Raw genomic sequence first — 55543 nt, 5'->3', positions numbered from 1 at the left:
GCTGAACAAATGCATAAACCGGCTTTCACGTTTGCCCGGCTCCCGCGCCAGCCGCACCACAAAGGGGCCATCCTCACGCGCACTCAGTTGCGCCAGCACCTGCTCCACTTCGGTAACATCATTAAATTCATGCATGCGGTTGGTTCGGGTACGCAATTCCCCAGGGGTTTGCGCGCCACGCAGCAGTAAAGTGGCGATCACCGCCAATTCAGCGGCGTTCAGCTTGAGCTGACCAAACTCTGAATTGCAAAAACGCTGTTCATATTTGACCACCCGATTGCCGAAACCGCTCAGGGTGCGCAAAAAGTGTTTCTTTAACAGCAGATCGAGAACCTGCTGAACTTCGTTTTCAGCTAGCTCCATCACCGGTTCACGGTTGGTTTTCTGATTGCAGGCCAGGGTGATGGCATTGAGAGAAAGAGGATACTGGTCCGGGGTGGTCACCTGCTTTTCCAGCATGCAGCCAATCACCCTGGCTTCTTTAGCGCTTAATTCATATTTCATTATTTTGCCTCAGCGTGGCGGTAGCCATTCTTTATTGGTTAAAGCTGTCAGTACGTGATCCTGCCACTGCCCGTCGATCAGCAGATAATCCTTGGCATAACCCTCACGTTCGAATCCCAGACGGGTCAGCAGTGCGCCGCTGCGCTGATTGTGCGGCATATAGTTGGCCATGATGCGGTGCATACGCTGCTGGCGCAGCATATAGCGGATGGAGGACTGCAACGCTTCAAACATCAGCCCCTGGCCCTGCCATTTCTCGGCCAGAGAATACCCGAGGAAACAGGCATGGAATGAGCCGCGCAGCACGTTGCTGAAGTTGGCCACGCCGCGCACTTCATTTTCTTCCGGATCGAGCAGGATAAAATAGTAGGCGCTGCCCTGCTTTTGCATTTCAGTGATCATCCCCAGCCGCGCTTGCCAGCCGGAAGGATAACAGTGGCTTTCATCCCGAACCGGTTCCCAGGGTTTAAGGAAGCTTCGGTTTTCGGCATAGTATTCCGCCAGCCGGTAGGCATCACGTTCATGAACTAAACGGACAACCAGTCGGTCGGTGGTGAGGCGTACTTTTGGTGATGCAGAGCGGTAGCCAAACATCATTTCCCCCGCGGTCAGAACGGTTCGATAAGAAGTATTTATTGGGCGCACGTTTGGACAATAATCCGGCGACGAACCTATTCTGAGCCATTATTTCTCAACCATCGGCGCAGAACCGCACTTACCCTCATTTAATATAACCGCAGCCTGGCCCAGAGGTAAAATCCCGGCAGCTCAGTAAATAAGCGATTAGTCATTTTACGACTATTTTCGTGCCGTTTTGCCGCGCAGGTAACGTATTGACGATAAAAAAATATTATCTATCCCGCCCCTATCGGCAATACGGGATTGGGTACACACTAGAGCGGTTGCACTCCTCTCCCTCTTAATTGCTCGTGGTGAAGCATGTCTCTGGTATCGCAAGCGCGGAGCTTGGGTAAATATTTTCTATTACTCGATAATCTGTTGGTGGTTTTAGGCTTTTTTGTGGTCTTCCCGCTTATTTCGATTCGCTTTGTCGATCAGCTTGGCTGGGCGGCGGTGGTGGTCGGCGCAGCGCTGGGATTACGCCAGTTGATCCAGCAAGGCCTTGGGATCTTCGGGGGCGCGATAGCCGACCGATTCGGCGCCAAACCGATGATTGTCACCGGCATGCTGATGCGCGCGGCAGGCTTCGCCACCATGGCGATGGCCGACCAACCCTGGATACTGTGGTTCTCGTGTGCCCTGTCCGCCCTCGGCGGTACGCTGTTTGATCCGCCGCGTACCGCATTGGTGATTAAGCTTACCCGCCCGCATGAACGCGGCCGTTTTTACTCGCTGCTGATGATGCAAGACAGCGCCGGTGCGGTCATCGGCGCCCTGATCGGCAGTTGGTTACTGCAGTATGATTTTCACTTTGTCTGCTGGGTCGGTGCGGGCATTTTTGTGCTAGCGGCGGGCTGGAATGCCTGGTTGCTGCCGGCATACCGAATTTCTACCGTTCGCGCCCCCATGAAGGAAGGCATGATGCGTGTCCTGCGCGATCGCCGCTTCCTGACCTATGTACTGACCCTGACCGGTTACTACATGCTGTCGGTACAGGTGATGTTGATGCTGCCGATCGTCGTCAATGAAATCGCTGGTTCACCGACGGCGGTGAAATGGATGTATGCCATTGAGGCCGCACTGTCGCTGTCACTGCTCTACCCGATCGCGCGCTGGAGCGAAAAACGTTTCCGTCTGGAGCAGCGGCTGATGGCCGGGCTGTTGCTGATGACCCTCAGCCTGATCCCGGTCGGGCTGGCTTCCAGTCTTCAGGGCGTATTTACCCTGATTTGCTGTTTCTATCTCGGCTCCATCATCGCCGAACCAGCGCGTGAAACCCTCAGCGCTTCGCTAGCAGATCCGCGCGCACGCGGCAGTTATATGGGATTCAGCCGGCTTGGTCTGGCGCTGGGCGGCGCTGTGGGTTATACCGGTGGCGGCTGGATGTACGACACCGGCCATGCGGTTGGCATGCCGGAACTGCCCTGGATACTGCTTGGCATCGTGGGACTGATAACCCTATTCGCCCTTTATTGGCAGTTCAATCCACGCAGCATCGCATCGGAAGCGCTGCCCGGCGGCTGAGATTTTTCTCTAAGTTGCCAGAAAATCAGCCGAATTACCCACAGCTGCTATCCTGATAGTAAAAACATAAACGGGAGAAGTTGGCGATGAGTGAAGAAGACAAATTACCGCAGCTGTTGGAACACATGGTACTGAACCTGCGCATGATCTACGCGCGGTCAACATTGGTAGAAAAAGCGCTGGCCCACGTCATCGCTGACAATGCCACTTTAAAGAGCGACATCATCAAACAGCTGCAGATAGTCAACGCCAGCAACGAGCGTGATAAAATCGATTTGGAAGAAGCACGCATGCATTTGATAGAAGTGATTAATTCCGTTCCGACAAAAAAATAATCTCTGCCTTGGCCCGCGCAGTCTGTACGGGCCAAACAACAATTACGCACCTTCCAGCAAGAACTTTTCGCGACAGCCTCAGTATGCTGTGATAACTATTGCTGTTAAAACCTGACAACCGGAGCAAGCATGAAACTGTTTATCTACGATCATTGCCCATTCTGCGTTAAAGCCCGCATGATTTTCGGCCTGAAAAACCTGCCCGTCCGCCTGGTCACCCTGCTCAACGACGATGAAGCGACGCCTGTCGGCATGATTGGCAAAAAAATGGCGCCGATTTTACAAAAGGATGACGGCAGCTATCTTCCTGAAAGCATGGATATCGTGCATTACGTTGATAACCTCGACGGCAAGCCGCTGCTGACCGGTAAAACCAACCCGGCGATCGCCGACTGGCTGCAACGGGTCAGTGGTTATAGCATCAATCTACTGCTGCCGCGCTTTGCCAATGCCGACTTCGAAGAGTTCGCCACTGACAGTGCACGCCAGTACTTTAGCGACAAAAAGCAGGCCTCGATCGGGGATTTTTCCGAGCACCTTGCTGACAGTGCCGATCTGATTGCCCAACTGGAGGACGACTTGCAAACACTTTCCGGCCTGGTGGTCTCCGCAGACGCGGTGAATGGCACGCTGTCGGAAGATGATATCCACCTGTTCCCCCTGCTGCGTTCGCTGTCGATCGTCGCCGGACTTACGCTGCCGGAAAACGTAGAAGCTTATCGCAACCGTATGGCGCAACGCAGTGACGTCCCACTGCTGTTCGATATGGAACAGTAACCCCCGCGATAAGGATATAGCGCGCAAATGTTGAAAATGGTGCTGGTCACTGCCCGCGATCGGGCACGGCTGAAAGAAATCTCCACCGTGCTGATCCGTTATGGATTGCAGGATGTGATTCGTCTGCTGGGTCTGAGCAATCTGTTAAGCGGTGCTGAAGGCAGCAGTGAAAGGCAAGACGGTCAAACATTGCCGCAGCGCCTGCGTGCGGCGCTGGAAGCCTTGGGGCCGACCTTTGTTAAGTTCGGCCAGATCCTGGCTACCCGTTCAGATCTGTTGGACGCAAGCTGGACCGACGAACTTGACCGTCTGCACAGTCAGGCAAGCACCCTTTCGTGGGAGCAACTGGCACCACAGATCCGGGCAGACTTGAAGGGTGACCCGCACAGCCTGTTCGCCGAATTTGACGAAACCCCGCTGGCCGCTGCCTCGATGGCACAAATTTACCGCGCCCGCCTGCACAGCGGCGAAGCGGTGGTGATTAAGGTGTTACGTCCCGGCCTGGCAAAAACCATTCAAGCCGACTTGCGCCTGCTGACCTATCTGGCGGAAACCGTGGAGCAACAGAGCCCGGCGCTGGCCCGTTATCGTCCGCGGCAGATGGTCAGAGCCCTGGCAACCGCGCTGACGCATGAACTGGACCTGACTCACGAGGGTAACAACTGCGAACGGGTCGCCCAACAGTTTGCCCAGCAGCCCAACGTGGTCATTCCGAAGATTTACTGGCAATGGTCGTCTCAGCGCCTGCTGGTGCAGGAATTTCTACCGGGTATCGCACCGGAAAATCCGCAGCAACTGGCGGCGGCAGGATTAGATGGCCCATTACTCGCTCAGCGCGGCGCACAGGCCTTTATGAAAATGGTGCTGGAGCACCGTCTTTATCATGCCGATCCGCATCCGGGTAACGTAATGGCGTTAGCGTATAATCGCGTCGGCTTTATCGATTTCGGTATGGTCGGGCAGCTTTCCGAACGGCGACGTAATCAATTGCTGCTGTTGCTGCAGGCCATCGCCGAACGAGAATCCGCCGGCATCGTCAACACTTTGATCGCCTGGTCGGACAGCGATCCTTTGGATCTGCTGGATCTGGAGTTGGCGGCGCAAAACTTTCTCGATAAACAGGCCTCTGCCACTCTCACGCTGGGCAAGGCGCTGACCGATTTGTTGGTGATGGTGCGTGAGCATCAGTTGGCATTGCCGCCAGACCTGGTGTTGCTGTTCAAGGCATTAATCACGGCCGACGGCGTGTTGCACCGTTTGGATCCCCATTTCGATATCATCGCCACCCTGAAACCTATGCTGCAACAGGTGATGCTGCAGCGTTATACCCCGGAGGCGTTGCAGCGGCGCATGCTGGCATTGGGCGGCGAGGCATTGGACGCCAGTGAAGAGTTGCCGCAAACCTTGCGGCTGCTGATGCGCCGTCTCAAAGGCGGGAAAATCAGCGCCGATATCAACGTCAAGAATATTGATCAATTGAGCAAGGCACTGGAGCGAGCCGCCATCACGCTGGCCATTGCTATTGTCACCGCCGCCTTCGCGTTGGGCCTGGCGCCCTATCTGATGCACTCTTCCCTGCGGTTGTGGGGTATTCCACTGTTTCCGGCGCTGGGCGCGTTGGCCTGCCTGGGTGGTGTCTTGCTGCTGGTACTGCGTCTGCGGCGCTGAACAGTTTCAGCGTTATCCGATAGGTAGCCAGGCATTTCACGCGCACTATCACCCTGCTCGCTGACATCAACGGTTTCCTTCGCAGACAGCGAGCGTTTATAATGACAAATCAATAATCTGCAGCATTTTCGTTGGCAGTAGCTATGAGGCACACATGAAAAAGATCCTGATGGGCGCAGCCGCCCTGCTGTTCGCCGGCGCATTGGTCGGCTGCAATCAGCTGACCCAGTACACGCTCAGCGAGCAGGAAGTGAATGATTACCTGCAAAAGCACAACGATTACCAGAAGCAGATCGGCGTGCCAGGGCTGTTGGACGCCAATATCGTGCTGACTCAGCTAAAGAGCCAAATTGGGCGTAGCGAACCGGGCAAGGTTACCCTTTCCGGCGATGCGAAAGTGAATATCACTTCCATTCTGGGCCCGCAGACCGCGGACCTGAAGCTGACGCTGAAGGCGCAGCCGGTGTATGACCGCGAGCAAGGCGCGGTGTTCCTCAAAGACATGGAGTTAACCGACTACAGCGTGCAGCCGGAGAAAATGCAGACGGTGATGAAGGCCCTGACCCCTTATCTGAATCAATCGCTGAAATCCTATTTCAATCAAAAGCCGGCCTATGTGCTGAACCCGGATAACAGTAAAACAGAAGCCATGGCCAAGAAACTGGCTAAAGGGTTGGAAGTGAAGCCGGGTGAACTGGTTATTCCATTTACCGACTGACGCTGACACTAAAAAAACAAAAAGCCCGCTGTTAACGCGGGCTTGATATTTTTCAGACGTTAATGCGCCGGAAAACGGTGAGATTATTGCGGTTCGCTGTAGGTGATTTTACCGGCGTTGCAGTCGAGGGTGACATTGTAGGTTTTATCCAGCTTGGTGCCCCGCACCGTTAACGGCACCTGCCATACCGCGTCCTTGCCGGTAATCGCCTCCGGACTGATCCAGGCTATCGGGGTAGCGGTACCCAGCAGCTTTTTATCCGACTCCCAGCGCGTAATGCGGTTCTGCAGGTAATCGCGTTTCACCTGAGCGGCGACGTCTGCCGGTTGCAGACCCGCGCATTGTGCCACCTTCGCGCTGCGTTGTTCCTGCGCCTGCACCGTGGTGGTAAAACCTACCGTGGCCAACAGTGCTACGGCCAAACTCAGTCCCGTTGCTTTCATATTCCCTCCAGTTGTGATTTACGCTACCCGCGGGCGCCAGCCCTTGGCTCACAACTGGTCTGGCAAAAGATCAGCGTTTGGCGAAGGTGATGACGAACAGCTCATCGAGCCCCGGATAGATTTCCTTGATCACCTGCTTCAGTTCGCTGAGCGACATGTTTTCTTGCTGGGCGTGCTGCTCGGTTAACGCATCCAAACGCACCGGCGTAACCGACAGCACTTCAATCATGCAGAAGAAAACACCGTCTTCATTGCGGCTAACGCGTAAAACCTCACCGGGTTGAAAGTGAGACTCACTGGCGTCCCGAATGGTAATGGTCTTGCGCCCGGCCAAAATGTCTTGCTCAAAGCGAGTGAAGAAAGTTATTTCACGGCTCATTCTAGATCCTTTTTCATCACATTACCGCAACATAAGTCATTATGCTGCCTGCTTTTCTGACGCAGATCCCTCTTTTGGGGTAGCAGCAGGTTTTTCCGTTTTCACTTTAGCAGCTTTCTTCGGTGTTTCAGTCGGCGTCGCGCCGCGCAAAATCTGCCCCAGCGCATCTTTGTTTTCCGCCAGGAAGAAGCTCAGGCCTTCTCGCTGTTCGTCATCCAGCTCAAGCGGAGCCTGCTGCAGCCACTCACCCAGGCTGTCGGCCAGATCCAGCATTTTGTCGTAAGCGTCGGCTTCTTTCTTGGTCGCGAAAGTCATCTTTTCCTCACCGTTTCTCACCACCACATATTTAACTTCAACCGCCATGTGTGCATTCCTCAAAGGTTAGAATACTGTATTTATAACCAGTATAAGGTGATTATACGCAGGGATGCAAGCGCACCCCTGACGCGACTTATTTCAACAACCGCACCTTGCAGTTCTTACCCTTGATTTTGCCTTGCTGCAGCTGCTGCAGCGCCTTACGCGCGCTGGCCTTGCGGATCGCCACGTAGGCATGCACCGGGAACATGTCGATTTTACCTACTTCCGCCGCCGTCAACCCGGCCTCGCCAGTCAGTGCGCCGAGAATATCGCCAGGACGGATCTTGGCTTTACGCCCGCCGTCGATGCACAGGGTGACCATTTCGGCTTCCAGCGTGGTGTTTCCCGCACCGCTTAACTCGGACACCGGGGCCCAGTTAACTCTGATCTGCAGATACTCTTCAATCGCATGCGCGCGCGTCATTTCCTGTGGCGTACACAGGCTGATCGCCAGGCCGCTCAAGCCGGCACGGCCGGTACGGCCGATGCGGTGCACGTGCACTTCCGGATCGAACGCCAGCTCGTAGTTGACCACCAACTCCAGCTCTTTAATATCCAGACCGCGCGCAGCAACGTCAGTTGCTACCAGCACCCGGCAGCTGCGGTTGGCAAAACGCACCAGCACCTGATCGCGATCGCGCTGTTCCAGATCGCCATGCAGCGCCAGGACATTAATGCCTCGCGCTTCCAGCGCTTCGTACACGCTCTGGCAATCGCGTTTGGTGTTGCAGAACACTACGCAAGAAGAAGGTTGGTAATGACGAATCGCCGACACTAATACCGCCGGGCGTTGATCGCGGGTCGTTTCGTAGAAACGTTGTTCGATGGTGGTTTGCTCTTCACCGTCGTCCACTTCCACATTCAGTGGCTCGCGCTGCACGCGAGCGCTGATGCGTTCGATCCCGCTCGGATAGGTTGCAGAGAACAGCAGCGTCTGACGTTGCGGCGGCGTGTAGCTGATCACATCGTCGATATCGTCGGCAAAGCCCATGTCCAGCATGCGGTCGGCTTCGTCCAGCACCAGCACCTTCAGTTCATCCAGCACCAGCGTTTTCTTGCGCAGGTGTTCCTGAATACGCCCCGGCGTGCCCACCACGATATGCGGCGCGTGCACCAGCGAATCCAGTTGCGGCCCCATCGGTTGGCCCCCGCACAGGGTCAGAATTTTGATGTTCTGAGTGAAGCGCGCCAGACGACGCAATTCTTTGCTCACCTGGTCCGCCAGCTCACGCGTCGGGCACAGGATCAGTGCCTGAGCGGCCACTTGGGGAACGTTGATTTTGTCCAGCAGGCCAATGCCGAACGCCGCCGTTTTACCGCTGCCGGTTTTTGCTTTGGCACGTACGTCCTGCCCTTTCAGGATGGCGGGCAATGCGGCAGCCTGCACCGGCGTCATTTCGGCATACCCCAGTTCGTTGAGGTTGGCCAACTGTTCGGCTGGCAGCGGCAGGGAAGAAAAAGAAACTGTGCTCACGGCGATAACTCTTATATGGCAAATGGAATGGCGGCGCGCCCACGGCAGCACCGAATCAACCGCAGATGATAACAGAGATAGTCAGGATTACGGATTTCACGCATAAAAAAAGCCATCAGTCGGGGTTTTACCCCAGAAACCGATAACGCGTTTGCCACTGGCTGCACACGCAAACGTTTTCGTATATACTGCTCGCCCACAATCAGACCGCGTTACTCTCCACAGATCCAGGTACGAGACTATGTTAACTATTGGAACCGCCCTGCGCCCCTCCGCCACCCGCGTTATGCTGCTCGGCTCCGGCGAGCTGGGTAAAGAAGTTGCCATCGAATGCCAGCGTTTGGGGCTGGAAGTGATTGCCGTAGATCGTTACGCCAATGCCCCGGCCATGCACGTCGCCCATCGCAGCCACGTTATTAACATGCTGGACGGCAACGCGCTGAAAGCCGTGATTGAACAGGAACGTCCTGATTACATCGTGCCGGAGATCGAAGCTATCGCCACCGGCATGCTGGTTGAACTGGAGCAGCAAGGGCACCGTGTGGTGCCGTGCGCAGAAGCGACGCGCCTGACCATGAACCGCGAAGGCATCCGTCGCCTGGCGGCAGAAACGCTCGGCCTGCCGACCTCCAGCTACCGTTTTGCCGACGGTGAAGAAGCCTTCCGTCAGGCCGTCGACGAAATCGGCTACCCATGCATCATCAAACCTGTCATGAGCTCTTCCGGTAAGGGCCAAAGCCTGATCCGCAGCCCGGAGCAGCTGAAAACCGCCTGGGATTACGCCCAACAGGGTGGCCGTGCCGGCGGGGGACGGGTGATTGTCGAAGGCCTGGTGAAGTTCGATTTTGAAATCACTCTGCTGACCATCAGCGCCGTCGATGGCGTACATTTCTGCGCACCGATCGGACACCGTCAGGAAGACGGGGATTACCGTGAGTCCTGGCAGCCGCAGCAGATGAGCGAACTGGCGCTCAGCCGCGCGCAGGCCATTGCGGAAAACGTGGTGAAGGCACTGGGTGGATTTGGCCTGTTCGGCGTCGAGCTGTTTGTCTGTGGCGACGAAGTGATTTTCAGCGAGGTTTCACCGCGCCCACACGATACCGGCATGGTGACCCTGATTTCACAAGACCTGTCTGAATTTGCACTGCACGTGCGTGCTTTCCTCGGTCTGCCGATTGGCGCAATCCGTCAGTTCGGCCCTTCTGCCTCGGCGGTGATCCTGCCACAGCTTACCAGTAGCGACCTGCGTTTCAGCGGGCTGGATCGTGCACTGACCGGCCACAATCAGCTGCGTTTGTTCGGCAAGCCGGAAATTCAAGGTCAACGTCGGATGGGCGTCGCGTTGGCGACAGCTGAAAATATCGAGTTGGCGGTAGAGTCGGCCAAGCAGGCTGCTGCTGCGGTGGTCATTGAAGGTTAAGGCTTTGGGGCCGGCTTGCCGGCCCCTGCAACATCAATAGTTTTCGTCTTCTTCCGAGTCATCATCACCCTGATCGTCCGGGCGTTCCTGATACTCTTCATCGTCATCTTCGTCATCGAACATAACGCTAACCTGGTCACCCTGATGTTTTTCACGGATTTCCTGCGCAACCCGTGCGATGGCTTCACCACTGCTCATGCCTTGTTCCATCAGCTGATGGATACGATCCGCAGCTTCCTGCTGCTCTAGATGGCTTAACGACGGCATACCTGCAAGCATGTGTTTCTCTCCGGTAAAATGGAGGGCGAGTATACCCCTTAAACCGGCGGATCCCAACGCCTGTTATTCAGCGGCCGGTTGTGAGCAATGATCGCCGTGTCGCCACTGTTTCAGGCGATGCAACCAGAGCATGACGTGCCAGCCCTGCTTAAGGCCGCGCGCGTTGGTGGACATTGCGCGATCGATACCGCGCTGGTAGAACTCATCGGTGATCCGGCACTGGGCAGCCAGTTCAGGTTCACGACGAATGCTGTGACAAATTCCCAGGGCTTCACGGGTGATCTGCCAGTGAAAAGCAGGACGGATACTGATTTTCCGCGCATAGCGCTGGTTCAACGCCACCAGCATCTCCACTATTTTCATATAATGGCGTTGATATTCAACGTTGGCCTGGCCTGTCCGGCGACGGTTGCTGATCGATTTATCGTGCACGCGCTGGCGATACAACGTTTTACTGAGATATTTCACCCGCTGCGCATTAAACATCACCTCGGTGGTCCAGGGAATATCCTGGTGGTGCAAACCCGGTTCAAAATACAACCGATGCTGTTTAATAAAATCAAGGCGATATACCGCCAGCCAGACCACATGAATAAATTTTCTCGATTTGAGCGCGCGTTCCAACCATTTCACTCCGCTAATAACGCCGGTGTCGCCCAAGCGGTTTTGCGGAATAATCGGTTGCAGTTCATCTTGGTCGGTGAAATAACGTTCACCGTTGCACTGCATGACATCCAATTGATTTTCTTCAGCCATTTCAATCAGGGTTGCATACATTTCCGGCGCCAGTAAATCATCCGCGTCGGGAAATGCCACATATTTTCCGCGTGCTACAGCCAACCCGGCATTGCGCGCACAGGATACGCCCGCATTGAGCTGGTCAATCACGGTAATATGAGGATGCCGTTGGGCATAGCGGTGGGCGATATCACCAGAGCCGTCGGTGGATCCGTCGTTGACGATGATCACCTCCAGGCGCCGCTCCTGTTGGGCTAACAGCGAGGCCAAAAACGGCTCAAACAGTTCACCCACGTTATGTAACGGGACGATGACACTCAGCATTAGGGGCATAGGCAGCTCTTCGCAAAAAGTAACGAATGAATATCTCTATTTTTTAAAAATATCAGGGTGCAATTAAATTAGAACGCAGTGCCCGGCGATAAAATGGGTATAAATGCGTCTTGTTACTGTTATAGTTTTATACGAAACGTGCTCTTTTTGGGTATTTATCGTCCGGGAACCGGTATTATCAGGCAATGTCATAAGTTCGCCTGATATTTTTGTGATCTCAATCAAAAGTAATAACGCAATAAAACTAATTACTAGGATTTAATTTATAAAACCCGATTCCAATGGATAAGATATATCCGAGTCATTAATTGATAACGCAGTTTTTAACATATTGGATTATAGTTGAAGTCGCAAAAAATGCTTCATTTGCAAATTTGTTGATTCATTGTTTATGTGAAGTGTGCTTTGTCCACACATGCCAGGACATGCGCCTATCGGCCGAATATGGCAGAATAGCCATCATAAACAGCCGCCCCGTCAGTCAGGTTTATTGAGGCCCATGAGCGCAACCGCACCCAATCTAAAATCTTTGCCCTACACCCCCACCACCCTGCTGGAGCTGTTTGCTCCCCTTGCTCAACACCCCTGGGCCATGTTGCTACACTCCGGCTTTGCCGAACATTCGCATAATCGTTTCGATATTTTGGTCGCGGCCCCCAAGGTCACTCTGACTACCCGAGGGCAAATCACAGAAATCTGCCGCGGGATGGAGGAGCATCAATCACAGGAAGATCCTTTCCAGTTGCTGCAACAGCAGTTGGAACAACAAAACCAACATCCGGCAGCAAATACCGACTTGCCATTCCAGGGCGGCGCTCTGGGGCTATTCGGTTACGATCTGGGCCGCAGAGTGGAAAAACTGCCGCAAATGGCACAGGCGGATATCACCTTGCCGGACATGGCGGTTGGCATTTACGACTGGGCGCTGATTGCCGATCACCATAAGAAGACGCTAACGCTGCTCAGTTATGGCGATACTGAACAACGCTGGCAGTGGTTATGCAGCCAGCAATCTGAACCTCAGCAAGACTTCACCTTGACCAGCCGCTGGCAAGCCAACATGACACGGCAGCAATATGGTGAAAAATTCCAGCGCATCCAGCAGTATTTGCGTAGCGGCGATTGCTACCAAATCAATCTGGCTCAACGCTTTTCCGCAGATTATCAGGGCGATGAATGGCAAGCCTTTCAGCAACTGAGCGCCAGCAATCGAGCCCCCTTCTCTGCCTTTTTACGTCTGCCGGACAACGCCGTACTGAGCGTTTCGCCCGAGCGTTTTTTGTGGCTGGAGAACCAGCAGATCCAAACCCGCCCTATCAAGGGTACGCTGCCGCGGATGGCCGATGCCGAGCAAGATGCGCAGCAGGCGCAACGGTTGGCGAATTCCGCCAAAGATCGCGCGGAGAACCTGATGATTGTCGATCTGCTTCGCAACGATATCGGCCGCGTCGCCGAACCGGGCAGCGTCAAAGTTCCCGAACTGTTCGTGGTGGAGCCTTTCCCGGCGGTACATCATCTGGTCAGCACCATCACCGCCCTCCTGCCCGAACGCACGCCGGCAACTGAGCTGTTGCGCGCCTGCTTCCCGGGCGGATCTATTACCGGCGCACCCAAGGTACGGGCGATGGAAATTATCGAAGAGCTGGAGCCACAGCGGCGTAATGCCTACTGCGGCAGTATCGGCTATATCAGCGCCTGCGGCACCATGGACACCAACATCACCATCCGCACTTTGTTCACCGAAAGCGGCCGCATTTACTGTTCGGCCGGTGGCGGTATCGTAGCCGACAGCCAGGAACAGGCGGAATACCAGGAGACTTTCGATAAAGTCGGCCGCATCCTACCGCAACTGGGGGAGTTTATCGCTTCGTGAGCCAACCGACTTATCCGACTTCGCTGGCGGCGTTTATCAGCCGCTTCCAGCTGCAATTGCCGCAGGCGTCACAGATTTCGCATAACGTTCGCCCTGCGGCGGTGCTGATACCCATTATCTGCCGGCCCGAGCCCACGCTGCTGCTCACCCGCCGTGCCGACTCGCTACGAAAACATCCGGGCCAGGTGGCATTTCCCGGCGGTAAAACCGATGCCGAAGACGGCTCAGCGATTATTACCGCCCTGCGTGAAGCCCAGGAGGAAGTGGCAATCCCGCCCCAGGCGGTGACTATCCTTGGCCAACTGGCCCCGCTCGACAGCAGCACCGGTTTCCAGGTCACTCCGGTTGTCGGGCTGATTTCTCCCGACGTGCAATTTAGCGCCAATGAAGATGAAGTGGCCGACGTTTTCGAAATGCCTTTGCACGAAGCGCTGACCCTCTCACGCTATTACCCGCTGGATATTCAGCGCGCCGGTCATTCGCACCGTATTTATCTCTCCTGGTATCAGAGTCAATTTGTCTGGGGATTGACCGCGGCAATCATTCGCCGCCTGGCGCAACAGGTCAGCATTTAGCCCCAATTCCGTGACGCCGATCACAAGCCAAACGGTTACCTGCACCAGCGGCACGGGTAAAGCGATCGGCATCACTTCATTTGTTTGCTTTTTCAACTACCGTTCTGGCTATCAGAGTTTTAAAAAAACTGTAAACCCTCTCTTCAACCTTACGAAATACCTGTAAAATACCGCCGTCCGGAATAAACCACTATTTCAGCAGGGTTTAAGCCGGCCGCGTTCAGCAGTGGAAGCTGGCGCGATTGCCATTAACCGAGTTTAGGTGGCGGCTGTTCTTCGACTGGCCGAGCGCCTGCGGCAATCATAAACAGGACTGACACCAAGGATTATTTTATTTCATGCGAAAAAGGCAACCGAACCCGTACGGCCCTTTTACAATATCGCTGTTCCCTGCACGGTTTTTAACCGATGCAGCCATAACAATATGCCTCTAAGGAGTTTTAGCGTGATTAGCGTTTTCGACATGTTTAAGATCGGCATCGGCCCGTCCAGCTCTCATACGGTTGGACCGATGAAAGCCGGCAAACAGTTTGTCGACGATCTGGTAAATAAAGGCCTGATGCCTTCTATCACGCGTGTTGCCGTAGACGTTTACGGCTCACTCTCATTGACCGGTAAAGGTCACCATACCGATATCGCTATCATCCTCGGCCTGGCAGGCAACATGCCGGATACCGTTGATATCGATAGCATCCCGGGTTTTATTCGCGATGTAGAACAACGTCAAAGACTGATGCTGGCCAGCGGCCTGCATGAGGTAGATTTCCCGCGTGACGGCGGCATGGTGTTCCGCAGCGATAACCTGCCGCTGCATGAGAACGGCATGCAAATCCACGCCTTCGCCGGGGATAAACAAGTTTACAGCAAGACTTACTATTCTATCGGCGGTGGTTTTATCGTCGATGAAGAGAATTTCGGCAAAACCGACGCGCACGAATTGAGCGTTCCTTACCCGTTCAATTTTGCGCGTGAAATGCTGGAGCATTGCCGTGAAACCGGCCTGTCGCTGTCCGGCATGGTGATGCAGAACGAACTGGCACTGCACAGCAAGCAGGAGATCGAAACCTACTTCGGCAATATTTGGCAGACCATGCGCGCCTGTATCGACCGTGGCCTGAACACCGAAGGCGTGCTGCCTGGTCCGCTGCGCGTACCGCGTCGTGCTTCCGCATTACGTCGCCTGCTGGTCTCTTCCGACAAATTGTCCAGCGATCCGATGAACGTCATTGACTGGGTCAATATGTTCGCGCTGGCGGTCAACGAAGAGAACGCCGCCGGTGGCCGCGTGGTCACCGCCCCGACCAACGGTGCCTGCGGCATCGTACCGGCAGTGCTGGCTTACTATGACCACTTTATCGAATCCGTCAGCCCGGATATTTACATCCGTTACTTTATGGCGGCGGGCGCAGTCGGTGCTCTGTACAAAATGAACGCGTCTATCTCTGGCGCCGAAGTGGGCTGCCAGGGCGAAGTAGGCGTGGCCTGTTCCATGGCAGCGGCCGGTTTGGCCGAACTGCTGGGCGGCAGCCCGGAACAGGTTTGCATCGCGGCGGAAATCGGCATGGAGCACAACCTGGGGTTGACCTGTGACCCGGTTGCCGGTCAGGTTCAGGTGCCTTGCATCGAGCGTAATGCCATTGCTTCGGTGAAGGCGATCAACTCGGCGCGCATGGCGCTGCGCCGTACCAGTGAGCCTCGCGTGTCACTGGATAAGGTGATCGAGACCATGTATGAAACCGGTAAAGACATGAACGCTAAATACCGCGAAACCTCGCGTGGCGGTCTGGCAATAAAAGTGCAGTGCGATTAACCCCAAACCCCGCCTTTATGGCGGGGTTTTTCTTGCCAGAATTTGTTGATAATCAAATCGCTAACGCCAATTAAGTGACAATGTCACAGTAAAATATGTCGGCAACGTCACATCGATCCTGCGGTTAACCCACAATTTCCCCCTCTGTTTCGCCAAATTTAAATAATTTACTGGGTTACCATCACTCTTGTATAACGACAGGCTAGAATTAGCCGAGTATCATTTTGGACTGTTTGGCCTGACGGTGATTCTGGGCTGGCTTACCGAACAAGGATTTAGCGATGTTGATGACCCAACTTACCGTGACCAAATACCGCTATTACCGTTGGCTGCTAGCCGGGGCGGTCGGGTTGGCTATTCTGCTGTTGTCGCTTTACACCCGCTACTATCAGGAAATCGGCACCATCGAACACAATCGACAGGTGCTTGCCAATCGCACCGTCGCCAAGATCAACAACCTGTTGTCACCGGCTGAATTACAGGCCAAACGCTCCATGCCCCTGCTGACCCCCACTTGTGAAACCGTCATGCCAACGCTGCGCTTTCGCGCCGCGCAAAACCAGGCGCTTCGGGCAGTGCTGCTGGTCAAGGATGGTGTTATTTATTGTTCCAGCCTGTTTGGTTCCCGCAAGTATGTTTTCAGCGCTATTTTGCCCGCAATAGCAAACGATGGCGCGAAGCTGGCGCTGCGCCCTTCGCTGTCGGTCGCCAAAGGCGTCCCCACCCTGATCATGTGGACGCCAGAGGCGGATAATGATCGCCGTAACGGCGTCTTGCACGTCTTCAATATTGAACTGCTGGCAAACTTTCTGCTCGAGCCTCAGGAACCCTATGCACAGCGGGTGGTGCTGAACGTCGGAGATTACAGTTTGGAATACGGTCGCCGCGAGATCCTGCGCAGCGATAGCCTGATAACCGATTTGCGCTATACCGCGAAATCTACGCAATACCCGTTCTCTGTCTCGCTGTTCGGTCCTCAGGCCGGCATGCTGGCGCTGGCGGCACTGCCGCGCCATGTTCCGCTGTCGTTACTAATCAGCCTGCTGGCGGCCTACGTGGTGTACCTGCTCACCGCGAATCGCATGAGCCTTTCGTACCATATAGGACATGCCATTTCTCATCGCGAATTCCGCGTTTACTGTCAGCCGATCATCAACGCTGAAACCGGTCGCTGCGTTGGGGTTGAAACCCTGCTGCGCTGGAAAAACAAACGCCAGGGCTGGATCTCCCCCGACGTGTTCATCCCGTTGGCGGAACAGCATGGGTTAATCATTCCCCTGACCCGCTACCTGATAAGCACCGTAGTGGAAAATCTGCAGTTATTCCCGCCGCGTCCGTCGTTTTATATCAGCATCAACGTCGCCGCGGAGCATTTCAACGCGGTGACTATCATCGATGACATTCGCCGTCTGTGGCTGCCTGCAGAACCGATGCCGTCGCTGATGCTGGAGCTGACCGAACGCACCGCGCTGTCAGAAATTCAGTATGAGCAAATCAAAACGCTGAAGGAGATGGGCATTATGCTGGCGATCGATGACTTTGGCACCGGGCACAGCTCGCTCAGCTACCTGAAAAAACTCAGCCCGGACGTGTTGAAGATCGATCGCGGTTTTACCGCCGCCATCGGTACCGATGCCATTAACGCCACGGTCACCGATACCATTATTACGTTGGCACAGCGTCTGAAATTAAAACTGGTGGCTGAAGGGGTAGAAACCGCCGAACAGGTTGAATATTTGCGCTCGCACGACGTGAATGCCCTGCAAGGCTTCTATTTTGCCAAGCCAATGCCAATCCATGTTTTCCCGCTGTGGCTACAGCAGTACGAATCGCGGTTACGGACGGGGAATCAGCGGGAAGAGCAAAAGGCAGGGCTGGAAAAAAAGCCGGAGGCATGATGCCTCCGGCTTCTGTTACTGATGTTCCTCGTCGTGAGGCTCCACTTTGGTGATGCGCACCAGCTCAATGCGGTACTCTGACACCTCAATGACTTCGAAGCGCAGCCGGTTAAGCTCCACCACGTCCCCCACCACCGGCATTTGGCCGTAATGGGCCAGCAGGAACCCAGCCAAGGTGGCGTAATCTGCCGTCGGGCTGACCAGATCTTCGCAGTTTAGCGCCTGCTCCAGCGAGTGCATATCGGCACCGCCTTTTACCAGCCAGCTGTCGGCTTCCACCACGATATCCGGCGTCTCATCCTCATCGGGGAACTCACCGGCAATGGCTTCCAGCACGTCCAAAGGCGTCACCAGCCCCTGCACGACGCCGAACTCATTGGTGACCACCACCAGTCGCCCCTTGGCGCGACGCAGCACTGCCAACAGATTAATCACGTCCATGGTTTCCGGCACCACGATCGGCGGTGTGCGCGCGGCAAACTCGGCGATGTCTTCGCCCCGTTCTACCGCCACCAGCAGATCCTTGGCACGCACCACGCCGATAATTTCATCCAACGAGTCACGACAAACCGGGAACAGGCTGTGTGGAGTATCCAACAGCTGTTCGCGCACCTCTTCACGAGAGCGGTCGCAATCCACCCATGAAATTTCGGTACGCGGCGTCATCACGCTACGCAGTGAACGCGAGGCCAGCGTCAACACGCCGCTGATCATATAGCGCTCTTCTTCCGCGAAGGTTTCATTCACCGGCAACGGTGCCGCTTCATCCGTCTGCTGCGCACGCTGTTGCCCCATCAGACGCATAATCGCCTCGGCGGTGCGTTCACGCATCGGGCGATGGGCCTGGTGCTTGATAAAGTTACGGCGCGCGATTTGGTTAAACAGCTCAATCAGGATCGAGAAGCCAATCGCAGCGTACAGATAGCCTTTCGGAATATGCATGCCAAAGCCTTCGGCGATCAGGCTCAAGCCGATCATCAACAGGAAGCTCAGACACAGCACCACGATAGTCGGATGCGCATTCACGAAGTTAGTCAGCGGTTTAGAGGCCACCAACATCACCACCATAGCGATAACCACGGCGGTCATCATCACCGGCAGGTCGTTCACCATCCCCACGGCGGTAATCACCGCGTCGAGCGAGAACACTGCGTCAAGGATCACAATTTGCACCACCACCGCCCAGAACTTGGCGTAACCGCGGTTGGCGCCATCCTGATGCGTCTGCCCTTCCAGCCGTTCGTGCAATTCCATGGTGGCCTTGAACAACAGGAAAACACCGCCGAACAGCAGGATCAGATCGCGGCCGGAGAAGCTGAAGTCCGCGACGCTAAACAGCGGCGTGGTCAGCGTAACCATCCAGGAAATCACCGACAACAGGCCCAGACGCATAAACAGCGCCAGCGACAATCCGAGGATACGCGCTTTATCACGCTGCTTCGGCGGCAGCTTATCGGCCAAAATGGCGATAAACACCAGGTTGTCGATACCCAGTACAATTTCCAACACGACAAGTGTCAGTAACCCAGCCCAAATTGAGGGGTCCATTAAAAATTCCATATCAGACTCCGAAAAAAAGACAGGATTGCCGAGCTGTGCTCAGGCGTGAGAATGCCGACGCAGGATTAGCGCTGACAACAACAGCAAGATAACGGGATTGTAGTACCGGGGAATGGCCGAGCGGCCGTGTGATGTTTGCAACGCCAGCAGGTGGCGGGTGGAACCTTGAAAAACAGTAACTTCGGTGACAGTCCATAGGGTGGGCTGAGGCCCTTCACTCCTAAATATGAAAGAGGAAATACTCTAGCAGGAAATTTTTAGCCGGCAAAGAAGCTTTTTTACCTTCTGCATTCTCTTGTAACAGCTCTGTTGTTTAATTCCTCAAACGCTGCGTTAGGACTTATCCGAGCGCTCAATAACAGAGCAACGTCACAAAATTTATTTTTTCACTCACTAAAATAAATGGCGCTAACGTGGAACAACGCGCACAGGCATTTGAAACTGCGCGAGAAATGTTAAGAGCGGGTTTCCAGATTTCTACCATAATGTATCTGAACCGCGGAAGTGACTGCCAGGAAGCAAATGAACTAAAGACCGACACAATCCGTGCACGAAGTTCAATGAGGAGGTAGCGAGTGGCAATAGCTATTATCATCGGCACACACGGGACCGCAGCGGAACAATTGCTGAAAACGACGGAGATGCTATTGGGCGAACAGGACAACGTCGCTTTTATAGATTTCGTCCCCGGAGAAAATGCCGAAACGTTAATCGAGAAATACAACGGGAAAATCAGCGGACTCGACACCAGCGGTGGCGTCCTGTTCCTGGTGGATACCTGGGGCGGCAGCCCGTTCAATGCGGCCAGCCGCATCGCCGTCGATAAAGAAAATTATGAGGTCGTCACCGGGGTTAACATTCCCATGCTGGTGGAAACCTTCATGGCACGAGACGACAACCCCAGCTTCGACGAATTGGTCGCCCTGGCGTTGGAAACCGGCCGTGAGGGCGTGAAAGCGCTGAAAAAACCGGCAGAAGAGAGTGTTAAGCCCGCGGCACCGCAGAGTTCTCCCGCCCCCAAACCCGCTGCCCCACAAGCGCCGCTGGGGCCCAATGACCATATGAAAATCGGCCTGGCCCGTATCGATGACCGCCTGATCCACGGCCAGGTAGCGACCCGCTGGACCAAGGAAACCGACGTCAGCCGCATTATCGTGGTCAGCGACGAAGTTGCCGCCGACCACGTCCGCAAAACCTTGCTGACCCAGGTTGCCCCGCCGGGCGTCACCGCACACGTGGTTGACGTAGCGAAAGCCATTCGCGTGTGGAACAACCCGAAATACGCTGGCGATCGCGTCATGTTGCTGTTTACCAATCCGACCGACGTCTGGCGCCTGGTGGAAGCCGGTGTGGATATCAAGTCGGTGAATATCGGTGGCATGGCGTTCCGCCAGGGCAAAACGCAGGTGAACAATGCCGTGTCGGTTGACGAAAAAGATATCGAAGCGTTTAAGAAATTAAACGAGCGCGGTATTGAATTGGAAGTGCGTAAAGTCTCGTCCGACAGCCGGTTAAAAATGATGGACCTGATTAACAAACTCAATTAATGGCGACAGCCAGTAATTATTTTACTCAGAGATCTTTGGTCATAGGAGAAGTGCAATGGAGATTACCACTCTTCAGATTGTACTGATATTTATCGTTGCCTGTATCGCCGGGATGGGTTCCGTTCTCGACGAGTTTCAATTTCACCGTCCGCTGGTCGCCTGTACCCTGATCGGTTTTATCCTCGGTGATATGAAAACCGGTATCATCATCGGCGGTACGCTGGAGATGATCGCCCTGGGCTGGATGAACATCGGTGCGGCGGTTGCGCCAGATGCGGCATTGGCGTCCATTATATCCACCATTTTGGTTATTGCCGGCGGACAAAGCGTCGGTGCCGGTATCGCCCTGGCCATCCCGCTGGCGGCAGCCGGACAAGTTCTGACCATCATCGTGCGTACCCTGACCGTCGCTTTCCAGCACGCTGCGGACAGCGCGGCAGAACGCGGCAGTTTACGCGCCATCACCTGGTTGCATATTTCCGCCCTGCTGTTGCAGGCGATGCGTATCGCTATCCCGGCGGTTATCGTCGCTATCTCGGTCGGCACTTCTGGCGTTCACGCGCTGCTTAACTCGATCCCGGAAGTCGTCACCAGCGGCCTGAACATCGCCGGCGGGATGATCGTGGTGGTCGGTTACGCCATGGTGATCAACATGATGCGTGCCGGTTATCTGATGCCATTCTTCTACCTCGGCTTCGTTACCGCCGCCTTCACCAACTTTAACCTGGTCGCGCTCGGCGTTATCGGCGTGGTGATGGCCGTGCTGTATATCCAGCTCAGCCCGAAATACAACAAGTCACAAGTTGTGCAAGCCGGCCCGGCTAACGCCAACGACCTCGATAACGAACTGGACTAGGAATAGGTGAGAGAAATGGTTGATACAACAGCTCAAAAGAAACTCACGCCAGCCGATATTCGCGGTGTGTTTATGCGTTCGAACCTGTTCCAGGGTTCATGGAACTTCGAACGTATGCAGGCGCTGGGTTTTTGCTTCTCCATGGTGCCGGTGATCCGTCGCCTTTACCCGGAAAATAACGACGATCGCAAACAAGCGATTAAACGCCATCTGGAGTTCTTCAACACCCACCCTTACGTGGCGGCGCCGGTGCTTGGCGTGACCATGGCAATGGAAGAGCAACGCGCTAACGGCGCGCCGATCGACGATGCGGCAATCAACGGCATCAAGGTCGGCTTGATGGGGCCTCTGGCCGGCGTAGGCGACCCGATTTTCTGGGGGACCGTTCGTCCGGTATTCGCCGCGCTTGGTGCCGGTATCGCCATGAGCGGCAGCCTGCTGGGTCCGATTTTATTCTTCGTCCTGTTCAACCTGGTGCGCCTGTTGACCCGCTATTACGGCGTGGCCTACGGCTACCGCAAAGGGGTGGATATCGTTAACGACATGGGCGGCGGCTTCCTGCAAAAACTGACGGAAGGAGCGTCGATTCTCGGCCTGTTTGTCATGGGGGCATTGGTTAACAAGTGGACGCACGTGAATATCCCGCTGGTGGTGTCTAAAATCACCGACCAGACCGGGCATACCACGGTGACCACGGTGCAGACTATCCTCGACCAGTTGATGCCGGGCCTGGTGCCGTTACTGCTGACCTTTGGCTGTATGTGGCTGCTGCGCAGGAAAGTGAATGCGCTGTGGATCATCATCGGCTTCTTCGCCATCGGTATCTTTGGTTACTGGGTTGGCCTGCTGGGCCTGTAAGACGATTATCAGCCGGGGGAAACCCCCGGTTTTTTTATTTGTGGAGTTGAAAGATGTCGCTGACCGATGGCGTATTACTGATTTTCACCGCGCTGATGCTGGTGTATGCGATTTACGACGAATTCGGGATGAACCTGCTGAAGGGCAAAACGCTGCTCAAGGTACAGCTAAAACGACGTAACCGGATTGATTGTCTGATCTTTGTCGGTCTGATTGCCATTCTGATTTATCGTAATGTCACGACACAGGGTGCTGCATTAACCACCTATCTGCTTATTTCTTTAGCACTGATCGCCGTCTACATATCCTATATTCGTTGGCCCAAGATGTTGTTTAAAGCACAGGGTTTCTTTTATGCCAATGCGTTTATCGAATATAACCGCATTAAGGCCATGAATTTATCCGAGGATGGCATTCTGGTCATCGATCTGGAGCGGCGCAGACTGCTGATTCAGGTCACGCAATTAGACGATCTGGAAAAAATATATCACTTTTTTGTTGAAAATCAGTGAGTAAAAATAACCTCAACAGAACCTCTGTTCTCGCCATGCGCTGAATGTGGATAATTAATCACCAGCGCACAAGGCTACCTGATTATTATTTATGCAACATTATTGCACTCGCCTACATTATATTCCGTCTTGCATATTTCATTAATGAAAATAATTATCAATTCCAAATAAATATCCATGGGGAATAAGGGTTGTTGCCAACGGAAATAATATGGTATGGTTGCGCCGTCATTGGGGAGTAGCCGGTTTCTGGACAATTAAACGCCAGAGACGCCCGTATCAACATACTCGTTTTAATCATTAAAACGTGGTGCGGGCAGCCAGGTAAGGTTGGCGAGACCATAGACACGTAACTCCGTCGTATGGTTGGGGGTGGGTTACGTGTATATGGAGCCGCCCGGCCGAGGCTATTTTACATGAACTTGTCAGCTACTCTCATTCTCGCTTTTGGCATGTCTATGGATGCGTTTGCCGCATCGATCGGCAAAGGTGCCAGCCTGCATCAGCCCCGTTTTCGTGAAGCGCTACGCACCGGACTCATCTTCGGCGTGGTTGAAGCCATTACGCCGATTATCGGTTGGGGCATCGGCCTGTTCGCCAGTCAATACATCATGGAGTGGGATCACTGGGTCGCCTTCTCGCTGCTGTTTATTCTCGGTATGCGCATGATTGTCGAAGGCGTCAGAAACCGCCCTGAAGAAGAAGAGAAAGTGAAGCGTCACGGATTCTGGCTGCTGGTGGCCACGGCTATCGCCACCAGTCTGGACGCTATGGCTATCGGCGTCGGCCTGGCGTTCCTGCAGGTAAACATTGTGCACACCGCCATGGCTATCGGCATGGCCACCATGATTATGGCGACGCTGGGCATGATGATTGGCCGCTTTATTGGGCCATTACTCGGTAAACGCGCTGAGATCCTTGGCGGCGTGGTGCTGATCGCCATCGGCGTCAATATTCTGCTGGAGCATTTGGGCTACCTCGCCTGAACCGACAGCACCCAAAGAAAACCTGCCAACGGCAGGTTTTTTTGTTTCTGCCCACCTTAGTCGGTCAGGTCATCGCTGGCCCGCACTCTGTCGGGCGGCATTAAGCATGCCGGCGGCGATAGAGCGCAATAACGAAATCTGTTTCGCAGAGGAAGGTCTCACTGGCGCTCAGGCGCTGCTGGACCTCTGGAGAGGCCCGCCAGGCAAAAGGCGTCATCTGCAGCAGATTGGCCGCCTGCTCGCCCGGCAGCGTCATCGGGTAGGCCAGCGATTCGACCCGCTCACAGTCAAAGCCTGCGAACTGCTCATTCTGTTCAGCATGCAGTTGCACCTGCTGATAAACCTGCTCTTTTAACTGATACAGATGGCGTGGACCAGGCGATACCGTCACCACGACGCCACTGGGTTTCACCACCCGGGCCAGTTCTTCCGCCTTGCAGGGCGCATAAATACGCAGAATGGCGTCTAAAGAAGCGTCGGCGAACGGCAGACGATGGCTCGACGCTACGCAGAATGACACCGCAGGATAACGCTTGGCCGCATAGCGGATTGCCACCTTGGCGACATCCAGCCCATACAGGATCATATTGCGTTGTTGCGTCAATCGGGCAGCTACTTCCGCCGTGTAGTACCCCTCGCCGCAGCCGATATCCAGCAGCGCCTGTGCGTCGGGTGCCAGCGCCTCATCCAACAGCTCGGCTACCCGCTGCTGCAAAGGCCGATAAAAACCGCCATCCAGGAACGCGCGCCGCGCCTGCATCATTTCCGTACTGTCGCCGGGTTGCTTCGAACGCTTGTGCTGTACCGGCAGCAGGTTGACGTAGCCCTCTTTGGCGCAGTCAAACTGATGGTTAGCGTCGCAACGCCATTGCGGTGAGGAAAAATGAAGCGGCTGATGGCACAGAGGGCACTGATAAGACATGGCTTGGGTTCCAGAGAGATACGGCGCGGCTAGTCTAAAGAAGGCTTCTGTGTGATGCAAGGCGCATCCCATGGGGGCTAGCCAAGCAGGAAAAAAACTGACTACACTGACGCTAAGTTTTCTGACGCAGGTAAAGACGTTTATGACCGACTATTCCCCGCTTCTCAACCGCGTTCCCGCTATTCGACACGGTTTCGGCAATAAGAGCGCGTTGCTGCCTGGGCATCTGCAGCCCTATCGCGCCACCTTGCCGGAAAAAAAACAGGTACACGGCACGCGCATTGTCGACGTAACGCAGGCAGCACAGGCGTGCGGTGAAGCCGATGGGTTCTATACCCGCCAGCCGGGCATTCTGCTCAGCGTGTTAACGGCAGACTGCCTGCCGGTGATTTTCAGCCGCCATGACGGCTCGGCCATTGCAGCCGTGCATGCCGGCTGGCGTGGGCTGCTGGATGGCGTTCTGGAGCAGCTGGCGGCGCGTATCGCACAAGATGACTCAACCACCAACTGGGTCGCGTCCATCGGCCCTGCGGCCGGCCCATGCTGTTATGAGGTGAATGAAGAACTGGTCGAACGGTTCAAACAGCAGTTGCCGCTGCCCGCCAGCTTAATCAGTCCCCACTATCGTCACCTGGATCTGGCCGCAATCGCCGAATCCAAACTTCGCGAGCTGGGGTTCGCCGCCGTGGACCGTGCCGGCAGTTGCACTATCTGCACGCCAAATACCGACCGGCTCCAGCCACAGCGCTTTAAATACACCAGCTATCGGCGCAACAGTCACCGTCGCGAACAGGATCCCACCCACCCTGGCATCACCGGACGCAACCAGTACGCGGCCATTATTATCACCGGCGAATAACAGAAACGAAAAAACCCGCACCAAGGCGGGTTTTTTGTACAGCTGACGCTGATTAGATTGCAGTAACGTTTACTGCAGATGGGCCTTTCTGGCCATCTTGGATTTCGAACTCAACGTTCTGGCCTTCAGCCAGGGTTTTGAAGCCGTTACCCTGGATTGCAGAGAAGTGTACGAACACGTCTTTGCTGCCGTCAGCTGGAGTGATGAAACCGAAACCTTTAGATTCGTTGAACCACTTAACTTGACCTTTGATCTTTGCCATCTTGAGTATTTCCTTTGGATTGTTTAAACCGCCCGTAGGCGTTACATAGACAAACTAGAGTCGTTACTGCTTGAGGCACTAAGATAAGGATCGGCAGAGAAGCGGTATTCAACGCTAACGTTTTTACTCAGAACTTCTTTACTGAAAATGCCACACATATACAGAACTGTACCTCGTTTTACCCAGATGCGTTATCACATACTCTGTATTCGATGGCAAGCCATTTTTAATCACTGATGGAGCTGTCGCACATATTTGAAACGGTCGAGAGCAATATAAGCTTAAATAGGCTAAAAGATGTTGAAGCCTTAGCTATTTTCTGCTTAACCCTTACACTGCGCTACACTCCGCATCCTGACTGAATTTTAACAATTCTTTCATCCGATTGCCCCATGAATGTTGCAACATATAACCCCAGCCCGACGCTTAGAACGTTAAAAAATTTGAATCTTTATGGAATTTCTTATACGACATTTGAATATCGGTGAACGGGCGTATTGGAGACCGGCTGATCCGACCATTGGGTTGCCATCCGGACGGCTCAACGCTGGCATAGCCCACTCTTCGGCAATCCCTCCGCATGCAACAGCACAATAATACCAGGGTAAATTATTGCCACGCTCGCCAACTGACCATAATTTATGCAACCCAAGCCCTACCATGAAAATCAAATAGCGTGCCACTTTTGGGTGCATAAGCATGCAAAATCAGAATTTACGCACCGTGGTCGTGCATCCACAGAGAAATACATCCTCCGTTACGCCGTTAAATAACGCCAATAACCTTGAGGTCAGTGCGAACCTATAGCGAAATTAAATCTTAAAAACCGAGCGGGTATTTATGCGATCAAGAGCAATTGCGAGTTGACGTATTTATTTTATCTTTTGTCGCGCCGCTACCCTATTCAAGTCAACCGGTTAGGCCAGGTTGTGGATATTGCCGTCCGGCAAGCTGCCCACATCGCTACAACCTGCGGTGGGACTGGCTTGCGGACGGCTACGGGGGCGACGCCAGCCCCGTTTGCCACGAATTAACGCTTAAGAGTTAGGTTCAAGCAGAATGCGCTCACCAATTTTAATTGGCCGGAACCGGTGTTGCTCTATCCCGGCCGAACTCAACGCCAGTTTTAATTGCTGCGGCGGCTCATCCAATGACTCATCGGCTAATTCAAAAACACCCCAATGGATTGGAATGACCTGCGGCGCATTTAATTGCTGATACAGCGTCACCGACTGTTGCGGATCCATATGTTGTTCCTGCATGAACCAACGTGGTGCATAAGCGCCTATCGGCAACGCCGCCACGTCGAAAGGCCCTAAACGCGCGCCAATGTCCGCCAGCCGCTCCGAATAGCCGCTGTCGCCCGAAAAATAGAATCGAAGTGCCGGATGATGAATCACCCAACCGCACCATAAAGAGCGATTGCGGTCCCACAGGGTGCGCATGCTCCAGTGGCGCGCCGGCGTACTGTGAAACGTCAGGTCACCCAACTGCAGGCTATCCCACCAGTCCAGCTCCTCGACCCGTTGCAGGCGATAGCGACGGAACCAACTTTTCAGCCCCAACGGGACGATAAAGGTCGCGTGCGGAAAACGACGCGCCAACTGCCTGATGGTGCGCCGATCGAGATGGTCATAATGGTTATGCGAGATCAATACCACGTCCACCGTCGGTAACTGCTGCACCGTCAGTGGCGTTGGGGTCTTGCGCTTTGGGCCATAAAAACTCAACGGCGATGCGCGCTGCGACAACACCGGGTCAATCAGAATGTAACGCCCTTCAAGACGCAGCAGCATTGAGGCATGCCCCAACCACCAGATACCGTTGTCGCTGCCGCTGAGGTCTGCCTGCTGCCACCAGCGTTGGGTAAACTGTTGGTACCCCATTTGCGGCGGCTTGGGCAGGCCCTGCTGCTTGCGCTCATTCTGCCAGCGCTTCAAATCCCCTTCCCGGCGCAGAGTAGGCTCCGGGTTACGAAACCCTTGCGGCGTATGGTGCGCTTTGCCGGCATCATAGTAACGATTGGTTATCTTCAAGTTGCTCTCCCGACCACTGCGGACACCCTGCACGGGCAGTTTCGATAACATAACAAAATAGACGATTGGTGCGCTTTGTGAACTGTGCTCACCTCAGGGGGGACCTTTTTGCCTAATGTGGTGTCACAATCCCTGTGAGAATGCCAGGGCCGCCTAGAGCCTGTTAAGCATCTCTTAAGATCCTTGTGTTTTACTTATAGGACATTCAGAAAAGGAGAAGTTATGAGCCGTTCTACATCACGCAAATCACGTGTTCGCATGGGCCGTATCCGTAGCGCGATGCTGGCACAGATGCAGTATTGGAAAATGTATGTCGCGATGAAACTGCGCCGCGTACGCGTGCCGGCACCCCTGGTGCTGTTGTTTGGCGCGATGGTGAGTTTTTTCATGCTGGCCGTATTGATGCTTAGCGTGGTCGCTATCGATGTCATCACCACGGTATTCCTGCTGTGCAGGAAGCTGTTGGGGTTGGGCCGCTCCGCACCGGGCAATGCCTTTATGCCACGCGGCTAAATGAAAATGGGAGGCGCAAAACGCGCCTCCGTTAAACCTTAACGCCGAACGTTAGCGCCCTTGCGGCGCGTCAGCCTGAACCCCACCCACAACAGCAAGATCCACACCGGCATCAGCAACACCGAGATACGGATCCCCTCGCTGAAATACATGATGACCAGGATTAGACTGAGGAACACCAGGCACAAATAGTTGCCAAACGGGTACCACAGCGCCTTGAAGCTCGGGATCACGCCCTGACGGTTTTTCGCCGCGCGGAAGCGTAAATGCGCCAGGCAAATCATCACCCAGTTGATCACCAGCGTGGACACCACCAGCGCCATCAGCAATTCAAACGCCTTGCCGGGCATCACATAGTTGATCAGTACACCGACAGAGGTCACCAGCGCCGACAGCGCAATCGACAGCACCGGCACGCCGCGCTTGTTCACCCGCGTCAACGCCTTGGGCGCATTGCCCTGCGTAGCCAGGCCGAACAGCATGCGACTGTTGGCATAGACGCCGCTGTTGTACACCGACAGCGCTGCCGTCAGGACCACCACGTTAAGCAGGGTCGCCACCAGGCTGCTGTCCAACGCATGGAAAATCATCACGAACGGGCTACCGCCTTCCACCACTTTGTCCCACGGATAAAGCGACAGCAGGACCGTTAGCGAACCGATATAAAAAATCAGGATGCGGTACACCACCTGATTGGTGGCCTTCGGGATGCTGCGGCGCGGATCGGCGGCTTCGGCCGCAGTGATGCCGACCATCTCCAGGCCGCCGAACGAGAACATGATCACCGCCATCGCCATCACCAGCCCGCTGATGCCGTGCGGCATAAAGCCCCCCTGCTCCCACAGGTTGTTGAGGCTGGCTTGCGGACCGCCGTTGCCGCTGGCCAGCAGCCAGGCACCAAACAGGATCATACCGACGATCGCCACCACCTTGATGATGGCAAACCAAAACTCGGTCTCGCCATACAGTCGGACATTGACCAGGTTGATCAAATTGATCAGGACAAAAAATACCGCGGCGGAAACCCAGGTTGGGATGTCCGGCCACCAGTACTGAATATAAATACCGACGGCGGTCAGTTCGGCCATGCCGACCAAAATGAACATCGCCCAGTAGTTCCAGCCGGAAAGAAAACCGGCGAAATCGCCCCAATATTTATAAGCGAAGTGGCTGAACGACCCGGCAACCGGCTCCTCGACCACCATTTCCCCCAGTTGGCGCATGATCAGGAAGGCAATGAACCCGCCGATGGCATAGCCCAGCAATACCGATGGGCCGGCCATTTTAATGGTCTGCGCAATGCCGAGAAACAGGCCGGTGCCAATAGCGCCGCCCAGGGCGATAAGTTGTATGTGTCTGTTTTTTAAACCGCGTTTTAGCGGGGTATCCTGCTGCTGACCGCCCATCTTATCCTCATATGGCGTGGGAACCTGGCGCTGTTGCACAAGATTTCGCCATTCAATAAATGTATCTGCGGGCGGCTTTTTAACACTTAACCCCGTGAGCATCAAGGAGTAGCACCCCGGCGACGTCGGCCAAGGCGCTATTTTATGCTGGGATTAACGGCAGTAAGGGCAGGTTTTTAGCTGGACAGACCGCAAAGTTTGGTCAGGTTGCGGGCACCAATCATCAGCGTGGCGACGTAGGACTGGCGGCGTGTTACCACCTCTACCGCCACGCGATCGTTTTGATATTTTATCAGGTAGGTTGACGGCCAGCCCTGTCGGCGCTGACCAAAGCTTTCGGCATGACGATCGATTGCCGCATGGGCAATCACCAGATGAGACAAGTTTTTATCACCTTTAATAATGCGCTTCATAAACAGGCTCCGCCAGAGACAGTTCTGTTGTCATAAAAAGGGAAAAATCATCAGTAATTCTGGTGTTTCAACGGACCATTTCGTTGGTTTGCTGGCTCAGCAGGAAGCAGATCATTGCCGCACGCAGCGGGCTGCTGCTGTCCGCCTGCCATTCGCCGCGTTGGGTGATCATACGCGCCTGCCACTGCGGGTTGTCGCCCTGGCTGTCGGCATTCAGGCTGATTTTATTGGCGCAGATAATCGGCCAGGCATCGGAGGGATTCTTGCAATAGTCTTTACCTTTCACACCGCCGTAGGGATACCATTTGTCCGGATTTTCTCCGGTGATCAGCGCAATGCTGCGGTTCACCTCGGCGTCGCTTTCTTCATACCATTTAATCATCGGCTTTATCCATCTTTCGTAGAGTTGGCGCTACATTACGATGCCAATACGACAGATTTATGACAACGCGAGGGCTTTCCACATTATCTCCACTAATGTTTTTTCAGCTTTATCTTTTCCTGGGCGCTGATTACACTTTTTCCCTGTTTTGTTGCGCAGGAATACCGGCATGTTAACTGGCCTCAACCATCTGACGCTTGCAGTCAGCGACGTCAACCGCAGCTTCAATTTTTATAGCAACCGGTTGGGTTTTGTCCCACATGCTCGCTGGCAAACTGGCGCCTACCTGTCTCTGGGGGAGCTGTGGCTGTGTTTGTCATGGGACGACACGCGAGCCGTAAATTCAGCGAAGGATTACACCCATTACGCGTTCAGCGTGGCGCCGGCAGATTTCGCCAAGGTTGCTTCGCGGCTGCGCCAGGCTGGGGTTGATGAGTGGAAAACTAACCGTAGCGAGGGGGCGTCGCTGTACTTTCTTGATCCGGACGGACACCAATTGGAAATTCACGGCGGCGACCTGGCCAGTCGGTTGGCGGCGTGCCGCGCAGCGCCCTATCAGGGAATGGAGTTTTTCTAAGCGATGCGGGTGGCGTAAACTGGGGCACGCCACCCGGCAGAAAGTTTGATTAACGCTCGGGGATAAAACCTTTGAAATCCAGCGCCGGGCTGAGATCGTCATCGTCGATTACGCTATCGCCACGCGCGCTTTGCGCCAGGCTTTTCAATAATGCAGTCTGCTGACGCTGCTGCTCGGCAATTTCCTGCAGCAGACGGACCTGTTCATTGGCACGCACACTGGCACGATTCACCAGGAACCAGACCCATAATCCCACCAACAGCGCCAGCGCCGCGAGGGCCAGCGAAAGCAGGCTATTCGAACCAAAACCTAAATCGTACATGGACAACCCTATCTACTGCTAAAAACAGGCGCACATCTTAACACTCCGGGTGCGGGCACGAACATCTTGATAGTAAATTGTTATGCACCGCTGCGCATCTCACCAGGGAATGAAACGAGTAACGGAACACACCCCCAACGCAAAGGAGCCTCCCTCATCGCAGTAGCTATCCAGCGCCAGCAGGTAAAAAAACAGACAGGCCGCAAGGAACGCCACTATCACGAGGACTTTTTTTCGCAACAAATTTAGCAGCCTCATTGTTATCTTGATAATCTGTTCGTCATGCTACCACAGCTAACTTAAACGAAGTTTAACCTGTCGTTTAGAAACCGTTTTGACGATGACTTTTCAGATTGTTACCGTTGCAGCCTGCGTCGGCGCGTGGCTATATCGCAACGACGATAAATAAACGGGAGTTATAATGAGTAAGCTGATTAAGGGGTTACTGCTACTGGCAGTGGTGTATGGCGTATTTTTGTTTTCGGGATACGGCGTATTGGTCGGCAGCAACAAGAACGTGGCTGGCCTGGGGTTGCAGTGTAAATATATGACCGCACGCAATGTGGTGATTGCTCAGTATCTGCACGGGGACAACGGCGTCATTGGCGTGGCCGACTGTCCGCTGTTCAAAAAAGTCGAAACGGTGGTGGATTGATCACCACCGCCCGAAACCGTCGCCAGGCGGCGGTTTCCCCCATTAGTTGCGGGTAAACTTCATCTCAATCAGCGCAATCGCTTTTTCGATCGCCCTGCGGGTCACGGGATCGGCACCGGCAGGATGAGTGGAGAAATCGATGCTTTTCAGCTGGCTTGCCATCTTGTCACGCACCTCGGTCGGCGCGATAACGTCGATAACATCCAGAATCTGTTTGATCACCAGTTGGCAGGCAACCAGGTCGGAGGCCAATTCCTGATCGTTGCTCAGCATGTCTGACATAATTACTTTCCTTCTTGATTCAGTCGCCGCACAGAATAACATGTCACCTGGTGCTTTGCCGCCCCCAGGTTGTTTGCCGCTGAATTTCAACGTTATTGCGCATCGGGTGCCAAAATGCCCGGCCGTATTGGCCTATACTTAAAGTTTAAGCGACGCGCTTACCGGCGCATCCTTCAGCCACACCCCAACAGGAGAAAGTTATGGCAAACCACAATGTGAAATCCTGGGCAACCGTACGTGAAACCTCGGTTGAAATCGCGGAGGCAATTTTTGAGCTGGCAAAAAACGATGAGGTTCTGGCACAAAAAATCTGGGACGAAGGCAGTGACGAAGCGTTGCAAATGGCTTTCGCCAAAACCAGTGCCGACCAGCTGTACTGGGGCGAAGAAACCGTAGAGCGAAAAAACGTCTAATCCACGCAACTCAGCAATAAAAAGCCCGGGTCACTGCTGCGCCCAGGCTTTTTCGGTTTTCGGTCAACCCCGACTTGGGGTCGTGTTGTTCCCTGAAATCACGGCTCTTCACCTCCCACACCTTCCGCATTATTCATTCTCATCACCGGCGTCACCATAAAAGCGGCAACGCCCACAATCACAACCAGAGTAATAATCACTGTCATTAACATGCGATCACCCCTTCAACGCTGAATTGTCACGGCTGACTCTGCTTTGGCGGTTATTTTTTGCGACCAGAACCACTGCGATATCAGCGGTAGCGGGCAACCTCAGATTAGCCGTTTTTCCTTCCGCCTGACAAGCTGCTTGACGATGGTTTTTCCGAATAATTTCGCCTGGGTGACGGCGGTCTTTTTGTCCATGGCGGCAAGTTGTGTATACTTCAGCGCTATGTAGATCTCACACAGACGCACTGATGATACAAGAACACCACCTCTCATTAGTCTGCGCCCTCAGTAAATGGGTCGAAACTCACCTTGGAAGAGTGATCCATCTTGAAGAGCTGGCCGAGTATTCCGGCTACTCCCTGTGGCACATGCAGAAGCTGTTCAAAGAAGCGACCGGGATTTCGCTCGGTAAGTATATTCGCGAACGCAGATTGGCCGGGGCGGTTTACCAGTTGCGCACCAGTGACGCCTCCATCTTCGACATCGCTCTGGATTTCGGTTTTGGCTCGCAATCGCATTTCACTTATATGTTCAGAAAGCGCTTCAACATCACGCCTTATGATTTCCGTCAGGATTTAAGCGTCGACCTGCATATCGCCCCGCCGCTGCACGTCATTCATCAAAAAACCGCCTGACTCTCTTTCCCGCCGCCGCTAACGGCGGGCTAATGCGCCCACAGCACCACTAAAATAGCGACCAGCGCGGGCAGCGCCTGTACACGGAGAATCTTGCGGCTCGCGGTCAGCCCACCAAACACGCCCGCCACCAGCACACACCCAAGAAAGAACAGTTGCACCGCCGGCTCCTCACGCCAGACGCCCCAGGCTAATCCCGCCGCCAGAAAACCGTTGTATAACCCTTGATTGGCCGCCAGCACCCGCGTGGCGGCAGCAAACTCCGCGGTGGTGGCGAACACTCGCCTGCCGGTAGGCTTCTGCCATAGGAACATTTCCAGGATCAGGATATACAAATGGATCGCTGCAATAAGCAACACCACTATATTAGAAAGAATTATCATTGTTATTAGCAGGGTTAATCAGATATTGGGTTTTATAAGTATAACCTCACTGAGAATATTGCGAATATATCGACATAAAAAAACCCGCCGTAGCGGGTTTATTGCATAATCATTCAGAGTTAGCTCAGAACAACAACCAGCATGGCTGCGATAGAGATCCAGAACGCCGCCGTTGCAATAACAACATGGGATAATCTTGCACGATAGAGTACTTGGCTCATATTAACCTCACAGGCTTCTGACTAGCGGTAGATAACATCACTTCTTGAAAGTTATCTTAATCCACTGCTCCGACCATTTATTTGCGCAAGATCACTATTTACCAGATAAACTATATCGATGCGAAAACATGGAATTCCGATCACATTAATTTAACGTTAATAGAGCGAAATGAATAAAAATATCCCGTTGTTATAGCACGAAGGTATCAATCATCGCTCCAGGGCAGGCGTGGCGCGGTCATGCGGGGACCACAATAGCCGACGACATCGGGAAAACGTGAATTCCCCTGCTCCCAATCACGCTGCGCACGGCTAATCTCTTGTTTGCTGTGGCCGACAAAATTCCACCAAATGAGAATCTCTTCGGTTAATGGCAAGCCACCGATTAATAATGCACGACTTCCTTTCTTGGCACGTAACTCGATACGGTTAAGATTTATACCTAAATAGGCGAATTCATCAGGTGAAAATTTTTCATCATTAACCTCAAATGCACCAATAAGGGGCAATAAACCTATTTCAAAATCTTTTCGCAGAGGTAATTGCAAATAACCATCAGCCTGCCATTCCAAATCCATGGCGATTAACGGTGAAAAAGTCGACACCGGAGAGCGATATTGTTCGAACTCCCCCACCAGTAAAGTGTGTTTGACCTCATCGTGCAGCCAGCACGGCAAGTCGGGATAATGATCGAAGCGCGGCGCAGTATCGGCATGTTCTGCAGGCAAGGCAATCCACAATTGTGCAGCATGCAAACGCCGTTGCTCACCGGTGGACTGTTCGGTATGCGCTATACCGCGTCCTGCGGTCATCAGATTGACCTGTCCGGGCCGTATCACCTGTTCGCTGCCCAGGCTATCCCGGTGCAGAACTTCCCCTTCAATCATCCAGGTAAAGGTTTGCAGACCGATATGCGGATGTGGGCCAACGTCCATCCCCTGCGAGGAACCGCTGAATACCGACGGGCCTGCATGGTCGAGAAAGCACCATGCGCCCAGCGTACGCCGTTCACGGGTGGGCAAGGCACGGCTTATCGGGATACCACCAACTTCGGCGTTACGTACGGCAATACGTTGGATCTGACGGATGCCGTCAACCACAGGACAATCACGGGAAGAGGATGAATAGGTTGGGCGGGAATTGCTCATGATTAACGCCTCCAGAACGACACACGGGTTGAGTGAGTAGCTGGACGCCAGCTTATCATGAGCAAGCGACCAGAACGCAACCCGGGAGGCAGAAGGCTACGACGCCTTTATATAGCAGCCTTTGATGTCGACCTCATCGCGCGCATGCTTGAGATCGGAAAAGTAAGTCACACCAAAAAGAATCGATACCACTAACAACACGGAAACCAGTAAACCGATAACGGCCAACAGCTTGGTTTCATCGTGGAGATTGTGCTCCATTTTATCTCCTGTATTGAACGACATCACGTCAGCCATAGCGTGACTGAAAGCGTAAAAATGATCAGGGAACAGGACGCTATCGCCAGCACAATGACAGCGAATTGCGCGTCTCCCAAAGTTTCACGGTAGTTTTTATCTTGTGAGGTATTACGTTGTTGTTTCACAGAATCTATCTTAACTCATCACGCGTTAACGTTTTTGTGAAGGGTGATTGATAAAAGCCCGCCATTGCGGGTTTGTCAGATTCCGCGCCCAATGCCACTCAGACCTCAAGAGTGGCAAGACGCTATCAACTTTCCTCACCAGGGTCAACACTCCCCCAGAACTGAGATGACCAAGATTACGATGCATTCAAAAGTCTTATTAAGACAATAAAATAATTAGGCTAACTTATGCAAGTAAACATAAAAAAAGCCCGATAACAGATCGGGCCAGGCAGTGTCGTGCTGCTGTGGGTATTACTGCGGAATACGCAGCACCTGCCCCGGATAAATTTTGTCCGGGCTGGACAGCATTGGCTTGTTCGCTTCGAAAATCTTGTTATACAGATTTGCGTTGCCATACACTTCTTTCGAGACCGCACTCAGGGTGTCGCCCTTCTTCACGGTATAGAAACGGCTTTCCGCGGCGGCTTGTTCAACCGCTACTTTGTCTTCCACGCCGCTGATACCTGCCACGTTACCGATGGCCACCAGGATCTTCTCTTTCAACTCCTGACTGACCGCATCCCCGGTTACTACGGCTTTACCGTCAACCACCTGCACATCAACCTTATCGATACCCGGCAAGCCGGTTTTATTGAGATGGTCCTTCAGTTTGGCGCTTTGATCTTCGGCTGTCGCATTGCCGGTCACTGTGTCCCACAGTTTCTCGCCCGCTTCTTTGACGAAGTTAAACAAACCCATATTCACTCCTTTCGATGGTTAGCATGTTGCATTGACTTAAGACTTATTAAGCTTAGCACTGCAAGAGGGATATTCAATTGGTCCAACAGTATTAAGCGGTTAGAGTAATCCGAAAGTGCCAACTTTCATTGCCAATCTGTCCTTTTATGCAGCACCTGACATGAAACAATCGCTGAAGTTACCTACAATAAGAGCATGGAAGGATTAGGAGGAAGGATATAAGAAGCGATGTACGCCTTGGTGATGTTTGTCTGTTATCTGGACGGCGGCTGCGCCGATATCGTGCTTGACGTGCTGCGTGACGAACGCCAGTGCCTGATCAGTATGAAAGAACAAAACCTGCGCCACGCCGGCTGCTTCCCATTTGAAGATTTTATCGATGGCTTTTGGCTACCCGCCAACGAATATGCGCCGATGTAAATCGCCAAAAGACTTTTATACTACTTTCCTCTGAGGAATTTCTGAATTCACCGGAAAGCCGGCATGCCGACGATGCTTTATGCCACTATTTTGCTAAATTGCCTCACCCGAACGATATGGAGATGGCGCGATGCCCGTTTCTACCTTCTCAAACGAACACTACGAAGCCCTGTTACGCGACGTCAGCCTGGTGGTCGGCGGCGCGGTCATTCAACTGATCAATCTCAACAAAAAAGTTTCCGGCAATAATATTCTGGCCCATTTGGTTAACGAGATTGAACATGAAACCAATCAGCAACGCTTTGCTACATTGCGTTCCGCCATCGAAGTGATGGGGCAAGCCCCCAAAGGTTAACAACCCAATAAAAAAGGCAGAGCTTTCGCTCTGCCTGATTACCGTTTTATCCCGACACAGGAAGAAGGTAATGGTGTTGAAACTTAGAAACGATAGGTCAGGTTCACTGCCACGACGTCGTCAGTGCTCAGCTTCAGTTTGTTATCGTCGTTCAACTGGTTGATTTTGTAGTCAACGTAGGTGTACATGTTTTTGTTGAAGTAGTAAGTCGCACCCACTTCCACGTATTTCACCAGATCAACATCGCCAATCCCTTCGATATCCTTGCCTTTAGACTGCACGTAGGCCAGAGAAGGACGCAGACCGTTTTCGAACTGGTACTGGGCCACAACTTCGAAGTTCTGCGTTTTGTTGGCGAAGCCAGATACGCCGTTGCCGCTGATTGGCGTCATGTTGCGCGTATCGGCGTACATGGCAGCCAGGTAAACCTGGTTGGCGTCGTATTTAATCGCTGTGGTCCAGGCCGTTGCGCTGTCGCCTTTACCGTAAACAGATTTTTTCTGATCGCTGGTGCGGTTGGAATCCGAGAATGCCGCCGCTACGCCGATACCGGAGCCGCCGATGTCCTGGTAATCCAGGGACATGCCGTAGCCGTCGCCGTTTTGTTTGGTCACACCGCGGCTGTCGCTGTCGTTTTTGCCCTGGTACTGCAATGCCAGGTTCAGGCCTTCCACCAAGCCGAAGAAGTCGCGGTTACGGTAGGTAGCCAGGCCGTTGGAGCGCGCGGTCATAAAGTTGTCGGTGTAGCTGTAGGAGTCGCCGCCGTATTCCGGCAGCATGTCGGTATAGGCTTCAGCGTCGTACACCACGCCGTAGTTACGGCCGTAGTCGAATGAACCGTAGTTGGCGAATTTCAGGCCGGCAAAGCCCAGACGGGTTTTGGTGCCGGCAGTGCCCTGCGCTTCATCGTGGTTGGCCTGGACGTTGTATTCCCACTGGCCGTAACCGGTCAGTTGGTCATTGATTTGCGTTTCGCCTTTAAAACCGAAGCGGACATAAGTCTTGTCGCCATCTTCGGATTTGTCATCGCTGAAAACATGTTTGGCGGCTACGCGACCGTACAGGTCGAGTTTATTGCCATCTTTATTATAAATTTCTGCCGCGTTGGCAAAGGAGGTCATTGCCCCTAAGGCAATAGCTAAGGCTAATACACTGCGTTTCATCATTTATTTTCCTAGATATTATAATTTTAATTTCTGCCCATCACGCCCAATTTATGGTTTGGGCTGTGATCTTTATCATTTAGTGTTTTATGAGCGCCTCTAATTAAGAAGCCATGTGACATTAGCATCATGAATCCAAACTTAAAATAAAAAAGTTCATAAAACACCGTGGATAAAGCATGTTTATGTGTAACAAAATATTACAACAAAGAAGTCAATCAACTCATTGATTCATATTGATATTTATTACATATCTTATAACCAATTTGGTGCGACGCACCATAAAGGTGCAATTTGGTTTCCTTTTGTATGCTTTCCATTCGATTCATAAATACCATGAATCTTAGCATGGTTACTAATAACGTTACTTATTTCACATTTTTATCTGAGTAAAGTCATTGCGGTGATTTAGTGTGTTTCGCCACGTTTTAAGCAAGTCTTTTACCGCTTCGAATAATTAAATCGATTCAAACCATCAAAAAATGACGGCAAAAATAAATTCAACATAAAATATAAGTTTCGATAGAGAGACTATAAAGAAGGGGAAGTAACAGGAATTATCAGCAGGATATACCACCGTTATTTAAGGTTGCAGCCGACATCGCTACAACCTTAAATACTGTAAGTATAAAACCGTATTCGAAACTGACAGGTTAATACAGCGTGCTGCGCGGCGCTTCAATCAGCACCATACCGGCGCGCAATCCAAGTGCGACCTGGGGATTAGGGAACAAAATCCATTCTCTGGCATGCTGAACCCGGTACTCCTCCCCCGGTTGTTCACACAGTAACGTCCCCTGCTCCAGCTCGGTAAAATTGGCGGTATCATCACTGAGATGCAGTTTGAACGCTTCACTACGTTTGATCAGCGATCGCTCAACGCGGAACACCCGCAGAGCCTCTCCCATTCGCTGCGGCAAGGCTTCGCCACTGACTGCCGCCTGCAGTGCACGGTTAATGGCCGCAAATTGCTGTAAATCATTGCTACCAAACGGCCGCGCCTTGCCCAGTTCCAGCGTACAGCTGGCGGCGCCGGCATGCTCACTGGTGAAATTACTGAAGGTGCCGCCCGGCGCACTGTGGATCACCAACGCATCCAAATCGGCCGCGTCCAGCAATGCCAGCATCTCGGCACTGTAAGGCCGGGTCTGGAAAGGAAGAATCCCGAAGCGCGGCAGGCGCGAGTCTCGGATAGCCGTATGCAGATCATAATGGAAACGTGTCGCTTGCTCACCGTCGAAAAACGCGGCGACGGCCTGCTCCAGTTGCTGCGCCCGCACGGTTTCGTCGCTGTGGCTGAAATCGCGATAGCGGCCGCCAAACATCCGGTTCATGTCGCTGTGCAGGTACCGTTTATTGGCGCGCATTGACGGTGGATTGCCCAATATCACCAGCAGCCGAACCACCAAAGTTCGCTTGCCGCCAAGCAGATCCTTGACCAGTTGATTGAGCAGCTCAATCGGCGCCGTTTCATTGCCGTGGATCCCCGCCGACAGCACCACCGCCTGCCGGTATCCCCGGCGCGGTGTGATTTCCAGCAGGCCTTCCCCCAGCCAACGCCAGTGTAAATCCGCATTTTCGCCCCGTTGCTCTTCGGGCGTTTGCCCTTCCAGCGTCAGAGCCAACAAATCAAACATGATGACATCGCCTATTGTTGGAAAGGATAAACCGATCCCAGCCCGAGGATGGTCGTCAGGGTATCCAGCGCATCGCGCCCTTCACGCAGCAATTGCGGGTCAGCCAAATCGTTCTGCGTCAGACGATCTCGGTAATAGCGGTCAACCCAGTCATTGAGCGTAACGAACAGCGTATCGTTCATCATCACGCGCGGATTGACTGCCCGCAATTCCTGCTCGTTCAGCGCCACACGTAATCGCAGGCAGGCAGGCCCACCGCCATTGCGCATACTTTCACGCAGATCGAACACCTTGATTTCATCAATTGGTCCGCCACTGGCCACCATCTCGCTCAGATAGCCCCACACGCCGCGATGCTGGCGCGACTCTTCCGGCACCACAATCATCATCTTGCCGTTAGGCTTGGTCAGAATTTGGCTGTTGAACAGATAGGTCGCTACCGCATCCGCCACGGAAACCCTCGCCGTCGGCACCTCAATCGCCACCAGTTCGCTGTCCAGCGACGCCATTTTGCGACGCACTTCATCCAGCGCCTGCTGCTGCTGATAAAACGCCTGCTGATGGTGGAACAATACATTCTGGTTACTGACGGCGATAACGTCGTTGTGGAATACGCCCTGATCGATCACCGCCGGATTCTGTTGCACAAACACCGTATGTTGCTCATCCAACTGGTGCAGACGGGCAATCGCCTCCCCGGCCTCGCGCGTCTGGCGTGCCGGATAGCGAGTTGGGGCGATTTCTCCGCCAAACTCCTGTCGGCCGTAGACGAACATCTGCACGCTACGCTTGCCATAATCGCCGCCCAGTCGGTTGTGGTTGGCCGCGCCTTCGTCACCAAACAGCGCCACCTGCGGCAAAGCCTCATGGTGGGCGAAATGGCGTGGATCGTTGAAAATCGCCCGCAGCACGCCGGTGGTGGTCTCGGCCTCAATCGCGCGATGGAATTTGTTGTTCAGATTGGCCGCGGTGAAATGCACTTTGCCATCCGCGCTGTCCGCCGAAGGTGAAACCGTGGCCGCATTGGCGGTCCACATGCAAGAAGCCGAGCTGAGCGCAGACAGCAGGCGCGGAGACTGCTTCATCGCCTGCGCCAAGACCGTTTCGTCGCTGCCGCTGAAACCCAACTTGCGCAGCATCGGCAGGTGCGGTCGTTCCTGCGGCGGCAATACCCCCTGCTGAAAGCCGAGATCCGCCAGCGCCTTCATCTTCAGCAGACCCTGTTTGGCCGCCAGTTTCGGATTCGACACGCTGTTTTGATGCTGGGTCGAGGCCTCATTGCCAAATGACAACCCGGCATAGTGATGCGTCAGGCCCACCAGACCATCGAAATTGACTTCATATCCTGACATGCTTTTCTCCTGGGCCCAGCAAGCTCGGCCCTACTCAAAACATACCCTATGAATTTCAAGTTGCAGACAGGCGAGCAGCTTGCTCATCCCCAGTTACTGTAGGGGCGCTACATGCTGTGCCCGCGTTAAACGGGGCGAACTTATTCGCCCCGCTGCGGCTTGAAAGGCGACGGGTAAAATTTAATTAAACGACAGCCCCGGCGACAAACTGGCCGGCAGCGTCAGGCTTTCGCTTTCCAATGACGCCATTGGCCAGGCGCAATAATCTGCCGCGTAATAGGCGCTCGGACGGTGGTTGCCGGACGCCCCGACACCGCCGAAAGGTGCCGCACTGGAAGCCCCGGTTAAAGGTTTGTTCCAGTTGACGATACCGGCACGCGCTTCCAGCAGCAGATGATCAAACTGCTCACGCTGCGGCGAGACCAGCCCAACCGACAGGCCATAACGCGTTTGGTTGGCGATACGCAGCGCCTCATCAAAGTCGTTATAGCGAATGATGGTGGTCAGCGGGCCGAAGTACTCTTCGTCCGGTACGTCACGCACCCCGGTCACGTCAATAATGCCTGGGCTGAGCAGCGCGCTGCCGCTTTCCAGACGCTGCATGGTCAGCAGAGCGTTGCCGCCCAGTGCCAACAGGTGATGTTGCGCCGCCAGCATTTTTTCCGCCGCCGCCGAAGAGATCACGCCGCCCATAAACGGCTGCGGTTCAGCGTCCCAACGCCCGACACGCAGCGCACTCGCCACCTGCACCAAACGCTCGATAAAAGCGTCGCCCTCACTGCCGCGTTTCACCAGAATGCGGCGCGAGCAGGTGCAGCGCTGGCCGGCGGAAATAAACGCCGACTGAATCGCCAGGTTAACCGTCGCATCGCGATCCTCGATCTGATCGATAATCAGCGCGTTGTTGCCGCCCATTTCCAGCGCCAGGATCTTTTCTGGCTGCCCGGCCAACTGGCGATGCAGGTGGTAACCGGTACCCGCGCTGCCAGTGAACAGCAGGCCGTCGATATCCGCACTGGCGGCCAGTGCCTCACCGGTTTCACGCCCGCCCTGCACCAGATTGAGAACCCCATCGGGCAGCCCGGCCTGTTGCCACAGTTTCAGGGTTTCTTCGGCAGTTTGCGGCGTCAGTTCACTCGGCTTGAACACCACGGTGTTGCCCGCCAGCAGCGCCGGCACGATGTGGCCATTCGGCAAATGTCCGGGGAAGTTATAAGGGCCGAACACCGCCAGTACGCCGTGCGGGCGGTGGCGCAGCACCGAAGCACCGTCCGCCATCGCAGTCTGGCTTACGCCGGTACGCGCCTGGCAGGCCTGCAATGAAATCGCCACTTTGCCGATCATCGCCTGCACTTCGGTCAGCGTCTCCCAACGCGGTTTACTGGTTTCACGGCTGATCACCGCCGCCAAAGAAGACTTGTGCTCTTCCAGCAAAGCGGCAAAACGCTTCACCAACTGTTCGCGTTGTTCGAACGGAGTACGTGCCCAGGCCGGAAAAGCGGCGCGGGCAGCTTCACAGGCGGCAGCAACATCGCTGCCGTCGGCGGCGTTGGCCTGCCACAGCGGTTGGTTATCAACCGGATCGGTTTTGCTGAACGCAGCGCCATGGCCTTGCTGCCAGGCACCATTAATAAAGAGTGCAGGATGTGACATTACGCTTTCTCCTGTGCAATAAGGGGGATGACCCGCACCGGGCTGCCTTGTTCAACGCCCAGCGCCTCGGCGGTAGCGGCATTGAGATGCAGACGGTCGTCATACAGATCGGCATTGACCAGCAGTGCGCGGTAATTCTCATAATGATCGTTGGCCACCAAAAGAGCCGGCGCATCGGCGCGCATCGGGGTCTCATCCAGCACCACTTTTACCAGACGGCTTTGTTTGACCGCGCGGATCTGATCGATTTCCGCCTCCAGCGTTGGGCCGCCGTCAAAAATATCGACGTAACCCTGATAACGCAGCCCTTCGGACTCCAGTACCCGGCGTGCTGGCACGGTCTGCGGGTGCACTTCGCCAATCACTTTTTGCGCGTCTTCGGCCAGGAAATCGACATACAGCGGGTGTTTCGGCATCAGTTCGGCGATAAACGCTTTCTGGCCGGTGCCGCTCAGGTAGTCCGCCTTGGCGAACTCGATGGAAAAGAAATGGTTCCCGACGCTCTCCCAGAACGGCGAACGGCCCTCTTCATCAGAGAAACCGCGCATTTCGGCAATCAGCCGGGCGGAGAAACGCTCACGGAAAGCGGCGATAAACAGGAAACGCACCTTCGACAACAGCTTGCCGTTTTCGCCGTGACGATAGTCCGGATCGAGGAACAGCGTACACAGTTCGGAATGGCCGGTGTGATCGTTACTGAGGAACAGCGTCGGCACCGATTTATACACGTTCAACTGTTTGGATGCATGCACCTGCGTGCCGACGCGGAAGCTGTACCAGGGTTCAGTCAGCCCGACGGCCACTTCAATCGCGCAAACCCCTACCGCCTGCTGGCGCTCGCTGTCTTCCAGCACAAACAGATAACACTGGTCACCACGCGGAAGTTCGCCTTGCCAGGTTTTTAACGCCCGCTCAATGCGTGCCGACAAGGTATCTTCATCTTGTGGCAGGGAAGTGAGACCGATGCCGGACTTACCGGCTAGCGTCAGTAAGTCAGCCAAATCGCGACGCTCTATAGGGCGAATAATCATCATAATGCGAACCTCGTCTGAATCAGGCTGCGCCGGTAAGGGCGCAGCCTGTGTGTTAGCTGCAAATCCGCGCCACGGCTCGCGCGAATCGCGCCAGCCCCTCTTTCACATCCTGCTCAGGAATAACCAGTGAAGGGGTGAAACGCACCACGTCCGGACCGGCGATCAGGGCAATCACGCCCTCTTCGTTGGCCAACTGCGTGATCTGCTTCGCCTTGCCGGCGTAGTCCTTGGTCAACTGGCAGCCAATCAACAGGCCGCCGCCGCGGATTTCAGAGAAAATCGGATACTGCTGGTTAATCTTGTTCAGGCCGTCAAGGAACCACTGGTGGCGTTGCTTAACCCCTTCCAGCACTTCCGGCGTGTTGATGACGGAGAACACCGCGCCCGCCACCGCCGTCGCCAGCGGGTTACCGCCGTAGGTGGTGCCGTGGGTGCCGACGCTCAGGGTTTTGGCCAGTTCGTCAGTGGTCAGCATGGCGCCGATCGGGAAGCCGCAGCCCAGCGCTTTCGCGGTGGTCAGCACGTCAGGAACCACACCGTACTGCATGTAGGCGTACAGGTCGCCGGTACGGCCCATGCCGGTTTGTACTTCGTCGAAAATCAGCAGCGCATCGTGGCGATCGCACAGCTCACGCAGGCCTTGCAGGAAAGCAGCATCGGCCGGCAACACGCCGCCTTCGCCCTGAATAGGCTCGACGATCACCGCGCAGGTGTTGTCGTTAATCACCTCGGCAGCGGCCGCCAGATCGTTAAATGGCGTGTGGGTGATGCCGCCCGGCAATGGCGCGAAGTCCTTGGAATACTTAGGCTGGCCACCGGCAGAAACGGTAAACAGCGTGCGGCCGTGGAAGGCGTTGTTGAATGCCACAATCTGGTTCTTGCTGTGGTTGCCGTTATCCAGTGCGCGTTTACGCGCCAGTTTCAGCGCCGCTTCGTTGGCTTCCGCCCCGGAGTTACAGAAAAACACCTTCTCGGCAAAGGTGGCGTCAATCAGCAGCTTGGCCAACCGCAGCACCGGCTCGTTGGTATAGCCGTTGCCCAGGTGCCAAAGTTTGCCCGCCTGCTCCACCAGCGCTGCGGTCACGACCGGGTGCGCATGGCCCAGCGCGTTAACCGCAATGCCGCCAGCAAAATCGATGTAAGACTTACCCTGCTGATCCCATACCTGCGAGCCTTCTCCCCGTACCAGAATAAAATCAGCGGGGGCATAAACCGGGACCATCCAGTCGTCGAAAGACTGGCGGGTAACTGCGATTGGCTGTTCCATAATGACCTCATAACTTCAGCAAAGACTGAATTTTGACTGTAAGGGCCGCTCCAGCCTGGATGGTCCACAACAAAACATAAAAAACCGCGCCGTTCGATCCGTTTTTTAGCCGGTGATAACTCTGCCTTTCACCGCCTATTCAGAAACAAATCTGTTACATCATTCGCGTTTTTCGCTATTTATGCCGGGTATCAGGTCCTGTAACGGGGAATAAATGTTAACGAGCAGTTAAAATACATGCCGTTTGATAAAGAGTGTAGAGCAGCTATCGTGCCAAAACGGGATTTTTGGCGAAAAACGCGGTTTTTTTCGGTAAAACAACGGCTTATAATGCATACTTATTCAATAAATATGCATTGCTAATGAATAATTGGAAAAATAAGGCGAAAAATCATCATTGGCTGCGAAATCCTATTCAATGACAAAAAACTTCGATATTTCTGATCGCGCTCGCAAAAATAATTTGGCCTGATTTGCTCCCCATCACACTTTTGCCCCATTCAGGTGCAGAAAATGCACCGGATGCGGGCAAACCCGCGTCATTACAGGCTCTGCGTGCCCCTGTGTGGGCCAAAATCGGGCGTGAACCTGGGCAACTGCCGCGTCAGATCTCATATTTGTTAACTTGCCGAACAAAATGTTGACAGTCTGCTGACGCGATAATAGGTTAATTTCAATGGAACACGTGTTCCATGATGAAAAAACACACACCACATCGACTGCACAGGATCGGGGTTATCATGGCTCAAGTCTGCTTGCGTAATAATAAAAGAATCACCGGGGTCGCACTGGCCGTGCTGCTGGGCCTGCCCCTTTCCGCCAGTGCCAACACCAGCATTACCTTCGCCAACTATTTGCCCAATGATTACATCAACAAAGTGATTAAAGACTTTGAGGCGGCGCATCCGGACATTCAGGTGCAGTCGATCAAATGCGGCTTCGCCGACTGTCATCAAAAGCTGACCACCGCGTTGGCCGTTGGCCAGGGCGCCGCCGATATCTTCAGCGTCAGCACCATCAAACTCGGCAGCTTCGCCAACTCCGGCGGCCTGAATAACCTGAGCGCCCCGCCGTTCAGCATTGATAGCCAGGGCTGGCAGTTCGATCCTTCGATGATCAGCCTGGCGAAGGGTAATGACGGCAATATCTATGGCGTGCCTTACGACACCGGGCCGGTGATCATGATCTACCGTAACGACATGGTTCAGAAGGCCGGCGTCAAAATAGAAGACATAACCCAAAGCTGGGACAGCTTTATCGCCTTCGGTGAGAAGCTGAAAAAAGAGCAAGGCGCCTATCTGCTGCCGGCAGCCACCAGCCTGATCAATCCGCTGGTGGTAGGCATGAACAGTGAGCCGGGTAAGCCGGTATACACCAAAGACGGCAAGCCCAACCTGGATTCACCGCAAATCAAACAGCTGATGACAGTAATCAAAACGCTGTATGACAAAGGGCTGGCAGCCTCCCTGGACGGCTCCACCAACTCGCAGGAATACATCAAACTGTACCGGCAGGGGAAACTGTTCGCCGATATCGATGGCCCGTGGGACGAAGGCCGCATCGAGCAGGAACTGGATCCGGACGGTGCGAAAGCCGGTCTGTGGCGGGTGACGGGCGTGCCGGGCAATATCAAGGTCAACGCAGGCGGCACCACGCTGGTGATCCCCAAGCAAAGCAAGAATGCCCAGGCGGCCTGGCAGTTCATTCAATACTTTATGCAGCGTGACGTGGTGATCGACGCCGCGAAAACCGCCGGCACCTTGCCTGCACGCCTCGACGTGTATAACGCGCCTTACTTCGATACGCCCAGCAGCATTCTCGGCGGCCAACACTCGATGCGCTATTACGCCAGCCTGGTGCCGGACCTGAAGCCCGTAGCTTCCTCACCGGAAGACAATATCGCCAACGAAATTCTCAACGAAGCGGCGAAGAAGATCCTGGTGCAGCATCAGGACATCGACAGCACTCTGCGCGATGCCAATAAGCTGCTGGAGCGGCGGATGCGCGCCCTGTAATCATCAGACTGCGGCGGCTTACCGGCCGCCTTTTTTCGTTTTCCGACGGTTCGGGGAGTCTATGCGTAAGCGATTTTTCAAAGGGCTGCTGCACGATCACCGCACCGCCTACCTGCTGCTGCTGCCGTTCATGCTGCTGTTTGCGGTGTTCAACGCCTTCCCGATCTTCTTCTCGGCGTTTCTCTCATTCCAATCCTGGAACCCGGTAAAAGGCCTGAGTTCGATGAAGTTTGTCGGGCTGGATAACTTTTACTATGCCTTCACCGATGACGCCTTCTGGGTGTCGCTGGTCAACACCATTAAAATCACGTTGGTGTCCGGCCTGTGCCAACATCTGTTCGCCATCACCCTGGCTTATTCGCTGCTGCACATCATCGTTCGCGGCAGGCGTTTTTTGAAGGCGGCGATCTTCCTGCCCTACATCACCTCTTCCGTCGCCGTCAGCCTGATCGTGTTCAACCTGTTCTCGCCGGTCGGCATGGTCAACGAGCTGTTAAGCGGATTGGCCGCCAAGCTGCACCTGAGCGCGCTGGCCGCCGCGTTGCCGATCAACTTCTTTGACAGCGACTGGATCCGCTTCACCATCGCCAATCAGGTGACCTGGAAGTTCACCGGTATCAATACGGTGATATACATGACCGGTCTGGCCTCTATTTCGCCGGACCTGTACGAGGCGATCGAGCTGGACGGTGCTGGCCGCTGGCAAAAATTCCGCTACATCGCACTGCCGCTGCTGGCGCCCTTTATCTTCTTCGCCACGCTGATGACGCTGATCGGCAACATGCAGCTGTTCAATGAACCCATGATCCTGACGCAGGGCACCGGCGGCGTCGACAACAGCGGCCTGACGGTATCGATGTACGTGTACAAGACCGGCTGGTCCTATCTGGATATGGGCACCGCTTCGGCCATCTCCTGGATCCTGTTCCTGCTGATTGCGCTGGTGAGTGCGCTGGTGTTTTGGGGTTTCGGCAACCGTGGAGGACTCAAAAATGATCGCTGAGGGCCGCCGTTTCGACACCGGCAAGCTGGTGATTTACCTGTTGGTATCGCTGTTCGCCTCGCTGTCGCTGTTCCCGTTCTATTGGTCGGCGTTGCTGGCGACGCAGGACACCCGCAGCATCATGGGCATGTCGCTGCGCTTCGGCAGCCACCTGCTGGAAAACTATCGGGGGCTGGAGCAACAGGTGCCTTTCACCCGCTCGCTGCTCAACACCCTGTATGTCACCGCCATGGCCACCCTGACCAGCGTGTTGGTTTCCGCCGCGGCGGGCTACGCCTTCAGCGTCTATCAGTTCAAGGGCAAAAAGGTGGTATTCACCACCCTCATGTTGACCATGATGGTGCCCAGCGTGGTCAATCTGGTGCCCTACTTCTTCGTGATTAAAAGCGTTGGCTTGCTCGATCAGTTTGCCGCCGTCTGGCTGCCCGCCGGGGTGAATATCTTCGGAATTTTCCTGGTGCGGCAATACGTCAGTTCCTCACTGCCCAGCGAAATACTCGACAGTGCACGCATGGACGGTCTGAATGAACTGCAGATATTTTTGCGTATCGGCCTGCCGCTGATGCGCCCGGCGCTGCTGACGGTAGCGATCGTGGTGGTGGTCGATACCTGGAACAACTTTATGTTGCCGCTGGTGGCATTGCAGTCGCCGGACAAGCAAATTCTCCAACTGGTGCTGCGCAGCCTGAGCGGCGCTACCGCCACGCCGTGGAACCTGGTGATGACCGGCAGTTTCCTGGCGATCGTCCCACTGCTGATCGCCTTTATCTTCTCGTCCAAACAAATGATGGAAAGCCTCACCCGTGGGGCGGTCAAAGGGTAACCTTATGCAATTCATTGATATTTACATTGAAAACGACACTGCCGCGCGCCAGCAAATCACCCTGTTTTCCGCTGCGGAAGATTCACTGCCGGTAACGCTGCAAAATGCCAACCTGCAACAAGCCGCCGTCGGCGTGCTTTATCCGCTGGGTGACGGCCGTTTTGCGCTCAATATCGGCCCTGCCCTGACTCCCGCAGCCCTACAGGATGCCGGTGCCGGTATCGCCGCCGGGCAAAAACATTTCGGGTTACAGCACCTGCGTCTGACACTGGATGAAGGCTCATCGGCCAGTACAGAAACCTGGCGCTGGCTGCTGTTCGGCCTGCGTCTGGGCGCTTATCGCTATCAGCATCATGCCAGCGCTACGCTGACCGACCCGACCCAGCCGTTAGCCAGCCATGATGCAACAACGCAGGCGCTGTGCGACTGGGCCAATCTGCATGCCGAGGGCGTGATCATCGGACGTGAGCTGATGAATAAGCCGGCCAATATTCTCTATCCGCAAAGCTTCGTGGCGGCCGTCGCGCAATTGCCCTTTACTCATGTGCGCCAGGAGGTGCTGGATGAAGAGCAGATGGCACAGCTTGGCTTCGGTGGCCTGCTGGGAGTTGGTCAAGGCAGCGCCCGCGCATCGCAATTACTGATCCTCGATCACCATCCCGCCAACGCACGCCATACTCTGGCGCTGGTGGGTAAAGGTGTCACCTTCGACAGCGGTGGCATCAGCATCAAAGGTGCGGCACGCATGAGCACCATGAAGTTCGACATGGGCGGTGCGGCTGCGGTGGTGGGCGCCATGCGTATCATCGACGCGCTGCAACTGCCGATCCGCGTGATTGGCCTGTGCGGCTTGGTAGAAAACATGCCCTCCTCCCGTGCACAGCGCCCCGGCGACGTGGTAACCATGCACAACGGCAAGTCGGTGGAAATCATTTCAACCGACGCCGAAGGCCGCATGGTGCTGGCGGACGTCATCAGCTATGCCCAGCAGCACTTCCAGCCCGACTTTTTACTCGATATCGCCACCCTGACCGGCGGCGCAGGCGTGGCGCTGGGCAAGGAGTATGCGGCCATGATGGGTAACGACGACGACTTTCTGGCACAGGTCACTCAGGCGGGCAAGGCCAGCGCCGAGCCGGTGTGGCCAATGCCGCACGGCGGCTGGTATCGCGGGGTATTGAAGTCTGAATTTGCCGATTATCGTCACGGCGGTGAAGATCCGCACGGCAGCCCGTGCGTGGCGGCGACCTTTATTGGCGAGTTCGTGCAGCCGGGCCAGCGCTGGGCGCACCTGGATATTGCCGCCATGTCTACCGATATGCCGCACCGCAAGCTGTACGCCAACGGCGCGTCCTCATTCGGCGTGCTGCTGCTGGCGCGATTGAGTGCCGTGCTTGCCCAGACGGAGTGCGAATGATGGCTTACGTAGAACTGGTTGATATCAACAAACGCTATGACAACGGTTACCAGGCCGCCAGCGACGTGAATCTGCAGGTGGAGAAAGGTGAGTTTGTGGTGCTGCTCGGCCCGTCCGGCTGCGGCAAGTCCACCACGCTGCGGATGATAGCCGGGCTGGAAACCCTCTCCTCCGGCGAACTGTTGATCGACGGCGAACGCATGAACGAGGTGCTGCCCAAATACCGTGATATCGCCATGGTTTTCCAGAGCTATGCGCTGTACCCGCATATGACCGTCTATGAAAACATGGCGCTGTCTTTGAAAATCAAAGGAATGGCCAAAGCGGAGATTGCCACGCAGATTGCCGCCGTGGCCGAAATGCTGCACCTGACGGAATTCCTGAAGGTCAAACCCGGCCAGCTTTCCGGTGGTCAGCGTCAGCGCGTGGCGTTGGGCCGGGCGATTGTTCGGCGGCCCAAGGTGTTTCTGTTTGACGAACCGCTCTCCAACCTCGACGCCAAACTGCGCAACCGCATGCGTCAGGAGTTGTCTGCACTGCATAAGGCGATCGGCGCGACCATCATTTACGTCACCCACGATCAGGTGGAAGCCATGACCATGGCGGACAAAGTGGTCATCATGAATCAGGGGAAAGTGCAGCAGATCGGTACGCCGCTGGATCTTTATCATCGCCCGGTTAATCGCTTTGTCGCCGAGTTTATCGGTTCGCCGCAGATGAACCTGTTTGACGTGCAGGTTCTGGTGCAGGGCGAGCAGATCCTATTGCAGGGCGACTCTGGTTTGCTGCTGCCCTTGAGCGCCGCCCAATTCCCGGCGCTGGCAGCAAAAGGAGGCGACTGGCTGACGCTGGGCTGTCGTCCGGAAGCGTGCAGCATCAGCGCGCCACGGGCAGAACCCCACTTGAGTGGAACACTGGTGTACAGTGAAAACCTGGGCGCTGAGAGCAACCTGTTCGTACAGGGTGACAACGGTGCGCAGTACATCGTCAAACAGCACGCCCAGCTGCAGTATGCCCAGGGCCAGCCGCTGGCCATTACGCTTGATATCGCCGCCCTGCACTTTTTTGATCCGCATAGCGGTCAACGGATAGCTCAAAGCGGGGAAACAGTGTTGCCGGCCGACATTCTGTGAGACCATATCGCCGCTGCGTGCCTCTGCCGCAGCGCCCCGTTTTCCGTTGAGTAGCTGCCGTATGCCGATGAAAAAAGTCACCTCTCACGATGTCGCCCGCGTGGCCGGCGTTTCACGCACCGTGGTGTCACGCGCCTTTTCCAATCAGGGCCGGGTCTCGCAAAAGAACCGCGATCTGGTGATGCGCGTCGCCAGTCAGTTAGGCTATGCGCCAGACGCCATCGCCCAGAGCCTGCACAGCGGCAAAACCGGCTTTGTCGCGGTGGTAGTGAACCACTTTCACGATTTGTCTGACCTGGAGTTTTTCGATCGTCTGGTTGAACAACTGCAGAAGAGCAACCGGCAGGCGGTGATGATCCGCCTGGAAGGCATTGACGATCCGGCCAACTACCTGAAGCAAACCATCTCTTACCATGTCGATTCTGCCGTGGTGTTCGCCGACAACATCAGCGCGCGTGCAGCAAAAGATCTGTTTCGCATCGCTACGCCCATTATGCTCAACGGTTTGGCGGGCGACGCCCTGTGCGACGCTCTCAACGCCGATGAGTCACCCAGCCTGCAACAGCTGGCGGCACTGATGGCGCAAAAGGGTCAACGCCGCGTGGCGCTGCTCGGTGGCCGCAGCAGCGCCCACGGTGAACAGCTGCGTCAACAAACCTTTCTGGCTCATGCCGCACAGCAGCAGTTAGAGATTGTCGCGCAGCTGAGCGGCGACTACAGCTACCTGAGCGGCTTTAACCTCGCGCCGCAGCTGCTGGACGCGCTTCCGGCTCCGCAGGCCATTTTCTGCACCGCAGACTCCATGGCGATGGGGGTGATGGACTATATTCGTTTGCACACTTCGCTGCAGATCCCTCAGGACGTCGCGGTTTACGGCTTCGACGATATCCCGATGGCAGCCTGGCCGAGTTACCAACTCACGTCGGTACGCCGAGATATGGACGCAATGATCGCCGCCATCGTTCGGCTGGTCGAACTGCGCAGCGGCAGCCCCCAGGCTGCGCCGCAGCAGGTAACCATTCCCACCGAGTTGGTGGTTCGCGCGTCCTGCTAAACCGGTAGGGGTGAGCCTGTTCGGCCCAATTTAACGCATTGATGATGCTATTGGGCGCAGCATGCCGCGCCCCTTCCATAAACCACAGAGCAGCGGGTCAACGGGTGGTTATAATCTCCGCATCGCGCAATTCCGGCGCTGCCATACCGCTCTGCCACAGCCAATACTGAATTGGGCCCGGGCAGTTAAGGCTGACGACCTTATGGTTTCCGTCCTTATCGATGGCGTGAATGGTCACCCCTTCGGTGTAGCCATCTTTCAGGTAATTCAGATCCTCGATGGCCTCGTACACCGCCTGTTCCAGCGTCATGCCCATCTTCATATACAGCACCACTGCGCGGCTGGTACCGCAGCGAATGGTCATTTCCCCGGTGTGGGTACAGGCACAGGCGCCATAGCGGCTGTCGGCATAGGAGCCGCTGCCGATGATCGGGCTGTCCCCCAGCCGCCCCGGGTATTTCCACGCCCAGCCTGACGTTGACGTCGCCGCGCTGAGCGTGCGCCCACCATCCATGGCTAAAAATACCGTGGTGTCGCGCACCCGTTCTGGATCGGTGGCATTATTCGACAACCCTGCCAGTGGGATATTCGGCCAGTTGCGAAGCTGTTCGGCGTCCATCGCCTGCTCCAGTTTTTCCCACCAGACACGCTTGGAGTCGGCAATCAGGTTGTCACCCACCAACGCGCCGATCTCAGCGGCGAAACGTGCCGCTCCGGCGCCCACCAGGATTTCATGGTTAAGATCTTCCATTACCCGATAAGCGACTTCCACCGGATGCAGATAGCCTTGTAACGCTCCCACCGCACCGGTGCGCAAGCTGTCGCCGTCCATCACCGAAGCATCCAGCTCCATCTCACCCAGCACGTTGGGCCAGCCGCCGAAACCCACCGTACGTACGCTCGGATCCAGCTCCACCAGCTTGATACCCTCAACGATGGCACGCAGGCCATTCTGCCCCTGTCGTAACCGTTCGGCAGACAGACCGATACCCGGACGTCCTTCAGAGTTTGCAATCACAATCATAGGGTTATGTTTCCCGCACGGCGTTCAGCGCTAAAAGAAAGGCACCGGTGATGACCGGTCATTCGCCCCCATGGAACACGTGTTCCATGGTGATTAAAAAATATCGCTGCCCACCTGAAAAGTCAAACCGAAGCGGTGAAAAGCGTGGCGTGACGCGCCTTTTCCAACAGGGCACACACCACTAAGCCCACAGGCACATTGTTCTACTACACTGTGATCTCACCAGAAGATTTCATCCCCCTGTGCCAGAGGAATCAAGATGTCCAAGAAAACTGTTGATCTCACCCAGCCTGCAGCACAGCACGATATCCGTACCTTTCTTGATGCGCTGAACTCCAGTGACGCCAAACCCCTGGAGCAGTTGAAGCCGAAAGAAGCGCGTAAGGTGATGGAGGGCCTGCAAAGCGGTACCGAAGTCCCTCTGCGTGAAGTCGAAATCAGCGAAAAAACCATTCACGTCGATGGCCAGGATATCCTGTTGCACATCGTGCGACCGGCCAAAGCAAAGGAGAAGCTGCCGGTATTCATGTTCTTCCATGGCGGCGGCTGGGTGTTGGGGGACTTCCCGACCCACGAACGGCTGGTGCGCGATCTGGTCCACAGCTCCGGCGCAGCGGCGGTGTTCGTTAACTACACCCGATCGCCGGAAGCGCCTTACCCTGTCGCCATCAATCAGGCCTACGCGGCGACCGAATGGGTGGCCGAGTACGGCGAGAAAATCAACGTTGACGGTTCACGTCTGGCGGTCGTCGGCAACAGCGCCGGCGGCAATATCGCGGCGGTGGTCAGCCTGATGGCGAAAGATAAAGGCACGCCTGCCCTGCGCAGCCAGATCCTGCTGTGGCCAGTGACCCATGCCAATTTCGATACCGAGTCTTACCACCAGTTCGGCGAAGGCTATTTCCTCACCCGCAATATGATGAAATGGTTCTGGGACCACTACACCACCGATAAAGCCCAGCGCAAAGAGATCTACGCCTCGCCGCTTAACGCCACGCTGGAACAGTTGAAAGGCCTGCCACCAGCGCTGGTGCAAACCGCCGAGCTGGACGTGCTGCGTGACGAAGGCGAAGCCTACGCCCGCCTGCTCAACGCCGCCGGAGTCGAAGTCACCTCCACCCGTTATAACGGGCTGATCCACGACTATGGCTTGCTCAACGCGATCGCAGAAGTCCCGGCGGTGCACTCGGCCATCCATCAGGCCGGGCGCGCGCTAAAACATTATCTGGCCTAAGCTCAGCCGACATAATGGCAGGCCACCCGATGTCCTGCCGCTACCTGCCGCAATGCCGGGGCCTGTTCCCGGCATTGCGCAGTGGCCTGCGGACAGCGAGTATGAAA

Annotated in this window: 61 protein-coding genes and 1 riboswitch (2 of these 62 only partly in view); of the genes, 30 read left to right on the top strand and 31 right to left on the bottom strand. The window is 54.9% G+C overall.

Annotation, left to right across the window (positions count from 1 at the left end; genetic code table 11):
* Window positions 1–504, bottom strand: partial view of a YceH family protein gene (locus ACMGG1_RS09745; protein WP_414161334.1) — the 5' portion only. 141 nt of this gene lie to the left of the window's left edge; 504 of the gene's 645 nt are visible here — the first part of the coding sequence; its start codon is at window positions 502–504; its stop codon lies off the left edge, out of view.
* A gap of 9 nt (window positions 505–513) precedes the next feature.
* Window positions 514–1098: a ribosomal protein S5-alanine N-acetyltransferase gene (gene rimJ / locus ACMGG1_RS09740; protein ID WP_020827282.1), complete on the bottom strand. Its 585-nt coding sequence runs from the start codon at window positions 1096–1098 to the stop codon at window positions 514–516.
* Between the two features lie 345 nt (window positions 1099–1443).
* On the opposite strand from rimJ, the gene mdtH reads away from it, so the two are divergent.
* The 5 genes from mdtH (at window position 1444) to ACMGG1_RS09715 (ending at window position 6147) form a co-directional block, all read left to right on the top strand.
* The gene (gene mdtH, locus ACMGG1_RS09735; RefSeq protein WP_128864716.1) at window positions 1444–2649 is read left to right on the top strand and encodes a multidrug efflux MFS transporter MdtH; all 1206 of its coding nucleotides are present in this window, start codon (window positions 1444–1446) and stop codon (window positions 2647–2649) included.
* Between the two features lie 86 nt (window positions 2650–2735).
* Entirely contained in the window at window positions 2736–2984 is a 249-nt protein-coding gene (locus ACMGG1_RS09730; RefSeq protein WP_020827284.1) for a hypothetical protein, read from the top strand.
* 129 nt (window positions 2985–3113) lie between these two features.
* On the top strand, window positions 3114–3761 hold the full coding sequence (grxB, locus tag ACMGG1_RS09725) for a glutaredoxin 2 (protein ID WP_122079627.1): 648 nt from the start codon (window positions 3114–3116) through the stop codon (window positions 3759–3761).
* 27 nt (window positions 3762–3788) lie between these two features.
* A complete protein-coding gene (locus tag ACMGG1_RS09720) occupies window positions 3789–5429 on the top strand; it encodes an ABC1 kinase family protein (RefSeq protein ID WP_414161333.1) in 1641 nt (546 codons plus the stop codon).
* Window positions 5430–5583: 154 nt separating this feature from the next.
* On the top strand, window positions 5584–6147 hold the full coding sequence (locus tag ACMGG1_RS09715) for a lipoprotein (protein WP_414161332.1): 564 nt from the start codon (window positions 5584–5586) through the stop codon (window positions 6145–6147).
* Between the two features lie 83 nt (window positions 6148–6230).
* Here the strand turns inward: ACMGG1_RS09715 and yebF are convergent, their stop codons facing one another.
* From yebF to dbpA, 4 genes are all read right to left on the bottom strand, one after another.
* Complete coding sequence (gene yebF, locus ACMGG1_RS09710; protein WP_048760142.1) at window positions 6231–6590, bottom strand: protein YebF; 360 nt, start codon at window positions 6588–6590, stop codon at window positions 6231–6233.
* Between the two features lie 70 nt (window positions 6591–6660).
* Window positions 6661–6969 carry a N(4)-acetylcytidine aminohydrolase gene (gene yqfB, locus ACMGG1_RS09705; protein ID WP_020827289.1) on the bottom strand — a complete coding sequence of 103 codons (309 nt, stop codon included), beginning with the start codon at window positions 6967–6969 and terminating at the stop codon, window positions 6661–6663.
* 39 nt (window positions 6970–7008) lie between these two features.
* On the bottom strand, window positions 7009–7332 hold the full coding sequence (locus ACMGG1_RS09700) for a YebG family protein (RefSeq protein ID WP_115058644.1): 324 nt from the start codon (window positions 7330–7332) through the stop codon (window positions 7009–7011).
* An 88-nt stretch (window positions 7333–7420) separates the two neighbouring features.
* Window positions 7421–8803 (bottom strand): ATP-dependent RNA helicase DbpA, encoded by a 1383-nt coding sequence (gene dbpA / locus ACMGG1_RS09695; RefSeq protein WP_414161331.1) that lies wholly within the window; start codon window positions 8801–8803, stop codon window positions 7421–7423.
* Window positions 8804–9044: 241 nt separating this feature from the next.
* On the opposite strand from dbpA, the gene purT reads away from it, so the two are divergent.
* Window positions 9045–10223: a formate-dependent phosphoribosylglycinamide formyltransferase gene (purT, locus tag ACMGG1_RS09690; RefSeq protein WP_128864719.1), complete on the top strand. Its 1179-nt coding sequence runs from the start codon at window positions 9045–9047 to the stop codon at window positions 10221–10223.
* Window positions 10224–10256: 33 nt separating this feature from the next.
* Here purT and ACMGG1_RS09685 read toward each other — a convergent pair whose 3' ends face one another.
* Window positions 10257–10502, bottom strand: a complete 246-nt coding sequence (locus ACMGG1_RS09685; protein ID WP_020827293.1) for a YoaH family protein — start codon at window positions 10500–10502, stop codon at window positions 10257–10259.
* A gap of 63 nt (window positions 10503–10565) precedes the next feature.
* Entirely contained in the window at window positions 10566–11573 is a 1008-nt protein-coding gene (locus ACMGG1_RS09680; RefSeq protein ID WP_046373332.1) for a glycosyltransferase, read from the bottom strand.
* Window positions 11574–12072: 499 nt separating this feature from the next.
* Here ACMGG1_RS09680 and pabB point away from each other — a divergent pair, with 499 nt between their 5' ends.
* From pabB to ACMGG1_RS09660, 4 genes are all read left to right on the top strand, one after another.
* Window positions 12073–13446, top strand: coding sequence for an aminodeoxychorismate synthase component 1 (pabB, locus tag ACMGG1_RS09675; RefSeq protein WP_414161330.1), 1374 nt, complete (start codon window positions 12073–12075; stop codon window positions 13444–13446).
* The gene (locus tag ACMGG1_RS09670) at window positions 13443–14021 is read left to right on the top strand and encodes a CoA pyrophosphatase (RefSeq protein WP_046373330.1); all 579 of its coding nucleotides are present in this window, start codon (window positions 13443–13445) and stop codon (window positions 14019–14021) included. Before pabB ends, ACMGG1_RS09670 begins: the two co-directional genes overlap by 4 nt.
* A 445-nt stretch (window positions 14022–14466) precedes the next feature.
* Window positions 14467–15831, top strand: a complete 1365-nt coding sequence (sdaA, locus tag ACMGG1_RS09665; protein ID WP_041414647.1) for an L-serine ammonia-lyase — start codon at window positions 14467–14469, stop codon at window positions 15829–15831.
* Between the two features lie 281 nt (window positions 15832–16112).
* Window positions 16113–17729, top strand: a complete 1617-nt coding sequence (locus tag ACMGG1_RS09660) for an EAL domain-containing protein (RefSeq protein WP_414161329.1) — start codon at window positions 16113–16115, stop codon at window positions 17727–17729.
* A gap of 15 nt (window positions 17730–17744) precedes the next feature.
* Here ACMGG1_RS09660 and ACMGG1_RS09655 read toward each other — a convergent pair whose 3' ends face one another.
* Window positions 17745–19289, bottom strand: coding sequence for a TerC family protein (locus ACMGG1_RS09655; protein ID WP_046373328.1), 1545 nt, complete (start codon window positions 19287–19289; stop codon window positions 17745–17747).
* A gap of 575 nt (window positions 19290–19864) precedes the next feature.
* Between ACMGG1_RS09655 and manX the strand changes: the two genes are divergently transcribed.
* The 5 genes from manX (at window position 19865) to mntP (ending at window position 24048) form a co-directional block, all read left to right on the top strand.
* Window positions 19865–20836 (top strand): PTS mannose transporter subunit IIAB, encoded by a 972-nt coding sequence (gene manX, locus ACMGG1_RS09650; RefSeq protein WP_414161328.1) that lies wholly within the window; start codon window positions 19865–19867, stop codon window positions 20834–20836.
* 55 nt (window positions 20837–20891) lie between these two features.
* Window positions 20892–21692, top strand: coding sequence for a PTS mannose/fructose/sorbose transporter subunit IIC (locus ACMGG1_RS09645; protein WP_017893113.1), 801 nt, complete (start codon window positions 20892–20894; stop codon window positions 21690–21692).
* Between the two features lie 15 nt (window positions 21693–21707).
* Window positions 21708–22550, top strand: a complete 843-nt coding sequence (locus tag ACMGG1_RS09640; protein ID WP_012145539.1) for a PTS mannose transporter subunit IID — start codon at window positions 21708–21710, stop codon at window positions 22548–22550.
* Window positions 22551–22603: 53 nt separating this feature from the next.
* On the top strand, window positions 22604–23062 hold the full coding sequence (locus ACMGG1_RS09635; protein ID WP_020827301.1) for a DUF986 family protein: 459 nt from the start codon (window positions 22604–22606) through the stop codon (window positions 23060–23062).
* A 221-nt stretch (window positions 23063–23283) separates the two neighbouring features.
* A riboswitch (yybP-ykoY riboswitch) is annotated at window positions 23284–23471 on the top strand.
* A 7-nt stretch (window positions 23472–23478) separates the two neighbouring features.
* On the top strand, window positions 23479–24048 hold the full coding sequence (gene mntP / locus ACMGG1_RS09630) for a manganese efflux pump MntP (protein WP_041414651.1): 570 nt from the start codon (window positions 23479–23481) through the stop codon (window positions 24046–24048).
* Window positions 24049–24148: 100 nt separating this feature from the next.
* Here the strand turns inward: mntP and rlmA are convergent, their stop codons facing one another.
* A complete protein-coding gene (gene rlmA, locus ACMGG1_RS09625) occupies window positions 24149–24970 on the bottom strand; it encodes a 23S rRNA (guanine(745)-N(1))-methyltransferase (protein WP_262214903.1) in 822 nt (273 codons plus the stop codon).
* 142 nt (window positions 24971–25112) lie between these two features.
* Between rlmA and pgeF the strand changes: the two genes are divergently transcribed.
* A complete protein-coding gene (pgeF, locus tag ACMGG1_RS09620) occupies window positions 25113–25829 on the top strand; it encodes a peptidoglycan editing factor PgeF (protein WP_187961482.1) in 717 nt (238 codons plus the stop codon).
* 52 nt (window positions 25830–25881) lie between these two features.
* Here pgeF and cspE read toward each other — a convergent pair whose 3' ends face one another.
* From cspE to ACMGG1_RS09605, 3 genes are all read right to left on the bottom strand, one after another.
* Window positions 25882–26091: a transcription antiterminator/RNA stability regulator CspE gene (cspE, locus tag ACMGG1_RS09615; protein WP_002221949.1), complete on the bottom strand. Its 210-nt coding sequence runs from the start codon at window positions 26089–26091 to the stop codon at window positions 25882–25884.
* Between the two features lie 41 nt (window positions 26092–26132).
* Entirely contained in the window at window positions 26133–26249 is a 117-nt protein-coding gene (locus ACMGG1_RS09610) for a DUF2627 domain-containing protein (protein WP_071593021.1), read from the bottom strand.
* A gap of 879 nt (window positions 26250–27128) precedes the next feature.
* Complete coding sequence (locus ACMGG1_RS09605) at window positions 27129–28127, bottom strand: MBL fold metallo-hydrolase (RefSeq protein ID WP_122079636.1); 999 nt, start codon at window positions 28125–28127, stop codon at window positions 27129–27131.
* A 222-nt stretch (window positions 28128–28349) separates the two neighbouring features.
* On the opposite strand from ACMGG1_RS09605, the gene ACMGG1_RS09600 reads away from it, so the two are divergent.
* Window positions 28350–28640 carry a hypothetical protein gene (locus ACMGG1_RS09600; protein ID WP_020827306.1) on the top strand — a complete coding sequence of 97 codons (291 nt, stop codon included), beginning with the start codon at window positions 28350–28352 and terminating at the stop codon, window positions 28638–28640.
* A gap of 38 nt (window positions 28641–28678) precedes the next feature.
* On the opposite strand, the gene ACMGG1_RS09595 is transcribed toward ACMGG1_RS09600, so the two are convergent.
* From ACMGG1_RS09595 to ACMGG1_RS09585, 3 genes are all read right to left on the bottom strand, one after another.
* Window positions 28679–30046, bottom strand: coding sequence for an amino acid permease (locus ACMGG1_RS09595; protein WP_020827307.1), 1368 nt, complete (start codon window positions 30044–30046; stop codon window positions 28679–28681).
* 176 nt (window positions 30047–30222) lie between these two features.
* Window positions 30223–30459 (bottom strand): DUF4060 family protein, encoded by a 237-nt coding sequence (locus tag ACMGG1_RS09590; protein ID WP_020827308.1) that lies wholly within the window; start codon window positions 30457–30459, stop codon window positions 30223–30225.
* A 67-nt stretch (window positions 30460–30526) separates the two neighbouring features.
* Window positions 30527–30841: a phage protein NinX family protein gene (locus ACMGG1_RS09585; RefSeq protein ID WP_020827309.1), complete on the bottom strand. Its 315-nt coding sequence runs from the start codon at window positions 30839–30841 to the stop codon at window positions 30527–30529.
* Window positions 30842–31010: 169 nt separating this feature from the next.
* Here ACMGG1_RS09585 and fos point away from each other — a divergent pair, with 169 nt between their 5' ends.
* A complete protein-coding gene (gene fos, locus ACMGG1_RS09580) occupies window positions 31011–31418 on the top strand; it encodes a fosfomycin resistance glutathione transferase (protein WP_128864724.1) in 408 nt (135 codons plus the stop codon).
* A gap of 49 nt (window positions 31419–31467) precedes the next feature.
* On the opposite strand, the gene ACMGG1_RS09575 is transcribed toward fos, so the two are convergent.
* On the bottom strand, window positions 31468–31740 hold the full coding sequence (locus ACMGG1_RS09575) for a YebO family protein (RefSeq protein ID WP_020827311.1): 273 nt from the start codon (window positions 31738–31740) through the stop codon (window positions 31468–31470).
* A 99-nt stretch (window positions 31741–31839) separates the two neighbouring features.
* Window positions 31840–31998 (bottom strand): PhoP/PhoQ regulator MgrB, encoded by a 159-nt coding sequence (locus ACMGG1_RS09570; RefSeq protein WP_044551945.1) that lies wholly within the window; start codon window positions 31996–31998, stop codon window positions 31840–31842.
* 163 nt (window positions 31999–32161) lie between these two features.
* On the opposite strand from ACMGG1_RS09570, the gene ACMGG1_RS09565 reads away from it, so the two are divergent.
* On the top strand, window positions 32162–32395 hold the full coding sequence (locus ACMGG1_RS09565; protein ID WP_020827312.1) for a YobH family protein: 234 nt from the start codon (window positions 32162–32164) through the stop codon (window positions 32393–32395).
* Window positions 32396–32437: 42 nt separating this feature from the next.
* Here ACMGG1_RS09565 and ACMGG1_RS09560 read toward each other — a convergent pair whose 3' ends face one another.
* Window positions 32438–32677, bottom strand: coding sequence for a DUF2766 family protein (locus ACMGG1_RS09560; RefSeq protein WP_004945684.1), 240 nt, complete (start codon window positions 32675–32677; stop codon window positions 32438–32440).
* 200 nt (window positions 32678–32877) lie between these two features.
* Between ACMGG1_RS09560 and ACMGG1_RS09555 the strand changes: the two genes are divergently transcribed.
* Together ACMGG1_RS09555 and ACMGG1_RS09550 are read left to right on the top strand one after the other, a co-directional pair.
* Window positions 32878–33090 (top strand): YccJ family protein, encoded by a 213-nt coding sequence (locus ACMGG1_RS09555; protein WP_414161327.1) that lies wholly within the window; start codon window positions 32878–32880, stop codon window positions 33088–33090.
* Between the two features lie 457 nt (window positions 33091–33547).
* A complete protein-coding gene (locus ACMGG1_RS09550; protein WP_041414657.1) occupies window positions 33548–33934 on the top strand; it encodes a helix-turn-helix domain-containing protein in 387 nt (128 codons plus the stop codon).
* A 29-nt stretch (window positions 33935–33963) separates the two neighbouring features.
* Here ACMGG1_RS09550 and ACMGG1_RS09545 read toward each other — a convergent pair whose 3' ends face one another.
* The 4 genes from ACMGG1_RS09545 to lysM all read right to left on the bottom strand — a co-directional run bounded on the left by ACMGG1_RS09545 (window position 33964) and on the right by lysM (window position 36852).
* The gene (locus ACMGG1_RS09545) at window positions 33964–34317 is read right to left on the bottom strand and encodes a DUF1304 domain-containing protein (RefSeq protein ID WP_046373320.1); all 354 of its coding nucleotides are present in this window, start codon (window positions 34315–34317) and stop codon (window positions 33964–33966) included.
* Window positions 34318–34744: 427 nt separating this feature from the next.
* A complete protein-coding gene (locus tag ACMGG1_RS09540; protein ID WP_142815072.1) occupies window positions 34745–35686 on the bottom strand; it encodes a pirin family protein in 942 nt (313 codons plus the stop codon).
* A 96-nt stretch (window positions 35687–35782) separates the two neighbouring features.
* Window positions 35783–35947, bottom strand: a complete 165-nt coding sequence (locus tag ACMGG1_RS09535) for a hypothetical protein (RefSeq protein ID WP_020827317.1) — start codon at window positions 35945–35947, stop codon at window positions 35783–35785.
* A gap of 458 nt (window positions 35948–36405) precedes the next feature.
* Window positions 36406–36852 carry a peptidoglycan-binding protein LysM gene (gene lysM, locus ACMGG1_RS09530; RefSeq protein WP_020827318.1) on the bottom strand — a complete coding sequence of 149 codons (447 nt, stop codon included), beginning with the start codon at window positions 36850–36852 and terminating at the stop codon, window positions 36406–36408.
* A gap of 228 nt (window positions 36853–37080) precedes the next feature.
* On the opposite strand from lysM, the gene ACMGG1_RS09525 reads away from it, so the two are divergent.
* Together ACMGG1_RS09525 and ACMGG1_RS09520 are read left to right on the top strand one after the other, a co-directional pair.
* Complete coding sequence (locus ACMGG1_RS09525) at window positions 37081–37272, top strand: YebW family protein (RefSeq protein WP_262255548.1); 192 nt, start codon at window positions 37081–37083, stop codon at window positions 37270–37272.
* 130 nt (window positions 37273–37402) lie between these two features.
* Window positions 37403–37627: a biofilm development regulator YmgB/AriR family protein gene (locus tag ACMGG1_RS09520; protein ID WP_020827319.1), complete on the top strand. Its 225-nt coding sequence runs from the start codon at window positions 37403–37405 to the stop codon at window positions 37625–37627.
* Window positions 37628–37710: 83 nt separating this feature from the next.
* On the opposite strand, the gene ompC is transcribed toward ACMGG1_RS09520, so the two are convergent.
* The 6 genes from ompC to ACMGG1_RS09490 form a co-directional block, all read right to left on the bottom strand.
* Window positions 37711–38793, bottom strand: a complete 1083-nt coding sequence (gene ompC / locus ACMGG1_RS09515; RefSeq protein WP_046373317.1) for a porin OmpC — start codon at window positions 38791–38793, stop codon at window positions 37711–37713.
* 650 nt (window positions 38794–39443) lie between these two features.
* The gene (gene astE / locus ACMGG1_RS09510) at window positions 39444–40427 is read right to left on the bottom strand and encodes a succinylglutamate desuccinylase (protein ID WP_128864728.1); all 984 of its coding nucleotides are present in this window, start codon (window positions 40425–40427) and stop codon (window positions 39444–39446) included.
* An 11-nt stretch (window positions 40428–40438) separates the two neighbouring features.
* On the bottom strand, window positions 40439–41779 hold the full coding sequence (gene astB / locus ACMGG1_RS09505) for an N-succinylarginine dihydrolase (protein ID WP_128864729.1): 1341 nt from the start codon (window positions 41777–41779) through the stop codon (window positions 40439–40441).
* A gap of 180 nt (window positions 41780–41959) precedes the next feature.
* On the bottom strand, window positions 41960–43432 hold the full coding sequence (gene astD / locus ACMGG1_RS09500) for a succinylglutamate-semialdehyde dehydrogenase (protein WP_414161326.1): 1473 nt from the start codon (window positions 43430–43432) through the stop codon (window positions 41960–41962).
* Window positions 43432–44466, bottom strand: a complete 1035-nt coding sequence (astA, locus tag ACMGG1_RS09495) for an arginine N-succinyltransferase (RefSeq protein WP_020827406.1) — start codon at window positions 44464–44466, stop codon at window positions 43432–43434. The genes astD and astA overlap by 1 nt, the downstream gene beginning before the upstream one ends.
* A 52-nt stretch (window positions 44467–44518) precedes the next feature.
* Complete coding sequence (locus ACMGG1_RS09490) at window positions 44519–45733, bottom strand: aspartate aminotransferase family protein (RefSeq protein ID WP_128864731.1); 1215 nt, start codon at window positions 45731–45733, stop codon at window positions 44519–44521.
* A 740-nt stretch (window positions 45734–46473) separates the two neighbouring features.
* On the opposite strand from ACMGG1_RS09490, the gene ACMGG1_RS09485 reads away from it, so the two are divergent.
* From ACMGG1_RS09485 to ACMGG1_RS09460, 6 genes are all read left to right on the top strand, one after another.
* Window positions 46474–47748 (top strand): ABC transporter substrate-binding protein, encoded by a 1275-nt coding sequence (locus tag ACMGG1_RS09485; RefSeq protein WP_020827408.1) that lies wholly within the window; start codon window positions 46474–46476, stop codon window positions 47746–47748.
* 61 nt (window positions 47749–47809) lie between these two features.
* Window positions 47810–48751 carry a carbohydrate ABC transporter permease gene (locus tag ACMGG1_RS09480; RefSeq protein WP_046373311.1) on the top strand — a complete coding sequence of 314 codons (942 nt, stop codon included), beginning with the start codon at window positions 47810–47812 and terminating at the stop codon, window positions 48749–48751.
* Complete coding sequence (locus tag ACMGG1_RS09475) at window positions 48741–49574, top strand: carbohydrate ABC transporter permease (protein ID WP_261439445.1); 834 nt, start codon at window positions 48741–48743, stop codon at window positions 49572–49574. The genes ACMGG1_RS09480 and ACMGG1_RS09475 overlap by 11 nt, the downstream gene beginning before the upstream one ends.
* Window positions 49575–49578: 4 nt before the next feature.
* Window positions 49579–50991: a leucyl aminopeptidase family protein gene (locus ACMGG1_RS09470; protein ID WP_414161325.1), complete on the top strand. Its 1413-nt coding sequence runs from the start codon at window positions 49579–49581 to the stop codon at window positions 50989–50991.
* Window positions 50991–52124, top strand: coding sequence for an ABC transporter ATP-binding protein (locus ACMGG1_RS09465; protein ID WP_414161451.1), 1134 nt, complete (start codon window positions 50991–50993; stop codon window positions 52122–52124). The genes ACMGG1_RS09470 and ACMGG1_RS09465 overlap by 1 nt, the downstream gene beginning before the upstream one ends.
* 61 nt (window positions 52125–52185) lie before the next feature.
* On the top strand, window positions 52186–53178 hold the full coding sequence (locus ACMGG1_RS09460) for a LacI family DNA-binding transcriptional regulator (protein WP_122079646.1): 993 nt from the start codon (window positions 52186–52188) through the stop codon (window positions 53176–53178).
* Window positions 53179–53275: 97 nt separating this feature from the next.
* Here ACMGG1_RS09460 and ACMGG1_RS09455 read toward each other — a convergent pair whose 3' ends face one another.
* Window positions 53276–54202 carry a N(4)-(beta-N-acetylglucosaminyl)-L-asparaginase gene (locus ACMGG1_RS09455; RefSeq protein WP_414161324.1) on the bottom strand — a complete coding sequence of 309 codons (927 nt, stop codon included), beginning with the start codon at window positions 54200–54202 and terminating at the stop codon, window positions 53276–53278.
* A 259-nt stretch (window positions 54203–54461) separates the two neighbouring features.
* Here ACMGG1_RS09455 and ACMGG1_RS09450 point away from each other — a divergent pair, with 259 nt between their 5' ends.
* Entirely contained in the window at window positions 54462–55436 is a 975-nt protein-coding gene (locus ACMGG1_RS09450) for an alpha/beta hydrolase (RefSeq protein WP_128864735.1), read from the top strand.
* A 2-nt stretch (window positions 55437–55438) separates the two neighbouring features.
* Here the strand turns inward: ACMGG1_RS09450 and ACMGG1_RS09445 are convergent, their stop codons facing one another.
* Window positions 55439–55543: the end of an ABC transporter ATP-binding protein gene (locus ACMGG1_RS09445; protein ID WP_048760175.1), read on the bottom strand. The gene runs 864 nt beyond the window's last position; the window shows 105 of its 969 coding nt (coding positions 865–969); its start codon lies beyond the right edge, outside the window; the stop codon is at window positions 55439–55441.

The organism is Serratia sp. BNK-12, from assembly GCF_047456085.1.
Lineage (GTDB): Bacteria > Pseudomonadota > Gammaproteobacteria > Enterobacterales > Enterobacteriaceae > Serratia > Serratia liquefaciens.
The sequence above is the reverse complement of the archived record's forward strand: the minus strand, read 5'-3'. Positions and strand labels throughout refer to the sequence as shown.

Bases quoted from the DNA above. Each gene is read 5' to 3' on its own strand.
- rimJ (WP_020827282.1), bottom strand. From the start codon at position 1,098: ATGTTTGGCTACCGCTCTGCATCACCAAAAGTACGCCTCACCACCGAC.
- mdtH (WP_128864716.1), top strand. From the start codon at position 1,444: ATGTCTCTGGTATCGCAAGCGCGGAGCTTGGGTAAATATTTTCTATTA.
- ACMGG1_RS09730 (WP_020827284.1), top strand. From the start codon at position 2,736: ATGAGTGAAGAAGACAAATTACCGCAGCTGTTGGAACACATGGTACTG.
- grxB (WP_122079627.1), top strand. From the start codon at position 3,114: ATGAAACTGTTTATCTACGATCATTGCCCATTCTGCGTTAAAGCCCGC.
- ACMGG1_RS09720 (WP_414161333.1), top strand. From the start codon at position 3,789: ATGTTGAAAATGGTGCTGGTCACTGCCCGCGATCGGGCACGGCTGAAA.
- ACMGG1_RS09715 (WP_414161332.1), top strand. From the start codon at position 5,584: ATGAAAAAGATCCTGATGGGCGCAGCCGCCCTGCTGTTCGCCGGCGCA.
- yebF (WP_048760142.1), bottom strand. From the start codon at position 6,590: ATGAAAGCAACGGGACTGAGTTTGGCCGTAGCACTGTTGGCCACGGTA.
- yqfB (WP_020827289.1), bottom strand. From the start codon at position 6,969: ATGAGCCGTGAAATAACTTTCTTCACTCGCTTTGAGCAAGACATTTTG.
- ACMGG1_RS09700 (WP_115058644.1), bottom strand. From the start codon at position 7,332: ATGGCGGTTGAAGTTAAATATGTGGTGGTGAGAAACGGTGAGGAAAAG.
- purT (WP_128864719.1), top strand. From the start codon at position 9,045: ATGTTAACTATTGGAACCGCCCTGCGCCCCTCCGCCACCCGCGTTATG.
- ACMGG1_RS09685 (WP_020827293.1), bottom strand. From the start codon at position 10,502: ATGCTTGCAGGTATGCCGTCGTTAAGCCATCTAGAGCAGCAGGAAGCT.
- ACMGG1_RS09680 (WP_046373332.1), bottom strand. From the start codon at position 11,573: ATGCCCCTAATGCTGAGTGTCATCGTCCCGTTACATAACGTGGGTGAA.
- pabB (WP_414161330.1), top strand. From the start codon at position 12,073: ATGAGCGCAACCGCACCCAATCTAAAATCTTTGCCCTACACCCCCACC.
- ACMGG1_RS09660 (WP_414161329.1), top strand. From the start codon at position 16,113: ATGTTGATGACCCAACTTACCGTGACCAAATACCGCTATTACCGTTGG.
- ACMGG1_RS09655 (WP_046373328.1), bottom strand. From the start codon at position 19,289: ATGGAATTTTTAATGGACCCCTCAATTTGGGCTGGGTTACTGACACTT.
- ACMGG1_RS09645 (WP_017893113.1), top strand. From the start codon at position 20,892: ATGGAGATTACCACTCTTCAGATTGTACTGATATTTATCGTTGCCTGT.
- ACMGG1_RS09640 (WP_012145539.1), top strand. From the start codon at position 21,708: ATGGTTGATACAACAGCTCAAAAGAAACTCACGCCAGCCGATATTCGC.
- ACMGG1_RS09635 (WP_020827301.1), top strand. From the start codon at position 22,604: ATGTCGCTGACCGATGGCGTATTACTGATTTTCACCGCGCTGATGCTG.
- mntP (WP_041414651.1), top strand. From the start codon at position 23,479: ATGAACTTGTCAGCTACTCTCATTCTCGCTTTTGGCATGTCTATGGAT.
- rlmA (WP_262214903.1), bottom strand. From the start codon at position 24,970: ATGTCTTATCAGTGCCCTCTGTGCCATCAGCCGCTTCATTTTTCCTCA.
- pgeF (WP_187961482.1), top strand. From the start codon at position 25,113: ATGACCGACTATTCCCCGCTTCTCAACCGCGTTCCCGCTATTCGACAC.
- cspE (WP_002221949.1), bottom strand. From the start codon at position 26,091: ATGGCAAAGATCAAAGGTCAAGTTAAGTGGTTCAACGAATCTAAAGGT.
- ACMGG1_RS09610 (WP_071593021.1), bottom strand. From the start codon at position 26,249: ATGTGTGGCATTTTCAGTAAAGAAGTTCTGAGTAAAAACGTTAGCGTT.
- ACMGG1_RS09600 (WP_020827306.1), top strand. From the start codon at position 28,350: ATGAGCCGTTCTACATCACGCAAATCACGTGTTCGCATGGGCCGTATC.
- ACMGG1_RS09595 (WP_020827307.1), bottom strand. From the start codon at position 30,046: ATGGGCGGTCAGCAGCAGGATACCCCGCTAAAACGCGGTTTAAAAAAC.
- ACMGG1_RS09590 (WP_020827308.1), bottom strand. From the start codon at position 30,459: ATGAAGCGCATTATTAAAGGTGATAAAAACTTGTCTCATCTGGTGATT.
- ACMGG1_RS09585 (WP_020827309.1), bottom strand. From the start codon at position 30,841: ATGATTAAATGGTATGAAGAAAGCGACGCCGAGGTGAACCGCAGCATT.
- fos (WP_128864724.1), top strand. From the start codon at position 31,011: ATGTTAACTGGCCTCAACCATCTGACGCTTGCAGTCAGCGACGTCAAC.
- ACMGG1_RS09575 (WP_020827311.1), bottom strand. From the start codon at position 31,740: ATGTACGATTTAGGTTTTGGTTCGAATAGCCTGCTTTCGCTGGCCCTC.
- ACMGG1_RS09570 (WP_044551945.1), bottom strand. From the start codon at position 31,998: ATGAGGCTGCTAAATTTGTTGCGAAAAAAAGTCCTCGTGATAGTGGCG.
- ACMGG1_RS09565 (WP_020827312.1), top strand. From the start codon at position 32,162: ATGAGTAAGCTGATTAAGGGGTTACTGCTACTGGCAGTGGTGTATGGC.
- ACMGG1_RS09560 (WP_004945684.1), bottom strand. From the start codon at position 32,677: ATGTCAGACATGCTGAGCAACGATCAGGAATTGGCCTCCGACCTGGTT.
- ACMGG1_RS09555 (WP_414161327.1), top strand. From the start codon at position 32,878: ATGGCAAACCACAATGTGAAATCCTGGGCAACCGTACGTGAAACCTCG.
- ACMGG1_RS09550 (WP_041414657.1), top strand. From the start codon at position 33,548: ATGATACAAGAACACCACCTCTCATTAGTCTGCGCCCTCAGTAAATGG.
- ACMGG1_RS09545 (WP_046373320.1), bottom strand. From the start codon at position 34,317: ATGATAATTCTTTCTAATATAGTGGTGTTGCTTATTGCAGCGATCCAT.
- ACMGG1_RS09540 (WP_142815072.1), bottom strand. From the start codon at position 35,686: ATGAGCAATTCCCGCCCAACCTATTCATCCTCTTCCCGTGATTGTCCT.
- ACMGG1_RS09535 (WP_020827317.1), bottom strand. From the start codon at position 35,947: ATGGAGCACAATCTCCACGATGAAACCAAGCTGTTGGCCGTTATCGGT.
- lysM (WP_020827318.1), bottom strand. From the start codon at position 36,852: ATGGGTTTGTTTAACTTCGTCAAAGAAGCGGGCGAGAAACTGTGGGAC.
- ACMGG1_RS09525 (WP_262255548.1), top strand. From the start codon at position 37,081: ATGTACGCCTTGGTGATGTTTGTCTGTTATCTGGACGGCGGCTGCGCC.
- ACMGG1_RS09520 (WP_020827319.1), top strand. From the start codon at position 37,403: ATGCCCGTTTCTACCTTCTCAAACGAACACTACGAAGCCCTGTTACGC.
- ompC (WP_046373317.1), bottom strand. From the start codon at position 38,793: ATGATGAAACGCAGTGTATTAGCCTTAGCTATTGCCTTAGGGGCAATG.
- astE (WP_128864728.1), bottom strand. From the start codon at position 40,427: ATGTTTGATTTGTTGGCTCTGACGCTGGAAGGGCAAACGCCCGAAGAG.
- astB (WP_128864729.1), bottom strand. From the start codon at position 41,779: ATGTCAGGATATGAAGTCAATTTCGATGGTCTGGTGGGCCTGACGCAT.
- astD (WP_414161326.1), bottom strand. From the start codon at position 43,432: ATGTCACATCCTGCACTCTTTATTAATGGTGCCTGGCAGCAAGGCCAT.
- astA (WP_020827406.1), bottom strand. From the start codon at position 44,466: ATGATGATTATTCGCCCTATAGAGCGTCGCGATTTGGCTGACTTACTG.
- ACMGG1_RS09490 (WP_128864731.1), bottom strand. From the start codon at position 45,733: ATGGAACAGCCAATCGCAGTTACCCGCCAGTCTTTCGACGACTGGATG.
- ACMGG1_RS09485 (WP_020827408.1), top strand. From the start codon at position 46,474: ATGGCTCAAGTCTGCTTGCGTAATAATAAAAGAATCACCGGGGTCGCA.
- ACMGG1_RS09480 (WP_046373311.1), top strand. From the start codon at position 47,810: ATGCGTAAGCGATTTTTCAAAGGGCTGCTGCACGATCACCGCACCGCC.
- ACMGG1_RS09475 (WP_261439445.1), top strand. From the start codon at position 48,741: ATGATCGCTGAGGGCCGCCGTTTCGACACCGGCAAGCTGGTGATTTAC.
- ACMGG1_RS09470 (WP_414161325.1), top strand. From the start codon at position 49,579: ATGCAATTCATTGATATTTACATTGAAAACGACACTGCCGCGCGCCAG.
- ACMGG1_RS09465 (WP_414161451.1), top strand. From the start codon at position 50,991: ATGGCTTACGTAGAACTGGTTGATATCAACAAACGCTATGACAACGGT.
- ACMGG1_RS09460 (WP_122079646.1), top strand. From the start codon at position 52,186: ATGCCGATGAAAAAAGTCACCTCTCACGATGTCGCCCGCGTGGCCGGC.
- ACMGG1_RS09455 (WP_414161324.1), bottom strand. From the start codon at position 54,202: ATGATTGTGATTGCAAACTCTGAAGGACGTCCGGGTATCGGTCTGTCT.
- ACMGG1_RS09450 (WP_128864735.1), top strand. From the start codon at position 54,462: ATGTCCAAGAAAACTGTTGATCTCACCCAGCCTGCAGCACAGCACGAT.